The sequence below is a fragment of the Streptomyces sp. NPDC051578 genome, from assembly GCF_044454045.1.
In the GTDB taxonomy this organism is placed as follows: Bacteria; Actinomycetota; Actinomycetes; order Streptomycetales; family Streptomycetaceae; genus Streptomyces.
In genome coordinates, this window is the sequence record NZ_JBITDH010000002.1 from 1 (window position 1) to 56496 (window position 56496).

General features: G+C 73.1%; 50 protein-coding genes and 2 pseudogenes (1 of these 52 only partly in view). 29 read left to right on the forward strand and 23 right to left on the reverse strand.

Annotated features, from left to right (window positions below; all coding sequences use genetic code 11):
* The first annotated feature begins 139 nt into the window (after positions 1-139).
* Positions 140-538, forward strand: coding sequence for a roadblock/LC7 domain-containing protein (locus ACIA6C_RS10975; RefSeq protein ID WP_190186925.1), 399 nt, complete (start codon positions 140-142; stop codon positions 536-538).
* Positions 539-673: 135 nt separating this feature from the next.
* Entirely contained in the window at positions 674-1540 is an 867-nt protein-coding gene (locus ACIA6C_RS10980; protein WP_399274582.1) for a DUF6397 family protein, read from the forward strand.
* Here the strand turns inward: ACIA6C_RS10980 and ACIA6C_RS10985 are convergent.
* From ACIA6C_RS10985 to ACIA6C_RS10995, 3 genes are read right to left on the reverse strand one after another with little or no spacing between them, the layout of a single operon-like run.
* Positions 1504-1905: a YchJ family metal-binding protein gene (locus tag ACIA6C_RS10985; RefSeq protein ID WP_366083222.1), complete on the reverse strand. Its 402-nt coding sequence runs from the start codon at positions 1903-1905 to the stop codon at positions 1504-1506. The two genes, ACIA6C_RS10980 and ACIA6C_RS10985, sit on opposite strands and share 37 nt — an antisense overlap.
* Before the next feature lie 8 nt (positions 1906-1913).
* Positions 1914-2807 carry an acyl-CoA thioesterase gene (locus ACIA6C_RS10990; RefSeq protein ID WP_399274584.1) on the reverse strand — a complete coding sequence of 298 codons (894 nt, stop codon included), beginning with the start codon at positions 2805-2807 and terminating at the stop codon, positions 1914-1916.
* Between the two features lie 58 nt (positions 2808-2865).
* The gene (locus tag ACIA6C_RS10995; protein ID WP_399274586.1) at positions 2866-5388 is read right to left on the reverse strand and encodes a DEAD/DEAH box helicase; all 2523 of its coding nucleotides are present in this window, start codon (positions 5386-5388) and stop codon (positions 2866-2868) included.
* Between the two features lie 145 nt (positions 5389-5533).
* Here ACIA6C_RS10995 and ACIA6C_RS11000 point away from each other — a divergent pair, with 145 nt between their 5' ends.
* The 6 genes from ACIA6C_RS11000 to ACIA6C_RS11025 all read left to right on the forward strand — a co-directional run bounded on the left by ACIA6C_RS11000 (position 5534) and on the right by ACIA6C_RS11025 (position 12170).
* Complete coding sequence (locus ACIA6C_RS11000) at positions 5534-6325, forward strand: metal-dependent hydrolase (protein WP_399274588.1); 792 nt, start codon at positions 5534-5536, stop codon at positions 6323-6325.
* A gap of 341 nt (positions 6326-6666) precedes the next feature.
* Complete coding sequence (locus tag ACIA6C_RS11005; RefSeq protein ID WP_399274590.1) at positions 6667-7521, forward strand: serine/threonine protein kinase; 855 nt, start codon at positions 6667-6669, stop codon at positions 7519-7521.
* Positions 7490-8884, forward strand: coding sequence for a serine/threonine-protein kinase (locus tag ACIA6C_RS11010; protein ID WP_399274592.1), 1395 nt, complete (start codon positions 7490-7492; stop codon positions 8882-8884). Before ACIA6C_RS11005 ends, ACIA6C_RS11010 begins: the two co-directional genes overlap by 32 nt.
* Positions 8885-9106: 222 nt before the next feature.
* Positions 9107-10129: a hypothetical protein gene (locus ACIA6C_RS11015; RefSeq protein WP_366082086.1), complete on the forward strand. Its 1023-nt coding sequence runs from the start codon at positions 9107-9109 to the stop codon at positions 10127-10129.
* 12 nt (positions 10130-10141) lie between these two features.
* A complete protein-coding gene (locus tag ACIA6C_RS11020) occupies positions 10142-11149 on the forward strand; it encodes a hypothetical protein (RefSeq protein ID WP_399274594.1) in 1008 nt (335 codons plus the stop codon).
* A 34-nt stretch (positions 11150-11183) separates the two neighbouring features.
* A complete protein-coding gene (locus tag ACIA6C_RS11025; protein ID WP_399274596.1) occupies positions 11184-12170 on the forward strand; it encodes an alpha/beta hydrolase in 987 nt (328 codons plus the stop codon).
* 63 nt (positions 12171-12233) lie between these two features.
* On the opposite strand, the pseudogene ACIA6C_RS11030 reads toward ACIA6C_RS11025, so the two are convergent.
* The 3 genes and pseudogenes from ACIA6C_RS11030 to ACIA6C_RS11040 form a co-directional block, all read right to left on the reverse strand.
* Positions 12234-14015: pseudogene (locus tag ACIA6C_RS11030) on the reverse strand (ABC transporter ATP-binding protein).
* Positions 14012-15880 carry an ABC transporter transmembrane domain-containing protein gene (locus ACIA6C_RS11035; protein WP_399274598.1) on the reverse strand — a complete coding sequence of 623 codons (1869 nt, stop codon included), beginning with the start codon at positions 15878-15880 and terminating at the stop codon, positions 14012-14014. Before ACIA6C_RS11035 ends, ACIA6C_RS11030 begins: the two are co-directional and overlap by 4 nt.
* Positions 15881-16043: 163 nt before the next feature.
* Positions 16044-16538 carry a MarR family transcriptional regulator gene (locus ACIA6C_RS11040; protein WP_361137448.1) on the reverse strand — a complete coding sequence of 165 codons (495 nt, stop codon included), beginning with the start codon at positions 16536-16538 and terminating at the stop codon, positions 16044-16046.
* A 99-nt stretch (positions 16539-16637) separates the two neighbouring features.
* On the opposite strand from ACIA6C_RS11040, the gene ACIA6C_RS11045 reads away from it, so the two are divergent.
* A complete protein-coding gene (locus tag ACIA6C_RS11045) occupies positions 16638-18611 on the forward strand; it encodes an ABC transporter ATP-binding protein (protein WP_399274600.1) in 1974 nt (657 codons plus the stop codon).
* On the opposite strand, the pseudogene ACIA6C_RS11050 reads toward ACIA6C_RS11045, so the two are convergent.
* The 5 genes and pseudogenes from ACIA6C_RS11050 to ACIA6C_RS11070 all read right to left on the reverse strand — a co-directional run.
* Positions 18515-19594, reverse strand: a pseudogene (locus ACIA6C_RS11050) (NAD(P)-binding domain-containing protein); the annotation flags it as partial. The gene ACIA6C_RS11045 and the pseudogene ACIA6C_RS11050 sit on opposite strands and share 97 nt — an antisense overlap.
* Before the next feature lie 51 nt (positions 19595-19645).
* Positions 19646-20323, reverse strand: coding sequence for an HAD family hydrolase (locus tag ACIA6C_RS11055; protein ID WP_399274602.1), 678 nt, complete (start codon positions 20321-20323; stop codon positions 19646-19648).
* 47 nt (positions 20324-20370) lie between these two features.
* On the reverse strand, positions 20371-20850 hold the full coding sequence (locus ACIA6C_RS11060) for an Lrp/AsnC family transcriptional regulator (RefSeq protein ID WP_361137445.1): 480 nt from the start codon (positions 20848-20850) through the stop codon (positions 20371-20373).
* 13 nt (positions 20851-20863) lie between these two features.
* Positions 20864-21601 carry a DUF1365 domain-containing protein gene (locus tag ACIA6C_RS11065; protein ID WP_399276174.1) on the reverse strand — a complete coding sequence of 246 codons (738 nt, stop codon included), beginning with the start codon at positions 21599-21601 and terminating at the stop codon, positions 20864-20866.
* Positions 21595-22890: an NAD(P)/FAD-dependent oxidoreductase gene (locus tag ACIA6C_RS11070; protein ID WP_399274605.1), complete on the reverse strand. Its 1296-nt coding sequence runs from the start codon at positions 22888-22890 to the stop codon at positions 21595-21597. The genes ACIA6C_RS11065 and ACIA6C_RS11070 overlap by 7 nt, the downstream gene beginning before the upstream one ends.
* A gap of 201 nt (positions 22891-23091) precedes the next feature.
* Between ACIA6C_RS11070 and ACIA6C_RS11075 the strand changes: the two genes are divergently transcribed.
* The 3 genes from ACIA6C_RS11075 (at position 23092) to ACIA6C_RS11085 (ending at position 27163) form a co-directional block, all read left to right on the forward strand.
* Positions 23092-24660 (forward strand): SDR family oxidoreductase, encoded by a 1569-nt coding sequence (locus ACIA6C_RS11075; protein WP_399274607.1) that lies wholly within the window; start codon positions 23092-23094, stop codon positions 24658-24660.
* A gap of 16 nt (positions 24661-24676) precedes the next feature.
* Positions 24677-26050: a cryptochrome/photolyase family protein gene (locus tag ACIA6C_RS11080; protein WP_399274609.1), complete on the forward strand. Its 1374-nt coding sequence runs from the start codon at positions 24677-24679 to the stop codon at positions 26048-26050.
* An 81-nt stretch (positions 26051-26131) separates the two neighbouring features.
* Complete coding sequence (locus ACIA6C_RS11085; protein ID WP_399276176.1) at positions 26132-27163, forward strand: MerR family transcriptional regulator; 1032 nt, start codon at positions 26132-26134, stop codon at positions 27161-27163.
* Here the strand turns inward: ACIA6C_RS11085 and ACIA6C_RS11090 are convergent.
* Positions 27081-27707: an RNA polymerase sigma factor gene (locus tag ACIA6C_RS11090; protein ID WP_399274611.1), complete on the reverse strand. Its 627-nt coding sequence runs from the start codon at positions 27705-27707 to the stop codon at positions 27081-27083. The genes ACIA6C_RS11085 and ACIA6C_RS11090 overlap by 83 nt on opposite strands.
* A gap of 132 nt (positions 27708-27839) precedes the next feature.
* On the opposite strand from ACIA6C_RS11090, the gene ACIA6C_RS11095 reads away from it, so the two are divergent.
* The 3 genes from ACIA6C_RS11095 (at position 27840) to ACIA6C_RS11105 (ending at position 30477) form a co-directional block, all read left to right on the forward strand.
* Complete coding sequence (locus tag ACIA6C_RS11095) at positions 27840-28433, forward strand: histidine phosphatase family protein (protein ID WP_361137440.1); 594 nt, start codon at positions 27840-27842, stop codon at positions 28431-28433.
* A 73-nt stretch (positions 28434-28506) separates the two neighbouring features.
* Positions 28507-30030, forward strand: coding sequence for an APC family permease (locus ACIA6C_RS11100; protein ID WP_399274613.1), 1524 nt, complete (start codon positions 28507-28509; stop codon positions 30028-30030).
* A gap of 27 nt (positions 30031-30057) precedes the next feature.
* Complete coding sequence (locus ACIA6C_RS11105; protein ID WP_399274615.1) at positions 30058-30477, forward strand: universal stress protein; 420 nt, start codon at positions 30058-30060, stop codon at positions 30475-30477.
* Positions 30478-30582: 105 nt separating this feature from the next.
* Here the strand turns inward: ACIA6C_RS11105 and ACIA6C_RS11110 are convergent, their stop codons facing one another.
* Complete coding sequence (locus ACIA6C_RS11110; protein ID WP_373304703.1) at positions 30583-30783, reverse strand: DUF5988 family protein; 201 nt, start codon at positions 30781-30783, stop codon at positions 30583-30585.
* Positions 30784-30952: 169 nt separating this feature from the next.
* Here ACIA6C_RS11110 and ACIA6C_RS11115 point away from each other — a divergent pair, with 169 nt between their 5' ends.
* The 5 genes from ACIA6C_RS11115 to ACIA6C_RS11135 all read left to right on the forward strand — a co-directional run bounded on the left by ACIA6C_RS11115 (position 30953) and on the right by ACIA6C_RS11135 (position 38121).
* Positions 30953-33025, forward strand: coding sequence for a SpoIIE family protein phosphatase (locus ACIA6C_RS11115; RefSeq protein WP_399274617.1), 2073 nt, complete (start codon positions 30953-30955; stop codon positions 33023-33025).
* Positions 33026-33081: 56 nt separating this feature from the next.
* On the forward strand, positions 33082-33825 hold the full coding sequence (locus tag ACIA6C_RS11120; RefSeq protein WP_366081024.1) for a protein phosphatase 2C domain-containing protein: 744 nt from the start codon (positions 33082-33084) through the stop codon (positions 33823-33825).
* A gap of 268 nt (positions 33826-34093) precedes the next feature.
* On the forward strand, positions 34094-35593 hold the full coding sequence (locus tag ACIA6C_RS11125; protein ID WP_399276178.1) for an FUSC family protein: 1500 nt from the start codon (positions 34094-34096) through the stop codon (positions 35591-35593).
* A 242-nt stretch (positions 35594-35835) separates the two neighbouring features.
* A complete protein-coding gene (locus ACIA6C_RS11130; RefSeq protein WP_399274620.1) occupies positions 35836-36996 on the forward strand; it encodes a nitric oxide synthase oxygenase in 1161 nt (386 codons plus the stop codon).
* A 54-nt stretch (positions 36997-37050) separates the two neighbouring features.
* Positions 37051-38121 carry a lactonase family protein gene (locus ACIA6C_RS11135; protein WP_399274621.1) on the forward strand — a complete coding sequence of 357 codons (1071 nt, stop codon included), beginning with the start codon at positions 37051-37053 and terminating at the stop codon, positions 38119-38121.
* A gap of 73 nt (positions 38122-38194) precedes the next feature.
* Here ACIA6C_RS11135 and ACIA6C_RS11140 read toward each other — a convergent pair whose 3' ends face one another.
* The 3 genes from ACIA6C_RS11140 to ACIA6C_RS11150 form a co-directional block, all read right to left on the reverse strand.
* Positions 38195-39115: a hypothetical protein gene (locus ACIA6C_RS11140; protein WP_366081021.1), complete on the reverse strand. Its 921-nt coding sequence runs from the start codon at positions 39113-39115 to the stop codon at positions 38195-38197.
* Positions 39116-39245: 130 nt separating this feature from the next.
* Positions 39246-39932 (reverse strand): uracil-DNA glycosylase, encoded by a 687-nt coding sequence (locus ACIA6C_RS11145; RefSeq protein ID WP_399274624.1) that lies wholly within the window; start codon positions 39930-39932, stop codon positions 39246-39248.
* Positions 39933-39963: 31 nt separating this feature from the next.
* Complete coding sequence (locus ACIA6C_RS11150; protein WP_399274626.1) at positions 39964-41055, reverse strand: WD40/YVTN/BNR-like repeat-containing protein; 1092 nt, start codon at positions 41053-41055, stop codon at positions 39964-39966.
* Between the two features lie 211 nt (positions 41056-41266).
* On the opposite strand from ACIA6C_RS11150, the gene ACIA6C_RS11155 reads away from it, so the two are divergent.
* Complete coding sequence (locus ACIA6C_RS11155) at positions 41267-42367, forward strand: NADH:flavin oxidoreductase/NADH oxidase (RefSeq protein ID WP_399274628.1); 1101 nt, start codon at positions 41267-41269, stop codon at positions 42365-42367.
* Positions 42368-42501: 134 nt separating this feature from the next.
* Positions 42502-42873: a helix-turn-helix domain-containing protein gene (locus tag ACIA6C_RS11160; protein WP_361137472.1), complete on the forward strand. Its 372-nt coding sequence runs from the start codon at positions 42502-42504 to the stop codon at positions 42871-42873.
* Between the two features lie 556 nt (positions 42874-43429).
* Here ACIA6C_RS11160 and ACIA6C_RS11165 read toward each other — a convergent pair.
* Both ACIA6C_RS11165 and ACIA6C_RS11170 read right to left on the reverse strand, forming a co-directional pair.
* Complete coding sequence (locus tag ACIA6C_RS11165) at positions 43430-44785, reverse strand: FAD-dependent oxidoreductase (protein WP_399274630.1); 1356 nt, start codon at positions 44783-44785, stop codon at positions 43430-43432.
* Between the two features lie 53 nt (positions 44786-44838).
* Positions 44839-45495, reverse strand: a complete 657-nt coding sequence (locus ACIA6C_RS11170) for a DUF305 domain-containing protein (protein WP_399274632.1) — start codon at positions 45493-45495, stop codon at positions 44839-44841.
* Positions 45496-45573: 78 nt separating this feature from the next.
* Between ACIA6C_RS11170 and ACIA6C_RS11175 the strand changes: the two genes are divergently transcribed.
* Entirely contained in the window at positions 45574-47070 is a 1497-nt protein-coding gene (locus ACIA6C_RS11175; protein ID WP_399274634.1) for an LVIVD repeat-containing protein, read from the forward strand.
* On the opposite strand, the gene ACIA6C_RS11180 is transcribed toward ACIA6C_RS11175, so the two are convergent.
* From ACIA6C_RS11180 to ACIA6C_RS11195, 4 genes are all read right to left on the reverse strand, one after another.
* Positions 47064-47696, reverse strand: coding sequence for a helix-turn-helix domain-containing protein (locus ACIA6C_RS11180; protein WP_361137425.1), 633 nt, complete (start codon positions 47694-47696; stop codon positions 47064-47066). The two genes, ACIA6C_RS11175 and ACIA6C_RS11180, sit on opposite strands and share 7 nt — an antisense overlap.
* 111 nt (positions 47697-47807) lie before the next feature.
* Positions 47808-48227, reverse strand: a complete 420-nt coding sequence (locus ACIA6C_RS11185; RefSeq protein WP_399274636.1) for a hypothetical protein — start codon at positions 48225-48227, stop codon at positions 47808-47810.
* 51 nt (positions 48228-48278) lie between these two features.
* Entirely contained in the window at positions 48279-49217 is a 939-nt protein-coding gene (locus ACIA6C_RS11190) for a M56 family metallopeptidase (RefSeq protein ID WP_399274638.1), read from the reverse strand.
* Positions 49218-49295: 78 nt separating this feature from the next.
* The gene (locus tag ACIA6C_RS11195) at positions 49296-49901 is read right to left on the reverse strand and encodes a DUF5134 domain-containing protein (protein ID WP_399274640.1); all 606 of its coding nucleotides are present in this window, start codon (positions 49899-49901) and stop codon (positions 49296-49298) included.
* A gap of 131 nt (positions 49902-50032) precedes the next feature.
* Between ACIA6C_RS11195 and ACIA6C_RS11200 the strand changes: the two genes are divergently transcribed.
* Entirely contained in the window at positions 50033-50572 is a 540-nt protein-coding gene (locus tag ACIA6C_RS11200) for a GNAT family N-acetyltransferase (protein ID WP_366081010.1), read from the forward strand.
* A 19-nt stretch (positions 50573-50591) separates the two neighbouring features.
* Here ACIA6C_RS11200 and ACIA6C_RS11205 read toward each other — a convergent pair whose 3' ends face one another.
* On the reverse strand, positions 50592-51275 hold the full coding sequence (locus ACIA6C_RS11205) for a glycerophosphodiester phosphodiesterase (protein ID WP_399274642.1): 684 nt from the start codon (positions 51273-51275) through the stop codon (positions 50592-50594).
* 354 nt (positions 51276-51629) lie between these two features.
* Between ACIA6C_RS11205 and ACIA6C_RS11210 the strand changes: the two genes are divergently transcribed.
* The 5 genes from ACIA6C_RS11210 to ACIA6C_RS11230 all read left to right on the forward strand — a co-directional run.
* The gene (locus ACIA6C_RS11210; RefSeq protein ID WP_399274644.1) at positions 51630-52751 is read left to right on the forward strand and encodes an LLM class flavin-dependent oxidoreductase; all 1122 of its coding nucleotides are present in this window, start codon (positions 51630-51632) and stop codon (positions 52749-52751) included.
* A 170-nt stretch (positions 52752-52921) separates the two neighbouring features.
* On the forward strand, positions 52922-54328 hold the full coding sequence (locus tag ACIA6C_RS11215; RefSeq protein WP_366081006.1) for a DUF6421 family protein: 1407 nt from the start codon (positions 52922-52924) through the stop codon (positions 54326-54328).
* Positions 54329-54354: 26 nt separating this feature from the next.
* Positions 54355-55116, forward strand: coding sequence for an SDR family NAD(P)-dependent oxidoreductase (locus ACIA6C_RS11220; protein ID WP_361137417.1), 762 nt, complete (start codon positions 54355-54357; stop codon positions 55114-55116).
* Positions 55113-56189 carry a low specificity L-threonine aldolase gene (locus tag ACIA6C_RS11225; protein WP_361137416.1) on the forward strand — a complete coding sequence of 359 codons (1077 nt, stop codon included), beginning with the start codon at positions 55113-55115 and terminating at the stop codon, positions 56187-56189. The genes ACIA6C_RS11220 and ACIA6C_RS11225 overlap by 4 nt, the downstream gene beginning before the upstream one ends.
* A 70-nt stretch (positions 56190-56259) precedes the next feature.
* Positions 56260-56496, forward strand: partial view of a transglutaminase family protein gene (locus tag ACIA6C_RS11230; RefSeq protein ID WP_399274647.1) — the beginning only. Its footprint extends 363 nt past the window's final position; only the first 237 of its 600 coding nucleotides appear in the window; it begins with the start codon at positions 56260-56262; its stop codon lies beyond the right edge, outside the window.

Genomic DNA, 56496 nt, shown 5'->3' on the forward strand with positions numbered 1-56496 from the left:
CGCGCTTTTCTTTTTTTTTATTTTGGGGGGGGGGGGGGCGGGCGTGGTGGGGGTGGGGGGGGTGGGGGGGCGGGGGGGGGGGTCCCGGTTGGGGGGGGGGGGGGGCGGGGGGGCCCCCCCCGACGGGGAGGGGCTCTACATGGCACTGGACAAGCAGCTCGACTGGCTGCTCGACGACCTGACGCGCAGGGTGCCGCAGGTGCGGCACGCGGTGGTGCTGTCCAACGACGGGCTGGTCACGGGAGCGAGCGCCGGGCTGGCGCGGGAGGACGCCGAGCACCTGGCGGCGGTCGCGGCCGGGCTGCAGAGCCTGGCGAAGGGGTCGGGGCGGCACTTCCGGGCGGGTGACGTCCGGCAGACGATGGTCGAGTACGACGAGGGGTTCCTGTTCGTCGTCGCGGCGGGCGCGGGCAGCTGCCTGTGCGCGCTCAGCGCAGCCGAGGCGGACATCGTGCAGGTCGCCTACGAGATGACGCTGATGGTGAACCGGGTGGGCGAGCACTTGGGTGTCACGGAGCGGCGGATCACGGGAGGCTGAGGGGCAGCCCGGGGCGGCCCTTGACCGGGGCGGCCGGCTGGCGGGTCCGGAGTTATCCACAGGCCCTGCGCCTCTCCGTCGCACTCGGTTACGGTCTTCACACAGAGTGATCGCCACTCGTGGGGGAGGACCGTGATGAAGAGTGATGTGCGGGGTTGCGCCGTACTGGACGCACCCGGGCGGATGATGCCGCAGGGCTGCGCGCGGGCACCGGCGGAGGTGTTGGCGCACGCGCCGCAGGACCAGCTGCTCGGCGCCGTCCGGGCGGCCCGGGAACTGGGTCTCAAGCGGGGGGAGTTCGCCCGGGCCGTGCAACTGGGGCTGGTGCGCGCGGGACCACGTGGGCCGAGCGGGGGCGCCCGCTTCACGCGGGAGGAGCTGGACGGCGTCCGGGCGGGCGAGGGCTTCCCGCAGGCGCTGCGCGCGCGGGTCGAGACCGTGGCGGGCGCGGACGCCGCGGCCGAGGTGTTGGGGGTCGGGCCGAGCCGGTTGACCCGGCTCGCGCGCTGTGGGCACCTCACCCCGGTCGGCTACCGGATCAACCGGTACCGGGCCGTGGTGTGGCTCTACCTGGCGGCGGAGCTGAGGGAGTTCGCCGTCCGCGAGCCCGGGATGCTGAGGGGCATCGCGTCCCCTGAGGACCGGGAGCTGATCGCGGCCAGGGCGGACCTGCGGCCGCGGGCGTGGCGCGGGCGGCATGTGGGGCTGCTGCTCAGACGAACCGCCGACCCCTGGGAGCGGGCGGCCGTACTGGCCTCCGTCCTCCCGGAGGAGGAGGTGCGGGCGGTGGTGCCCGATCCGGCGGAGCGGATCGTGCTGGCGGCCCTCGCACCGCCGCCGCCGTACGGGCATCCGCAGTTGGCGGAGGCCGCGGCCGTGGCGCTGCAGCTGCTGCGGGCGCAGGACCCGGATGAGATCCACTGGTACCGCACCAGCCTGGACTTCGCCCTGACCGGGGCGCGCGGTCAGTCGAAGTCGACGGGGGAGAGGGGGCCGACGTAGACCCAGGCCCCTTCCTCGCGGGAGAAGCCGCTGAGTTCGTGCAGGGACCCGGTGTGCCGGCCCTCGCGGTAGTGCGCCCGGAACTCCACCGATCCTTCCGTCTCGAACATCCCGCCGCGCTCGGTGGCGAGGACCTCCAGCCGCTCCCATTGCTGGCCGGGGTCCAGTTCGAGCCCGGCCGGACGGGTCGAGGAGTGCCAGGAACGCAGCAGGTAGGCCGTGTCGCCCACGGCGAACGCGCTGAACCGGGAACGCATGAGCAGTTCGGCGGTGGGTGCCTGCCGCTCACCGGAGTGGAAGCGGCCGCAGCACTGCGGATAGGCGGCGGGCAGCCCGCAGGGACAAGGGGGGACCGGCGTGGGCATGGTGGGGCTCAGTTCTTCGGGGACGACGGCGAGGACGGGTACGGGCGGAAGAGGCCTTCCTGGACCACCGAGACCAGCAGCTTGCCCTCCAGGTCGTAGATACGGCCGCGGGCCAGACCCCGGCCACCGTGCGAGATGGGCGATTCCTGGTCGTACAGGAACCACTCGTCCGCGCGGAACGGCCGGTGGAACCACATGGCGTGGTCCAGGGAGGCCATGTCGAAACCGCGCATGCCCCACAGGGGTTCGACGGGGATGCGCACCGCGTCGAGGAGGGTCATGTCACTGGCGTAGGTGAGGGCGCAGGTATGGACGAGGGGGTCGTCGCCCAGCGGGCCGACGGCGCGCATCCACACCGCGCTGCGCGGATCGGCGTCCTTGAGCTCCTGTGGAGTCCAGCGGAGCCGCTCCACGTACCGGATGTCGAAGGGCTGACGGCGGGCCATCCGCTCCAGCGCCTCGGGCAGCGCGCCCAGGTGCTCGCGGATCTCGTCGACCACCTTCGGCAGCGTGTCCGGGTGCGGGAAGTCGAGGCGAGGAGGCAGCTGGTGCTCGATGCTGCCCTCCTCCGGGTGATGGAAGGAAGCGGTCAGGTTGAAGATGGTCTTGCCCTGCTGGACCGCGGTGACGCGGCGCGTGGTGAAGGAACGCCCGTCGCGCACCCGCTCCACCTGGTACACGATCGGCACCCCGGGGATGCCGGGGCGCAGGAAGTACGCGTGCAGCGAATGGACGGGCCGGTCGCTCTCGGTGGTGCGGCCGGCGGCCACCAGCGCCTGGCCGGCGACCTGCCCGCCGAACACGCGCTGCAGGGACTCCTGGGGGCTCGCGCCCCGGAAGATGTTGACCTCGATCTGCTCCAGGTCGAGCAGATCGACCAGTCTCTCGGCGGGGTTCGTCATCAGGGGTTCTCCACTGTCGGGTCCGGCGGGTCCGGTGGCGCTGGCTTACGCAGGCAGGTCAGAGCTCGCCGAGCTCACCGACCGAGGTGACGCGGATGACCGCCCGGCCCTCCTCGTCGGAGGCAGCGAGGTCGACCTCGGCACTGATGCCCCAGCCATGGTCCCCGTTCGGGTCGGCGAAGGTCTGCCGGACGCGCCACAAGCCGTGCGCCGCGTCCTCCTCGATCTGCAGGAGCTTCGGTCCGCGGGCGTCGGGGCCGGTGCCCAGGTCGTCGTACTCGTCCCAGTAGCGGTCCAGGGCCTCGCCCCAGGCGTCGGCGTCCCAGCCGGAGTCGCCGTCCAACTCTCCCAGCACGTTGACGTGGTCCAGGGCGGCCAGTTCCACCCGGCGGAACATGGCGTTGCGGACCAGGACCCGGAAGGCGCGCGCGTTGGCGGTGACGGGCTTGACCTGGTCGGCCTTCTCCTGGGCCTCCTCCGCCGTCTCCACCTCCGGGTTCGCCAGCTGCTCCCATTCGTCCAGCAGGCTGGAGTCGACCTGGCGCACCAGCTCGCCCAGCCAGGCGATGAGGTCCTGGAGGTCCTCGGACTTGAGGTCGTCGGGGATGGTGTGGTCCAGGGCCTTGTACGCGCTCGCCAGGTAACGCAGCACGATGCCCTCGGTGCGGGCCAGCTCGTAGTAGGAGGTGAACTCGGTGAAGGTCATCGCCCGCTCGTACATGTCGCGGATGATCGACTTCGGGGAGACGGGGTGGTCGCGGACCCACGGGTGGCTCTTGCTGTACACGTCATAGGCGTGCAGGAGCAGCTCTTCGAGCGGCTTGGGGTACGTCACGTCCTGGAGCCGCTCCATCCGCTCCTCGTACTCGATCCCGTCGGCCTTCATCGCGCCCACGGCCATGCCGCGTTCCTTGTTCTGCTGCGCGGCGAGGATCTGGCGCGGGTCGTCGAGCGTCGACTCGACGACCGACACCATGTCCAGGGCGTAGGAGGGGGACTCCGGGTCCAGCAGGTCGAAGGCGGCGAGCGCGAAGGTGGACAGCGGCTGGTTCAGCGCGAAGTCCTGCTGGAGGTCGACGGTGAGCCGGATGCTGCGGCCCTCCGCGTCCGGCGTGTCGAGCTGTTCGACGACGCCGCCGTCCAGCAGCGAGCGGTAGATGGCGATCGCCCGGCGGATGTGCCGCAGCTGGGCCTTGCGCGGCTCGTGGTTGTCCTCCAGGAGGTGGCGCATCGCCTGGAAGGCGTCGCCCGGCCGGGCGATCACCGAGAGCAGCATGATGTTGGTGACCTTGAAGCGCGAGGTGAGCGGCTCCGGGTCGGCGGCGATCAACTTCTCGAAGGTCGTCTCCGACCACGCCACGAAACCCTCGGGCGCCTTCTTGCGGACCACCTTGCGGCGCTTCTTGGGGTCGTCGCCCGCCTTGGCGAGGGCCTTCTCGTTCTCGATGACGTGCTCGGGCGCCTGCGCGACGACGTAACCCGCCGTGTCGAAGCCGGCCCGCCCGGCCCGGCCGGCGATCTGGTGGAACTCGCGGGCGCGCAGCGTCCGGACCCGGTTGCCGTCGTACTTGGTGAGCGCGGTGAACAGCACCGTGCGGATCGGGACGTTGACCCCCACCCCGAGGGTGTCGGTACCGCAGATCACCTTCAGCAGACCGGCCTGGGCCAGCTTCTCCACCAGGCGGCGGTACTTGGGCAGCATGCCCGCGTGGTGCACGCCGATGCCGTGGCGGACGTAGCGGGAGAGGTTCTGGCCGAACTTCGTGGTGAAACGGAAGTTGCCGATCAGCTCCGCGATCTTGTCCTTCTCCTCGCGGGTGCACATGTTGATGCTCATCAGCGACTGCGCCCGCTCCACCGCCTGGGCCTGGGTGAAGTGCACGATGTACACCGGAGCCTGCCGGGTCTCCAGCAGCTCGGTGATGGTGTCGGTGATGGGCGTGGTGACGTATTCGTACGACAGGGGAACCGGCCGGGTCGCGGAGCGGACCACCGAGGTCGGCCGCCCGGTGCGGCGGGTCAGGTCCTCCTCGAACCGCTTCATGTCACCGAGCGTCGCCGACATCAGGACGAACTGCGCCTGCGGCAGCTCCAGCAGCGGGATCTGCCACGCCCAGCCGCGGTCCGGCTCGGCGTAGAAGTGGAACTCGTCCATCACGACCTGGCCGATGTCGGCGTACTTCCCGTCGCGCAGCGCGATCGAGGCCAGCACCTCGGCGGTGCAGCAGATCACCGGGGCGTCCGCGTTCACGGAGGCGTCACCGGTCAGCATGCCGACGTTCTCGGTGCCGAAGAGCTTGCACAGGTCGAAGAACTTCTCCGACACCAGGGCCTTGATCGGAGCGGTGTAGAAGGTGACCTTGTCCTGGGCCAGGGCGGTGAAGTGCGCGCCCGCGGCGACGAGGCTCTTGCCGGAGCCGGTCGGGGTGGACAGCACCACGTTCGCCCCGGAGACGACCTCGATCAGTGCCTCCTCCTGCGCCGGGTACAGGGTGATGCCCTGGTCCTCCGCCCACGAGGAGAAAGCCTCGAAGAGGGCGTCGGGGTCGGCGGTCGGCGGGAGCTGATCAATGAGGGTCACACCCCCCATCTTGCCTGGCTTCCCGCCGGATCGGGCAACCGGCGACCGGAGGGAAGATCATCGACTGTACGCTGTGCCGTCGACGCGGCCCGAACGAATCAGTCACCGGGGCCCGATACGACGGAACCGGGGCGGGAAAAGAAACATGATGGGTCCGGCGCATTCTCTCTCCGGCGCGGCGGCCTGGCTGGGGGTGGGTGCGGCGGCCGCGGCCGCCGGGCACGCGATGCCGTGGCCCGTCCTCGTCGTCGGCGCGCTCATCTGCGCCGGTGCGGCCCTCGCCCCCGACCTCGACCACAAGTCGGCGACGATCTCGCGCGCCTTCGGGCCCCTGTCCCGCGGGCTGTGCGAGGTGGTCGACAAGATCTCCTACGCCGTCTACAAGGCGACGCGCGCCCCGCGCGACGCCCGCCGCAGCGGCGGGCACCGCACCCTGACCCACACCTGGCTGTGGGCCGTCCTCATCGGCGCCGGATCCTCGGTCCTGGCGGTGACCACCGACCGCTGGGGCGTTCTCCTCCTGCTCTTCGTCCACCTGGTACTCGCCGTGGAAGGTCTGCTGTGGCGGGCCGCCAGGATGTCCAGCGACATCCTGGTGTGGCTGCTGGGCGCCACGAGCGCCTGGATCCTGGCCGGTGTGCTCGACCAGCCCGGCAGTGGCGCGGGCTGGCTGTTCACCGAGCCGGGCCTGGAGTACCTGTGGCTCGGCCTGCCGATCCTGCTCGGCGCCCTCGTCCATGACATCGGCGACGCGCTGACCGTCTCGGGCTGCCCGATCCTGTGGCCGATCCCCATCGGCGGCAAGCGCTGGTACCCGGTCGGTCCGCCCAAGATGATGCGCTTCCGGGCGGGCAGCTGGGTGGAGCTCAAGGTCCTCATGCCGGTGTTCATGCTGCTCGGCGCGGTGGGCGGCGCCGGCGCCCTGAACTTCATCTGAGCCGCCCGGCAACCCGGCCCCCGGCAACCCGGCCCCCGGCCAGGCTGACTGCCTGGTACGCCGCATCACGGGTCCCGGTCGCCCGCGCAACCCGCGGGGTGCGGTTCGCGCCGTTTCGCCGGGGGCGGGCCGGCGCGCCCTGCGGCGCCGGCGCTCCGCGGGAAGGGCGCGCGTACGGGTCCGCCCGGCGCCCGGGAAGGCCGGACGCCCCCGCGCCGGGCGGGGCGCGACGTGGCGCGTACCGGCTCATTACGGCCAAAGACCGGGCAACGCCGGTTTCCCCGGGATGTATAACGTTCGACGGGCGTGACGACCGCCCGCGCGGGGGCGAGGAGCAGGCTGTGAGCGGGATAGTGATCTACCTGCCGCCGGGGAGCGGCGGCACGGGTGGCGCGGAGCCGGGCGACGAGGCGGTGACGTTACGGCTCGGCCCGGGGGAAGTGGCCCGGTTCGGGCGCGGGTCGGCCTCGACGCCGGTCGAACTCCGCCTCGTCGACGAGGCGATCTCCCGCCTGGCCGGCGAGATCCGGGTGACCGACGACCACTGGCAGCTCAGCAACCTCAGCACGACGCACAGCTACCTCGTGGAGAACCCGGAAGGGGCCGGCGAGTACCTGCGGGTCCCGCCGCGCCGGGCCGGAGCCCCCATCCCCTTCGAGTTCTCCCGCGTCGTGCTGCCCACCCGCCGCGACACCACCGTCTCCTTCCAGGTCTTCGCCCCCGACCACGTCTACCTCGACCCGGACGGCCTCGGCGGCGCCGGCGGCCAGTGGGGCGGGCGCACGGTCACCGCGTACTCCCTGGACGAGACGGCCACCTACTTCCTCGTCCTCGTGGCGCTCTGCGAACCCCGGCTGCGCGACGAGTCACCGGTCGCGGTGCCGACCACACCCCAGATCGTCGAACGGCTCAAGGACCACGCGGCCTGCGGCAGGCTGACGGCCCGCGCGGTCAGCTCCCACATCGACTACCTCGCCGAGGAGAAGATGCGCGTCGCCCCGCCCGCCGAGCAGGACCCCGGCCGCGGAGCCCGCCGCAACGGCAAGCGGGAGTCGATCGTCGGCCTCGCCCTGCGGTTCGGGCTCGTACGGGAAGAGCACCTGGCGCTGCTGCCGCCCCGCAGCGGGCCGGGTCCGCGCAACGAGCCGACCGGAGGAGGGGAAGGTGCACGGGCCGGCCGACACCTCGGGAAGTGACTGCAGGGAGCTGCTGGCGCCCGGCTACCGCGTCGGGAGCTGGGAAGTCACCGAGCCCATCGCGGCCGGCGGCTGGGGAACCGTCTACGCGGGCCGCGCGGTCGGCGGGGACCGGCCCGCGCAGGAGGCGGTCGCGCTCAAGTTCCTGCCGACTTCCGGTCTCGCCCCGCGGCAGGCCCGCAACGTCGTGGACACCGCCCGGCGCGAGGTGGAACTGGGCCGCCGCGCGGGTCACCCCCGGCTGATCCGCCTCCTGGACTCCGTCGTGCTCAGCGAACCGGACCACCCGTTCCTGGACGGCGCGCTGGTCCTCGTGATGGAGCGGGCCCACCACAGCCTGCGGGACCGCCTCCGGGCGGGCCCGGTGAGCGAGTCCGAAGGCGCCCGCCTGATCACCGAGATCTGCGAGGGCCTCGCCCACCTGCACCGCACCGGCTGGGTGCACGGAGACCTCAAACCGGACAACATCCTGCTCATGACGGACGGTTCCGTCAGGCTCTCCGACTTCGGCCTCGCCGCCGAACTCACCGGCACCCACGGCACCCACGGCTACGCACCCCCGATGGGCACCTTCGACTACCTCCCGCCCGAGCGCTGGAGGGCCTCCCTCGGCGAGCACGGCGTCCAGGTCCGCCCGAGCGCCGACATATGGGCCCTCGGCATCGTGATCCACGAGGTGTTCACGGCCGGCACCCCACCGTTCCCCGGCGCCACACCCATGGCCCGCGGTGCGGCGGTGCAGGAGTACGCCGACGGACGAGCTCCCCTGCGCCTGGACCCCACCCTGCCGCCCTTCTGGCGCGAGCTGGCCGCGGACTGCCTGGCCCCCTCCCACGCCGCCCGCGCCGCCCACACGGCGGACAGCCTCCTGGCCCGCGCCACCTCCCGGCCGCAGCCGCACAAGAAGCACCCCGCGGGCCGCACCCGCAGGGCCGTACACGCCGCGCTCGTCTCCGCGCTGATGTGCGGGACGGCCGCGGCGAGCGCACCGTACGCCGCACCCGACGGCTCCGCCCTGCCCGGGGCGCCCGGCCGGATCCGGGTGTTCAACGCCGAACCGAGCTGCACCACCCGCACCGACCGGGACCCGGACTGCAGCCTCGGTCTCGCCGTCGACCCCCAGCGGCCCTACACCGCGGACAACGTCGTCCCGACCCGGGTGTGGCAGGGCGACGAGCTGGCCGTCGACTGCCTCCTCGCCCACGGCATCCCGATCATCGACGAGAGGGACGCCTGGTCACCCCAGTGGTTCCGCGTCAGGCTGCCGGCCGGCTCGCCGCGGCCCACCGCGTGGCTGCCCGCCGTACGCACGAAGGACCGCCCCCGCGTCCCCGCCTGCCCGGACCCCGCCGCCGGACGCTGATCCGGGACCACCCCGCCGTCCATGGCCGGACCCCTCCCCGCCCTGGTCATCCCTATCGGGGATCCACCGGCGCTGTCACTCCGGATCGTTCCGGATGCCCCGGCCGCCACGCCCGCGGCTAGCTTGCGGGCATTCGGTGGGCCGACCGCACGCACAGCTCGCTCCGGCACACCGAACGCCTCTGTACCGCAAGGGTGATTGACGAAGCGAAGGAGCTGGAACGTGCGTGGCACAACAGCTGGGCGCGCGAGATCCGTGACGGCGGTCCTCCTGGTCGCGGCGGCGACGTCCGCCCTGGGCGGCGGCCCCGCCGCCGCGCGGAACGCGGTGCCCGGTCCCCTCGGGCACGCCATGACGGCCGAGTTCTACTGCGACATCCCCCCGGAGCGGGACATCGCCGTAACCCGCAAGGTCTACGAAGTCGGACAGCGCCGGGGAGTGTCCGACAAGGTCATGCTCGCCGGGTTCGAGACGGGCTGGGTCGAATCCCGGATGAACAACTTGGACTGCGGGGACCGGGATTCGCTGGGCGTCTTCCAGCAGCGCCCCTCCCAGGGCTGGGGCTCCCCGGAGCAGGTCATGGACGTCGACTACGCGGCGAACAAGTTCTTCGAGGTGGCCCAGCAGATGGAGCCGGGCATGGAGGGCAGCAGCGCCGGGGAACTCGCCCAGGCCGTCCAGCGGTCGGGCTACCCGGAGCGCTACCCGCAGGCCGAGGACATCGCCCGGCAGATGCGGGACGAGGCCTTCCAGCCGTACGGGACGATCGGCGCCAAGTACTACGGCACGGGCGGACCGGGCGGTCCCCTCGGCCGGCCGCTGCGCGCGGAGGAACCCGCCCAGTCGGGCGGTCGGTTCCAGCTGTTCGAGCACGGGATCGTGATCTGGCATCCGGACGCGGCGTTCGCGGTGTACGGGGAGATCCTGAACAAGTTCTGGGCGACGGACGCGGAGCGTCGTTGGGGTTTCCCGACGATGGACGAGGCGGATGCGGGCCAGGCGCCGAACGGGACGCGGGGCCGGTACCAGTTCTTCGAGCAGGGCCTGTTCATGTGGTCGCCGCAGACGGGGACGCACGTGATTCACGGTGCGATCTACCAGGCGTTCAACGCGGGTGGTCACGAGGGCGTCTTCGGCTACCCGGTCGCGGACGAGAGCGACGAGCCGGGCGGCAAGGTCCAGAAGTTCCAGAACGCCAGCATCCACTGGAACCCCGACCGGGGCACCTGGACCACCACCAACTGACCGGGAGACGGCATGAGATCGCTGATCCTTCGGCGCGTGGTCAAAGCCGCGGCGCCACTGCTCGCGGCCGTCGCGGTCACCTTCTTCACGGCGCCCGCCGCGACCGCCTCCGAACCGAACGGCTCCATCGGACGCGGTGAGGTCATGGACCGCGCCTGGTCCTGGGTCGCCGAGCAGGTGCCCTACAGCCAGAGCGGCTGCTACGCCAACCAGTTCGGCTGTTACCGCCCCGACTGCTCGGGCTTCGTGTCGATGGCCTGGCACCTGGGGTCGTCACTGACGACCTGGAGCCTGTGGAACGTCACCTTCGACATCCCGGCCGCGGACCTGCAGCCCGGTGACGCCCTGCTGCGCGACTCGGACGGCACCGACCACGTGGCGCTGTTCGTCCGATGGGCCGACGCCGCCCACACCCAACCGGTGGTGCGCGAGACGTACGACTTCGGGCACGTGGCCGAGGAACGCGTGTGGGGCAACGGCCTGCGCGGATTCACGCCCCGCCGCTACAACACGCTCGACGACCTGATGCCCTACGGCGCCATCAGGGCCAAGTACGACAGCATGGGCGGCCTGGACAGCGTGCTGGGCCCGCCGACCTCCGGGGAACGCGACTCCATGATGGGCGGCCGCTACCAGGGCTTCCGCAACGGGATCGTGATCTGGCATCCGGACGCGGCGTTCGCGGTGTACGGGGAGATCCTGAACAAGTTCTGGGCGACGGACGCGGAGCGTCGTTGGGGTTTCCCGACGATGGACGAGGCGGATGCGGGCCAGGCGCCGAACGGGACGCGGGGCCGGTACCAGTTCTTCGAGCAGGGCCTGTTCATGTGGTCGCCGCAGACGGGGACGCACGTGATTCACGGTGCGATCTACCAGGCGTTCAACGCGGGTGGTCACGAGGGCGTCTTCGGCTACCCGGTCGCGGACGAGAGCGACGAGCCGGGCGGCAAGGTCCAGAAGTTCCAGAACGCCAGCATCCACTGGAACCCCGACCGGGGCACCTGGACCACCACCAACTGACGTACGTACCCCCACTCATCGACCAGGAGGTCACGTGAACGAGCACGGCCCCACCCGCAGGAGCATCCTCAAGTCCGTCGGCGGGCTCTCCGCCGCCATGGCCCTCGGCGGGGCGGGCGTCCTCGGGACGGCGTCGGCGGCGAGCGCGGCCGGCGACGGTTTCGGACTGCGCATCGTCGACCACAACGAGGGCGACGCCCGGATGTGGTACTACCGCTTCCAGACCGACGCGATCGGCTGGCAGCCGGCCGTCAACGTCCTGCTCCCCGACGACTACCACACCAGCGGACGCACCTACCCGGTCCTCTACCTCTTCCACGGCGGCGGCACCGACCAGGACTTCATCACCTTCGACCGTCTCGGCATCCGCGCCTGGACCGCCGGCCGGCCGCTCATCGTCGTGATGCCGGACGGCGGCCACGCGGGCTGGTACTCCAACCCCGTCAGCTCCAACACCGGCCCCCGCAACTGGGAGCACTTCCACATCAACCAGCTCCTGCCCTGGGTCGAGGCGAACTTCCGGACCTTCGCCGAGTACGACGGCCGTGCCGTCGGCGGGTTCTCGATGGGCGGCTTCGGCGCCCTCAAGTACGCGGCCAAGTACTGGGGCCACTTCGCCTCGGTCAGCGCCCACTCCGGGCCCGCCAGCGTGCGCCGTGACGGCGGGGCGGTCGTGCACTGGGCCAACCTGTCCTCCGCCGCCCTCGACCTGGCCGGCGGCACCGTCTACGGCGTGCCCTGGGACCAGGCCCGCGTCAGCGCGGACAACCCCGTCGAGCGGATCGAGAGCTACCGCAACAAGCGGGTCTTCCTCGTCGCGGGCACCAGCCCGGACCCGACCAACGCGTTCGACTCGTTCAACGAGACGCAGGTCCTCGCGGGCCAGCGGGAGTTCCGCGGCCTCCTCGACCAGGCCGGTATCCCGCACGAGTGGCACGAGGAGCCCGGTGGCCACTTCGTCCGCGACTACATGATGTGGCGCGACCTCGACGGCATCATCGACCGCCTCCGCAAGGCGTAGCGGCGCCCCAGGACGGCCTCGCGGACGCCGCCGACCCACGCGTGGCGTCCGCGAGGTCCCGGCTCACCCGTGCCAGGACCGCCACAGCGCCGCGTACGCGCCGTCCGCCGCCACGAGGTCGTCGTGCGAGCCGAACTCACTGATCCGGCCGCCCTCGACCACCGCGATGACGTCCGCGTCGTGCGCGGTGTGCAGCCGGTGGGCGATCGCGATGACCGTCCGGCCGTCCAGCACCCGGGCCAGGGAACGCTCCAGGTGCCGGGCCGCGCGCGGGTCGAGCAGCGAGGTGGCCTCGTCCAGTACGAGCGTGTGCGGATCCGCCAGGACCAGCCGGGCGAGCGCCACCTGCTGCGCCTGGGCCGGGGTCAGCGCCGCGGCTCCCGATCCGACCTCCGTGTCCAGCCCGGCCGCCAGCGCACGCGCCCAGCCGTCGGCGTCCACCGCCTCCAGCGCCGCCCACAGGTCGGCGTCCCCGGCGCCCGCCCTGGCCAGGCGCAGATTGTCCCGGAGCGAGCCCACGAACACGTGGTGCTCCTGGTTGACCAGTGCCACCTGCTCTCGCACCCGCTCCGTCGGCATCCGCGACAGCCGCGCCCCGCCGAGTGTGACCTCGCCGGCCCGTGGCGCGTAGATGCCCGCCAGCAGCCGGCCCAGCGTCGACTTGCCCGCACCCGACGGCCCGACCAGCGCCATCCGGGTACCCGGCGGCACGGTCATCGACACCCGGTGCAGGACGTCCACGCCCTCCCGGTAGCCGAACCGCACCTCATCGGCCCGCACCTCCCGGCCCTTCGGCGAGACGGACGCGTCACCCCCGTCGGGCTCGATCTCGTGGATGCCGACCAGCCGGCCCAACGACACCTGCGCGACCTGGAGTTCGTCGTACCAGCGCAGGATCAGACCGATCGGGTCGACCATCATCTGGGCCAGCAGCGCACCCGTCGTCAGCTGCCCCACCGACATCCAGCCGTGCAAGACGCAGTAGCCGCCGATCATCAGCACCGAGCCGAGGATCGTCACGTAGGTGACGTTGATGACGGGGAAGAGCACGGACCGCAGGAACAGCGTGTACCGCTCCCACTGGGTCCACTGCCGGATGCGCTGTTCCGACAGCGCCACCCGGCGCCGCCCGAGCCGGTGCGCCTCGATCGTGCGCCCCGCGTCCACCGTCTCCGTCAGCACCGCCGAGACCGCCGCGTAGCCGGCCGCCTCCGAGCGGTACGCGGACGGCGCCCGCCGGAAGTACCAGCGTCAGCCGATCACCAGCACCGGCAGCGCCACCAGTGCGGCCGCCGCCAACGGCGGCGCGGTCACCGCCAGTGCCCCGAAGAGCAGCCCCGCCCACACCACGCCGACGGACAGCTGCGGCACGGCCTCCCGCATCGCGTTGGCCAGCCGGTCGATGTCGGTGGTGATCCGCGACAGCAGGTCACCGGTCCCGGCCCGCTCCAGCACGCCGGGCGGCAGCCCGACGGAACGCACCAGGAAGTCCTCGCGCAGGTCGGCCAGCATCTCCTCGCCGAGCATCGCGCCCCGCAGCCGGACCATCCGTACGAAGCAGGTCTGGACGGCGAGCGCCAACGCGAAGAGCAGGCTCACGCGCAGCAGGTGGAGCTCGCGCACCCCTGCCGCGAGGTCGTCCACGACCCGCCCCAGGAGGTACGGGCCCACCATGGAGGCGATCACCGCGACCGCGTTGGCGCTCACCAGCGCCAGGAAGGGCCGCCGGTGGCGCCGGAACAGGCCGCGCACATAGCCCCGTACGGTCGCCGACGTGCCGACGGGCAGTGTCGCGGCCGACTCCGGGGCGGCCGGATCGTATTGCGGCGGTGCCACGCCGATCATGCGGATCCCTCGATTTCGGTGAGCTCTTCCTCGAGCCGGTCGGTGAGGCCTTCGTCCAGAGCGGTCAGAGACAGCCCGTCGAGGCGCTGTTCCTCCTCCGTTTCCCGGGTGACGACCGCCCGGTAGCGCGGCTCGTCGCGCAGGAGGTCGCGGTGGGTGCCGGCCGGCAGGGCGACGCCCTCGTGAACGAGGACGACCCGGTCGGCCCGGTCCAGCACCAGCGGCGAAGAGGCGAGGACCACCGTCGTGCGCCCGGCGCGCAGCGCCGCGACGCCGTCCGCGATCCGCGCCTCGGTGTGCGAGTCGACCGCCGAGGTCGGCTCGTCCAGCACCAGCACCTCCGGGTCGGCCACCAGCGAGCGGGCCAGCGCCAGCCGTTGGCGCTGGCCGCCGGAGAGCGAGCGGCCCCGCTCGGTGATCCGGGCGTCCATCGGGTCCGCCACGCCCTCGGGCGCCGACTGCAGCACCGCTTCCAGTACGTCGCCGCACTGCGCGGCCTCCAGCGCGACCGCGGGGGTCACCGCCCCGGACGCCGGTACGTCGAACAGCTCGCGCAGCGTGCCGGAGAGCAGGACCGGGTCCTTGTCCTGTACGAGGACCAGCGCCCGCGCCGTGTCCAGCGCGAGCTCGTCCAGCGCCACGCCCCCCAGCAGCACCGGGGCGCGGTCCCCGGCGCGCTGACCGGAGTCCTCCCCGTCGCCCGGCAGGTGCCCGCCCAGGCGTTCCGCGAGCCGGCCCGCGAGGTCGGGGTCCCCACAGACGACCGCGGTGAACCGGCCCGCGGGAACCAGCAGCCCGGTCTGCGGGTCGTACAGGTCCCCGCCCGGAGCAGGGGCCCGGACCGGGCCTTCGGCCGCCGCCGGGGCGTCCTCACGCGTCAGCCGCAGCACCCGGGCCGCGCGGGTGGCGGAGGGCCGGGAGAACGAGTAGGCCATGGCGATCTCCTCCACGCTGCGCAGCGGGTACAGCAGCAGCGACACCGCGCTGAACACCGTGACGAGTTCGCCGACCGCCAGCCGCCGGTCCAGGACGAGCGAGGAGCCGTACCAGACCACCGTGACGAGCAGTACCCCCGGCAGGAACACCTGGACGGCCGAGATCAGCGCCCACATGCGGGCACTGCGCACCGCGGCGGTGCGTACCTCCTGCGAGGCCTCGCGGTAGCGGCCGAGGAAGAGTTCCTCGCCGCCGATGCCGCGCAGCACGCGCAGACCGGCGACGGTGTCGGAGGCCAGTTCGGTCGCCTTGCCCGCCTTCTCCCGCTGGATGTCCGCGCGTCGAGTGGCGCGGGGGAGCAGGGGCAGGGAGGAGAGCGCCAGCAGCGGCATCCCGACGGCGACGACGACGCCGAGGGACGGCGCGTACACGACCAGGGCCACGCAGACGACGACGATGGCGACGGCCGCGGCGAGGAAGCGGGAGACCGCCTCGACGAACCAGCCCACCTTCTCCACGTCGCCCGTCGATACGGAGACCACTTCACCGGCCGCCACCCGGCGCGTCAGGGCGGAGCCCAGGTCGGCGGTCTTTCGGGCGAGGAGCTGCTGAACCCGGGCGGCTGCGGTGATCCAGTTCGTGACGCTGGTCCGGTGCAGCATGGTGTCGCCGAGGGAGATGGCGACACCGAGCAGCGCGATCAACGCGCCGACGAGCAGCAGCCGGTGGCCGTCGCCCTCGACGGCCACCTCCACGCCCAGGCCGACCGCGAACGGCAGTCCGGCGACGGCGCAGTGGTGGACCAGCCCCCAGCACAGGCTCCTGGCCTGCCCGCCCAGTTGGGTGCCGCCCAGCCACAGCAGGAAGCGTGGACCGGAGCGGGCGTCGGGTACTCCGGGATCCGCATACGGAAGATCGCTGATCTGCATGACGCCCCATGACGGTCGAGTGGTTCAAACCACACAAGGTTCGTCTTCCGGACCGGCACCCGGCAACCGAATTTCTCGCGGCGCCCGGCAGCGGCAGCGAGGTTTACGGGCAGGCAGGTTGGCGTACGGGCTGCTCAACCGGCTTGGGGGCAAGGGGTGGTGCTCAGCAGCCGCGCTCCGCCGGGGCGTCCGACAGGGCGTCGAGCAGGCCGCCGAGCACTCCGCGCTGCGCGGCGGTCAAGGGGGACAGGATCTCCTCCGCGGCGGCCGTCCGCGCGTTGCGCAGGCGGCGCAGGGTGGCGCGGCCGGTGTCGGTCAGCTCGATCCGGATGACCCGCCGGTTCGCGGGGTCGGGCGCGCGGCGCACGCACTCGGCCGACTCCAGGCCGTCGACCAGCGTGGTCACGGCCCGGGGGACGACTTCGAGGCGGGCGGCGAGCTCCGCCATCCGGGGCGGTTCGGCGCCGTCGTAGTGCGAGACCAGCCGGAGCAGCCTTGACTGGGCTGGAGTGATCCCGAGGGGTTCGAGATGGCGCTTCTGGATGCGGTGGAGCCGACGGGTCAGGCGCAGCAGCTGCTCGGCGAGGACGCCGTCGTCGCTGTCGGGAGAGTCGACGCCGTCCGCGTCGGCCAGGGTCGGTTCGGAAGCGGTGCTCATGCTGCGGTCCTCATAATGGGAAGAGTATCAGGACCAGATTCATTGTGAGTATAGGTAACAATGAGCTATGCTCGGCAGAGTCTCGTCAGAAGGAGGCCCATGCGCCCCAAAGAGCCCGAATGGACGCCGTCCAAAGAATCCCTCGATCCCAGTCGCCCCGTCCCGGCGGAGCAGCCGCGCCAGTTGCGCCGCATCATGGGTCTGTTCCGGCCCTACCGCGGGCGCCTCGCGGCGGTCGGTGCGCTGGTCGGCGCCTCCTCGCTGGTCGCCGTCGCCTCGCCGTTCCTGCTCAAGGAAATCCTCGACGTGGCGATCCCCCAGGGGCGGACGGGCCTGCTGAGCCTGCTCGCCCTCGGCATGATCCTCACCGCCGTGGTCACCAGCGTGTTCGGCGTGCTCCAGACCCTGATCTCCACCACCGTCGGCCAGCGCGTGATGCACGACCTGCGCACCGCCGTCTACGCCCAGCTCCAGCGCATGCCGCTCGCCTTCTTCACCCGCACCCGTACGGGCGAGGTCCAGTCCCGGATAGCCAACGACATCGGCGGGATGCAGGCCACCGTCACCTCCACCGCGACCTCCCTCGTCTCCAACCTCACGGCGGTGATCGCCTCCGTCGTCGCCATGCTCGCCCTCGACTGGCGGCTGACCCTCGTCTCGCTCCTCCTGCTGCCCGTCTTCGTGTGGATCAGCCGGCGGGTCGGGCGCGAGCGCAAGAAGATCACCACCCAGCGGCAGAAGCAGATGGCGGCCATGGCCGCCACCGTCACCGAGTCGCTCTCGGTCAGCGGCATCCTCCTCGGCCGCACCATGGGCCGCGCGGACTCCCTGACCCGGTCCTTCTCGGAGGAGTCCGAGAAACTGGTCGGCCTGGAAGTGCGCTCCAGCATGGCCGGGCGCTGGCGGATGTCCACCATCGGCATCGTGATGGCCGCCATGCCCGCACTGATCTACTGGGCCGCGGGCATAGCCCTCCAGGCCGGCGCGCCGTCGCTGTCCGTGGGCACCCTCGTCGCCTTCGTCACCCTCCAGCAGGGACTGTTCCGGCCCACGGTGAGCCTGCTGTCGACCGGTGTGCAGATACAGACCTCGCTCGCCCTGTTCGCCCGCATCTTCGAATACCTCGACCTGCCGGTGGACATCACCGAGCGCGAGGACGCGGTGCGGATCGGCCGGGCGAAGGGCGAGATCCGGCTTGAGGACGTGCACTTCGCCTACGACGGCAAGAACGGCCCCACGCTGACCGGTATCGACCTGACCGTCCCCGCCGGCGGCTCACTCGCCGTGGTCGGACCCACCGGATCGGGCAAGAGCACCCTCAGCTACCTGGTGCCCCGCCTCTACGACGTCACCGGCGGCCGGGTCGCCCTGGACGGAATCGATGTCCGCGACCTCGACTTCGACTCGCTGGCCCGGTCCATCGGCGTGGTCTCCCAGGAGACCTACCTCTTCCACGCCTCGGTCGCCGACAACCTGCGCTTCGCCAAGCCCGACGCGACCGACGAGGAGATAGCCGAGGCCGCCCGCGCCGCCCAGATCCACGACCACATCGAGTCCCTGCCGGACGGATACGACACGCTGGTCGGCGAGCGCGGCTACCGGTTCTCCGGCGGGGAGAAGCAGCGCCTGGCCATCGCCCGCACCATCCTGCGCGACCCGCCGGTCCTGATCCTCGACGAAGCGACCAGCGCGCTCGACACGCGTACGGAGCACGCGGTGCAGCAGGCCATCGACAAGCTGTCCGCGGGCCGCACCACCATCACGATCGCGCACCGGCTCTCCACCGTGCGCGACGCCGACCAGATCGTCGTCCTGGACGCCGGGCGCATAGCCGAACGCGGCACCCACGAGGAACTCCTCGCCGCGGAGGGCCGCTACGCCGCCCTCGTCCGCCGGGACCGGGACGCCGAGTCGGCGCCGCGGCCGGCCGGCGGCGAGCAGGCCGGTCAGGAGGCCACGGCCCCGGCCATCGCCGGAGTGCCGGAGGGTTCGCGGGCCAGCAGGCGGCGGATCTCGCGGACGGCCGCGCCGCCCGCCCGGTTGGCACCGATGGTGGAGGCCGAAGGGCCGTAGCCCACCAGATGGATCCGCTCGTCGCGGACCGCCCGGGTGCCTTCGAGCCGGATGCCGCCGCCCGGTTCCCGCAGGCGCAGCGGCGCCAGGTGGTCGACGGCCGCCCGGAAGCCGGTGGCCCACAGGATCACATCGGCGTCGACGCTCCGCCCGTCGGCCCAGCCGACTCCGGTCGGGGTGATGCGGTCGAACATCGGCCTGCGCTCCAACACTCCCGAATCCAGCCCGGCCCGTACGGCGTCGTTCAGCGCCAGCCCGGTCACACTGACCACGCTCTGCGGGGGCAGACCCCGGCGCACCCGCTCCTCCACCATGGCCACCGCCGCCCGGCCCTCGGCTTCGCCGAAACGGGAGTCGCGGAACACCGGAGGGCGGCGTGTCACCCAGGTGGTCCCCGCCGCCACCTCGGAAATCTCCAGCAGGTGCTGCACCGCCGAGGTGCCACCGCCCACGACCACCACGCGGGCCCCGGCGAACGCGGCCGGTCCCGGGTAGTCCGCGGTGTGCAGCTGGCGGCCCCGGAAGGTCTCCTGTCCCCGGTAGCGGGGCCAGAACGGCCGGTCCCAGGTACCCGTGGCGTTGACCAGGGCCCGGGCCGACCACCGGTCGCCGGTCGCGGACTCCACCAGCAGCCGCCCGTCCGAGCCGTCCCGTACGGCCGTGACGTCCACGGGCCGGAGCACGCGCAGCCCGAAGCGCTCCTCGTAGGCGGCGAAGTACTCCTCGATGACCTCCGACGACGGCCGCAGCGGGTCGGCGCCCGTCAGCTCCATGCCGGGCAGCGCGTGCATGCCGTGCACCTTGCCGTACGTCAGCGAGGGCCAGCGGAACTGCCAGGCGCCGCCCGGGCCCGGCGAGTGGTCCAGGACGACGTGGCCGATGCCCGCCCGGGCCAGGTGGTACGCGCCGGACAGACCCGCCTGCCCGGCGCCGATGATCACCACGTCCACCGCTGCCGGGTCCCGCTCCGCAAAGTCGTTCACGGTTCTACCAACCGCGGACCGGGCCGCCCTCTTCCCCCACAGGCCCAGACGTCAGGCCGCCCTGTGTTCGCCGAGCCATTCGTAGGCGGTCTCCACGTCGAAGGCCGCCGGTCCGCCCCGGAACAGGAGGCCGGCCGAGGCGAAGGCGGGGTGGGTGGCGGTGGCGGCGACGGAGGGGATCGCCAGGCACTCCATTCCCGCTGCGCGAGCGGCCTCCGCACCCGGTGCCGCGTCCTCGACGACCACGCAGTCGGCGGGGTCCGCGCCGAGCCGGCGGGCCGCCTCCAGGAACACGTCGGGGGCGGGCTTCCCGCGCGGCACCTCCTCGGCGGAGACCGTGACGCTCAACAGGGCGTCCAGACCGGTCCCGGCCAGCACGGCCTCGATCGCCTCCCGCGAGGAGCCGGACGCGACCGCCATCGCAACCCCGTCGGCGTGCAGCCGCTCCACGAACCTGCGCATCTCGGGGAACGCCTCGGTCCCCGTACGGGCCAGCTCCAGATAGGCGGCGTTCTGCTCCGCGAGCAGCCGCGCGACCGGCGCGCGCAGCCCGTACCGCTCCTTGAGGACCTCCAGCGTCTCCATCGTCCCGATGCCGATGAAAGGGGAGTGCTGTTCCCAGGTGAAGTCGGGTACGCCGTGCCGTTCCAGGGTGCGACGCCCGGACTCGTAGTAGTTCGGCTCGCTGTCCACGAGGGTGCCATCGAGATCGAATATGACGGAAAGCATTCCGTTCAGCCCGTCCTGCCGGTCGTGTGCGTGTCCCGACCAGTTTGTCAGGGTTTGGACGCTGCTCTTCCCACCGCTTCGACCAGGGGCAGCAGCCGGTGCGGAACCCGCTCGCGCAGAGCGACCTCGGTACGGGTCCGGACGACGCCCGGAAGTCGGATGAGGCCCTGGATGACGTCCTCCAGGTGCGCGTTGTCGCGGGCCGCCACCCGGGTCAGCAGGTCCCCGCCGCCGGTGATCGAGAACGCCTCGATGATCTCGGGTACCGCGGCGAGCGCGTCCCCCACCTCGTCCAGGTGCCCCTGGGTGACTTCGATGTGGACGAAGGCCAGCACGGGATGGCCGAGCGCGGCGGGGGAGAGGACCGGGCCCGTCCCGGTGATCACCCCGGTGCGCTCCAGCCGGTCGAGCCGGGCCTGCAAGGTGCCGCGCGCCACGCCCAGCAGCCGCGCGTACTCGCGCACGCTGGTGCGCGGCTGCTCGATCAGCAGGCGCAGGATCCGGGTGTCGAGCTCGTCCACCGCCATGCCGCGACTGTACTCACCTCAGCCCCTCCTGCGGATCGTGACGGGGCCGCGGGCGTACCGGCAGCCCCCGCAGCCACAGCCGGACGCGGTGGTGGCGGATGGCCACCGCAACGGCGGCGGTGGGCCAGGGGTGGCGCAGCGACGCCCGCAGCAGCCCCGCTAGGCCGGACGTCCGGCGCCGGCCCCGCACCGTAGCCGTCAGCCGGGCACCGTCCGCCCCGCCCGAAAGACACACGCCGAGGGCGAGGTGCTCGCCCGGCACCGGGAGCCGCATCCGGTAGTCGCCGTCGACATCCAGGAAGGGGGAGGCGTAGAACTCCTTGGCCACCCGGGCCGTGCCCTGGGCGGCCTGCGGCCCGAGGAGGTAGCAGTGCCGCTCGCCGTACGTGTTGTGCAGCTCGGCGACGACCTGCCGCAGGGACCCGTCCGGGCCGTGGCACCAGTACACGGACAGCGGGTTGAAGACGAGCCCCAGCACCCGGGCGTGGGCGAGCATCAACACCCGGGAGCCGGGCGGGAGCCCGGCGCCGCGCGCGGCGAGGAACCGCTCCAGCCCGGCCCGGATGGTCGGCGACCGGCCACCGAAGTGGTCCCGCGCCTCGAACCGGGCGAGGAAGCGAAACGGCGCGGGGAAGCGGGGAAGTTCGTCGAGGTCCACCAGCCACAGGTACGTCCGGTGGCGCAGCGCGTACGCCCGCTCCCCGGACCGCACGTGCCGGATCTCGGCCTCGTACACCACCGCCCTCACCAGGACACCCCGAGCGCGGCGGCAGCCTCCACGCCCGAGCGGCAGCCGTCCTCGTGGAACCCCCACCCGTGGTACGCCCCCGCGAAGGCCGTCACCGGACCCGACAGGGCGGGCAGCAGCCGCTGGGCGACCACCGACTCCGGGGTGAACACGGGGTGTTCGTAGGCCATCTCCGCCAGCACCAGCCCCGGCCGCACCCGGTCGTCCGCGTTGAGGGTCACCACGTACCGCTGCGGCGCGTCGAGCCCCTGCAGACGGTTCATGTCGTAGCTGACGAGGACCCGCGCGTCGTACGGGTCGCAGCCGGACAACCGGAAGTTCCAGCAGCCCCGCGCCGCGGCCGAGCGCGGCAGCACCGAGGCGTCGGTGTGCAGCACCGTCCGGTCGCGGGAGTAGAGGAAGGCGCCGAGCACCGCCCGCTCGGCGTCCGTCGGGTCGGCCAGCAGCCGCAGCGCCTGATCGGCGTGGACGGCGACGACCACCGAGTCGTAGGTGACGGTGCCGTCGGCGGTGCTGACGCGGACCCCCTCCGGGGTGCGCGCGAGCGCCCGCACGGGAGTGCCCGCACGGACCGCGCCGGCACCCAGCCGCTCCCGCACCCGCTCGACGTAGCGCGCCGAACCGCCCTCGACCGTGCGCCAGCGCGCCGAGCCGTCCACCGGACCGCCCACCGCGAGCATCCCGTGGTGGGCCAGGAAGCGGAACAGGTACCGGGCGGGGTAGCGCAGCGCCGTACGCGGCGGACAGGACCACACCGACGCCACCAGCGGGATCGCGAAGTGGGCGGTGAAGTAGGGCCCGAAGCCGCACTCCCGCAGGAAGTCCCCCAGGGTCACCTCCGCCGAGACGGCGGGAGTCGCCAGCAGCAGCCGCGCCTGCCGGCGGAACAGCGGCACCTGCGCCAGCATCCGCAGGTAGCCGGGCCATGCCGCCGACCTCGGCCGGCCCGCCGGACCACGCGGTCCGCGCGTGCCCGCGTACTCCAGCCCACAGCCCTCGCACTGCACCGAAAGGCTCATCGTGGTCGCCCGGGTGGCCACGCCCAGCTCCCCGAACAGCCGCAGCAGATGGGGGTAGGTACGGTCGTTGTGCACGATGAACCCGGAATCCACCCCGCGTACGCGGCCGTCCGGGCCCGTCACCTCGTGGGTGTGGGCGTGGCCGCCCAGCCGGTCGTCGGCCTCGTACACGGTCACCTCGTGCGAGCGCGCCAGCACGTAGGCCGCCGTCAGCCCCGAGACACCCGCGCCGATGACAGCCGTACGCCGCCTCGGTCCTCCTCGCTGCGTCATCGTGTCCTCCTTCCGGAGGCTGCTTCGGAGCCGAAAACGCTCCGGATGGGCCTCGTACGCGTTCCGCCGGAGCAGCCGTGCCGCCCACGGTGCATCCGGACGCGTCCGCCGCGCGGAATCCCCCACGGAAATGCCGAGCGCGAACCCGTGCGGAATCCTGGACGGGGGACGAGAGCGGAGAAACGCCATGACGGGACAGCGATGACGGACGTGGCGGCGACGCGCTGCCTGGTCACCGGGGCCACCGGCTACATCGGCGGGCGGCTGGTGCCCGCGCTCCTCGACGCCGGTCACCGGGTGCGCTGCCTGGCCCGCACGCCGCAGAAGCTGCGCGACCACCCCTGGGCGGGCCGCGCCGAGGTCGTGCGCGGCGACGTCACCGACCCCGGATCGGTAGCCGAGGCGATGCGCGACATCGACGTCGCCTACTACCTCGTGCACGCCCTCGGCTCGGGCTCCGGCTTCGAGGACCGCGACCGCGGGGCCGCCCGCGTCTTCGCGGAACAGGCACGGGCGGCCGGGGTCCGCCGCATCGTCTACCTCGGCGGCCTCACCCCCGAAGGCATCCCGCTGCGGGAACTCTCCCCGCACCTGCGCTCCCGCGCCGAGGTCGGCGAGATCTTCCTCGGCTCCGCCGTACCGGCCACCGTCCTGCGCGCGGCCGTCATCATCGGCTCCGGCTCCGCCTCCTTCGAGATGCTGCGCTACCTGACCGAGCGGCTGCCCGTGATGGTCACCCCCAGCTGGGTCGGCACGCGCTGCCAGCCCATCGCCGTCCGCGACGTGCTGCGCTACCTCGTCGGCAGCGCCGGCATGCCGCCCGAGATCAACCGCGCCTTCGACATCGGCGGCCCGGACGTGGTCACCTACGAGCAGATGATGCGCCGCTACGCGGAGGTCGCGGAGCTCCCCAAACGGCTCATCATGCGGGTCCCGATGCTCACCCCGGGCCTCTCCAGCCACTGGATCGGCCTGGTCACCCCCGTCCCGAGGGCGCTGGCCCGGCCGCTCGCCGAGTCGCTGCGGCACGAGGTGGTCTGCCACGAGCACGACATCGCCGCCCACGTCCCCGATCCGCCCGGGGCGCCGCTCGGCTTCGACCAGGCCCTGGTCCTCGCCCTCCAGCGGGTGCGGGACGCCAAGGTGACCACCCGCTGGTCCTCCGCCGGTGTCCCCGGCGCCCCCAGCGACCCGCTGCCCACCGACCCCGACTGGGCCGGCGGCAGCCTCTACACCGACCGACGGGAGCTGCCGGTCGCCGCCTCGCCCGCCGCGCTGTGGCGGGTGGTGGAGGGCATCGGCGGGGACAACGGCTGGTACTCCTTCCCGCTCGCCTGGGCGGTACGGGGCTGGCTCGACCGGCTGGTCGGCGGGGTCGGGATCCGGCGCGGCCGCCGGGACGCCGCCACGCTCCGGGTGGGCGACAGCCTCGACTTCTGGCGGGTGGAGGAGATCGAACCCGGGGCGCTGCTGCGGCTGCGCGCCGAGATGCGGCTGCCCGGCCTGGCCTGGCTGGAGCTGTACGCCGACCCCGATCCGGCGGACCGCCGCCGCGCACGCTTCCGCCAGCGCGCCCTGTTCCACCCGCACGGGCTGCTCGGCCACCTGTACTGGTGGAGCGTGTCCCCCTTCCATGCCGTGGTGTTCGGCGGGATGGCGCGCAACATCGCCAAGGCCGCGGAGCGGCTGGAACGCGATGCCCCGCAGGGCGCATCCGCTGCGCGGCCCGCCGCCGAAGTACCCGGTGCGAGCAGCACCCCACAGCCCTGACCCGGAGCGAGAACCCATGAACATCGCGGTGGTCCTGTACACCTCCGACCTGCGCGTGCACGACCATCCGCCGTTGCGTGCCGCCCTGTCCTCCTGCGACCAGGTGGTACCGCTCTTCGTCCGCGACCGGGGCATCGAGGAGTCCGGGTTCACCGCGCCCAACCGCCGGGCCTTCCTCGCCGACTGCCTGGCGGGGCTCGACGCCGCGCTGCGCGAGCGCGGCGGCCGCCTGGTGATCCGCTCGGGTGACGCCGTCGGGGAAGTGCTCGCGCTCGTACGGGAGACGGACGCCGACGAGGTGCACATGGCGGCCGGGGTGAGCGCCTACGCCCACGCCCGCGAGGAGCGGCTCCGCACCGCCCTGGAAGCCGAGGGCCGGCGCCTGTACGTGCACGACATGGTGGTGACGGCGGTGGCGCCCGGCGCGCTGCGGCCCTCGGCCTCCGACCACTTCGCCGTCTTCACCCCCTACCTGCGCCGCTGGACCGAACTGCCGCCTCGTGCCGTCACCGCCGCCCCCCGCGTGATCAGGGTCCCCGCGTCCCCGCGCTCGGAACCGCTGCCCGAGCGCTCCGCCGTCACCGGTGTCTCCCCGGGCCTGGCGCGCGGCGGCGAGCGCGAGGCCCGCCGGTTGCTGGGCGCCTGGCTGCGCGAGGGCGTCGACCGTTACCACGAGGTCCACGACGACCTGGCGGGTGACGCCACCTCCCGCCTCTCCCCCCACCTGCACTTCGGCACCCTCTCGGCCGCCGAGGCCGTCCACCGCGCCCGCGCGGCCGAGGGCCCCGGCGCCGAGGCCTTCGTCCGGCAGCTGTGCTGGCGCGACTTCCACCACCAGGTGCTCGCCGCCCGCCCCGACGCGGCCACCCGCGACTACCGCACCCGGCACGACCGCTGGCGCACCGGCCCCGAGGCGGGGGAGGAGATCCAGGCGTGGAAGGAGGGCCGTACGGGCTACCCCGTCGTCGACGCGGCGATGCGCCAGCTGCGCCACGAGGGGTGGATGCACAACAGGGGCCGGCTGCTGGCCGCGAGCTTCCTCGCCAAGACCCTGTACGTGGACTGGCGCGTCGGCGCCCGCCACTTCCTGGACCTGCTCGTGGACGGGGACCTGGCCAACAACCAGATGAACTGGCAGTGGGTCGCCGGCACGGGCACCGACACCCGGCCGGGCCGCGTCCTGAACCCGGTCCGCCAAGGACTGCGCTACGACCCCGAGGGTGCCTACGTGCACCGGTGGGTGCCGGAACTGGCGGGACTGCCCGCGCCCCGGGTGCACGAACCGTGGCGGCTGCCCGCGGCGGAACGGGCCCGGTACGACTATCCCGAGCCGGTGGTGGAACTCGCCGAGGGACTCGCCCGTTTCCGGCAGGGGAGGGGCATCGGGTGACCCGCCCGTGGTGCTCCGGCGTCCTAGTGTGAGGGGGTGGATCCTGTGCCGCCTCCCGACCACGAGCCGCCCGGTGGCCCGGTGCCGCCCCGCGTCCCCGTGCCCGCGGCCGACTCCGCGCCGCTGCCCGCCGCAGCGTTGAGCACCGGCGCCGTCGCCCGCCGCCTCGGGGTCTCGCCGACCACCCTGCGGTCCTGGGAGCGCCGGTACGCCATCGGCCCGGACCGCCGCGAGGACGGCCGGCACCGCCGCTGGACGCCCGCCGACATCGCCCGCCTGGAGCTGATGTGCCGGCTCACCGCGCAGGGCGTGCCCCCGTCGGCGGCGGCCAGGGCCGCGCTGGACGCAGCCCCCGGCGGCTCCGGGGCGGCCCGGGCGGCGACCGTGACGCCGGGCGGGTCCACCGCCCTTCCGCTCGGGGAGGTGCGGGCGGAATGCAGGGGGCTCGCGCGGGCCGCCGTACGACTGGACGCGCAGGCGGTGGAGCGACTGCTGGACACCGCGCTGGCGGAGCTCGGCCTGGTCGTGGCGTGGGAGGAGGTCATCGCGCCGACCCTGCACGCCGTGGGCCGCAAGTGGGCTTCCGCGGGGGAGCGTTACGTAGAGGTGGAGCACCTGCTGTCCTGGCACGTCTCCGGCGCCCTGCGCAGCCGGCGGCCCGCCCCCCGCCGGTACGAGGCGCCGCCCGTGCTCCTGGCCTGCGCCCCGGACGAGCAGCACAGCCTGCCCATCGAGGCGTTGACCGCCGCCCTCGGGGAACGGGGCCTGCCCACGCTGATGTTCGGCCCCGCCCTGCCCGCCGGAGCGCTGCGCGAAGCGGTGCGCCGTACGGGCCCCCGTGCCGCCGTGCTCTGGTCCCAGTCGGCCGCGACCGCTGACCGCGCCCTCGCCAGGGCGGTCGCCGGCATCGAATGGGGGCCGCACGGCGCCCGTGGGCATTCGGCGCTGCTGCTGGCGGGTCCCGGCTGGGGCGCCGGCACGACCGGCCCGCGCACCGAGCGGCTGTTCGGCCTGCGCTCGGGCCTCGCCGTCATCGAGCGGCTGGTGACGGGGGCGCCGGATCCCCGAGGGAGAGGCGCAGCACCCGCAGCGCCCGGCGCATGTGGCTCTTGACGGTACCCAGCGGCAGCCCGGTGCGCGCCGCGATCTGGGACTGGGTCAGGTCCCCGTAGAACGCCAGCCACATCACGCGCCGCTGCGCCGGGGGCAGCCGGGCCAGTTCGCCGAGCACCAGCAGCCGGTCCAGCGCCTGCTCGGGCTCCGGCGGGGCGTGGGCGGCGGGGGACCGGGCGCGTTCGCGGAGCGCGTGCGCGGCGGCCGAGGCGGCCCGGCTCCGCCGGGTCCGGGCCTCCAGCGCGTCGGCCACCTTGTGGCGGGTGATGCCGGTGAGCCAGGCCCCGAGGCCGCCGGGGCCGGGGCGGTAGTGGTGCCGGCCGCGCCAGGCGGCGAGGAACACCTGCTGCGTCACGTCCTCCGCCTCGCGTTCGTCGCCCAGTGCGCGGCGTGCCAGGGACTGCACCAGCGGCCGCCAGCGGCGGTACGCCGCCTCCATGGAGCGTTCGTCGCCCGCCGCGAAGCCGGCGGCCACGGGATCGTCCCGGTCCGCCCCGCCGTCCGGGCGGACCGCCCGCGCCCGTTCGTGGATCAGGTCGTCCATGGACCGAGCGTGGCGAGCGGACCGGGCCGCGTCCAAGTCGCATCGTTTCCGCATCGGATCACGCTCACCCGGTGGCGTACATGACACGCTGCGGTCACTCCATCGGTGCGGCCGACCGTCTAAGGTCCAGGGATGAGCGACTTGTTGCTGGTGAGACACGGTGAGACGGCCTGGAGCGCCAGCGGGCGGCACACCGGCCTGACCGACGTACCGCTGACCCCCCGCGGCGTCGAGGAAGCCATCTCCCTCGCCCCGTTCTTCCAGGACCGCCGTCCCGCCCTCGTCCTGACCAGCCCGATGCGCCGGGCCGTGGCCACCGCGGAACTCGCCGGGCTGAGCGGCGGCGTCACCGACCCCGACCTGCACGAATGGGACTACGGCGGCTACGAGGGCATCACCACGGCCGAGATCCGGCGCACCCGGCCCGACTGGTCGCTGTGGACCGACGGGGTCCCCCCGGGCGACGCGGAGCACCCCGGGGAGGACGCCGAGCAGGTCGGCGCCCGCGCGGACCGCGCGCTGGCCCGCGTCGACAAGGTCCTGCGCGAGGACCGGGGCGACGCCGTCGTGGTGGCCCACGGCCACTTCCTGCGCGTCCTGACGGCCCGCTACCTCGGTCTCGCCCCTCAGGAGGGACGCCTGTTCCTGCTGCGCACCGGCACGCTCGGCGTCCTGTCCACGGAACACGGCCTGCCGGTCGTCGCCGGCTGGAACACCCGCCCCTGAGACCCGGCGCGGCGGGCTCCCGCCACGCCCTTCCCGCCTCGCGCCCCGCCGCCGCGTGCCCGAGCATGCGTGTATGGCGCAGGACGGCAAGGGCGGCGGCGACGGGCAGCGCACCGAGGAGGCCGAGGCGGGGCTGAGGCCCGACGCGATCGGTTTCCTCGAAGCGCTCGTCATCGGCCTGAACTCCACCTCGCCCGCCTATTCGCTGGCCGCCGTGATCGGACCGATCGTCGCGGTGGCCGGCATCTACGCGCCGGGCGTGATGCTGGCCTCCTTCGTACCGATGCTGCTGATCGCCGCCGCCTTCTACTACCTCAACAAGGTCGACCAGGACTGCGGGACCACGTTCTCCTGGGTGACCCGGGCCATGGGCCCTTGGGCGGGCTGGCTCGGCGGCTGGGCGATCACCATGACCGGGGTCCTCGTCATCGGTTCGCTCGCCGACGTCGCGGTGCGCTTCGGGCTGCTCGCGGTCGGCCTCGACGGCCTGGCCGCGAACGAACCGGTCCGCCAGACCCTCGCCGCCCTCGTGATCCTGGCCATGACCGCCGTCTGCGTCATCGGCACCGAGATGTCCGCCCGGGTCCAGGACGTGCTGATCCTGGCCCAGGTGTTCTTCCTCCTCGCCTTCGCGGTGGTCGCCCTCTACCGCGTCTACGCCGGCACCAGCACCCTCGACGCGATCGAGCCGTCCGTCGACTGGCTCAACCCCTTCGGAGCGGGCGGCGCCGCGCTCACCGGCGGACTGCTCCTCGGCGTGTTCATCTACTGGGGTTGGGAGTCCGCCGTCAACCTGACCGAGGAGGTCGAGGACTCCGCCACCGCGCCCGGCAAGGCGGGCATCTGGTCGACGGTCGTGCTGCTGGTGACCTACCTGTCGGTCGGGTTCGCCGTCGTCGGCTACGCGGGGACCACGTTCCTGGCGCAGAACGCGGGCCAGGAGGAAGCGATCTTCGCCGTGCTCGCCCACGAGGTGATGGGCGGCTGGGACTGGATGGTGCTCCTCGCGGTCTCCACCTCCGCGCTCGCCTCCACCCAGACCACGATCATCCCCGCCTCCCGCACCGCCCTGTCGATGGCCCGCCGGCACGCGCTGCCGCACGGACTGGCGCGCATCCACCCCCGGTTCCGGACCCCGGACGTGAGCACCTGGTGGGTGGCCGTCATCGCGATCGGCTGGTACCTCACGGTCAACCAGATCAGCGAGAACGCGCTCCTCGACTCGCTGACCGCGCTCTCGCTGCTCATCGCCTTCTACTACGCGCTCACCGGCCTGGCCTGCGCCGTCTACTACCGGCGCCACCTGCTGGAGAGCCCGCGCAACTTCCTGCTCATCGGGCTCGGCCCGGTCGTCGGCGCCGGACTGCTGGCCTGGCTGCTGGTGGAGTCCGTCAACGACATGTCGCAGCCGGGGAACTCGGCCGGGGGCGTCGCCTGGCTGGGCATCAGCCCGCCGCTGCTCATCGGGACCGGCATCGCCGTCGTCGGGGTGCTGATCATGTGCTTCTGGAGGGTCAGGGACGGACGTTTTTGGCAGGAGCGGCGCGGGGTGGCCGACCCGGCGCTCGTCCCGGGCCGGCACCGCCGGTCTCCCTGAGCGGTGCGAGGAACGGAGGAGTACGCGATGTCCGTGGTCCTGGGGTACGACGAATCGCCCGGCGCGGAACGGGCCCTGGGCGTCGCCCTGGAGGTCGCCGCCGCCTTCGGCGAGCCCCTGGTCCTCGTCTACGGGGCCGCGGCGCCGGGCGCCGTCGGGGAGGAGTCCCGGGCCCACCGCGAAGCCGTCCGCCTGGCCGGCCGCAACGCTCTGGCCCGGGCCGTCGCGGCTGCCGACGAGGCGGGAGTCCCCTCGGCGGTCGAGGTGGCCGACGAGAAGCCCGCCCAAGCCCTGCTGGACGCCGCCGAGCGCCACGGGGCGCGGGTCATCATCGTCGGCACCTGGGGCGACAGCCCGATCCGGGGCGCCCTCCTCGGCTCGACGCCGCACAAGCTGCTGCACCTGTCGCCGGTACCGGTGCTGTGCGTGCCGACCGGGCCGCCCTGACAGGCGGCGGAGCCGCCGCCGGCAGCACACCACGGCGCGGCGGGGGCAGGCGGCCGCCGCGAGGTCACAGCGCGAGGTCTACGGCGTCAGGCCACACCGGTCGGGTCATTCGGCGATCTCGGTGCGCTCCCACCACTCGTAGACGGGAACCCGCCCCTGCGCGGCGTCCTGGAAGCGGGACGTGGCCTTGAAGTGCTCGTATCCGCCGCGGTGCGCCACCTTCACGTCCTCACCCGGCGCGGGGGCCGGAACGAGGCGCTCCGGAAGATCGTCCGGGCCGCCCTCAAGGGCCGCCATGGTTGCCATGGTCGTCATGGGACCAGTTTCGCCACCCTCTCGGCCGCGCGCACGTCGGCGGGCCGCTCCACGGTCGGGCGGGCAGAATTGAAGAGGCCGCCCGGGCCCGCCGCGCGGGCGCCGGACAGCGGCCGTCGCGCTTGGCGCGCAGAAGCACGGCGCGCAGAAGGGGGCAGCGATGCCACCGGACCCGCAGGGGGGCGGCGACGCCGATCCCGGCCCGATACGGTCGGAGCCGGGCTCGCTGCTGGAGCACGCGGTGGTCGCGGTCCTCGGCATCGACGACGAGGACCGGATCTGCTACTGGGGTCCCGGCGCGCGCAGCCTCTTCGGCCACGACTCGGCGGCCGTACTGGACCGGCCCGCTTCGATGCTCTTCCCCGGGCGCGACCCCGGCGCGGCGGCGCGGCTCGCCGAGCGCGCCCGCACCCTCGGCTACTGGCGGGTCAGGATGCCCGCGCTCCACCAGGACGGCACCGTGTTCGACTGCGGCTTCCGCGTCTTCCCGCTCACCGACAGCACGGGCCGCTCCGTGGTGATGGGACTGGCGAGCCGCAGCGTCGAACTGGACCGGGTCAAGACCAACCTGGCCTTCCTCGACGCGCTCTTCGAGACCTACCCGATCGGCCTGGTCATGCTCGACCAGGACCTGCGCTACGTCCACCTCAACCAGGCCCTCGCCGACATGGACGGCATCCCGCTGGCCGACCACCTCGGCCGCCGCATGACGGACATCATGCTCACCTCCGACGGCGGCGAGTACCAGCGCCTGCTGCAGACCGTCGCCCAGGAGGGCCGGACCGTGGTGGACACCCTCGTCGGACTGCGCACCCCCGGCCACCCGGACCGGGACCAGGTGCGGTCGGTGAGCCTGTTCCCGCTCAGCGGCGCGGTGGGCACACGGCGCGGAGTAGGCGGTCTCCTGGTGGACGTCACCGACCGCGAACGGGCCATCATGGAGGCCACCGCGGCCCGGCAGCGGCTCGCACTCCTGGACCGCGCCGCCGCCCGCATCGGCACCACCCTCGACGTGGACGTGACCGCGCGCGAGTTGGTCCAGTCCGTGGTGCCGGACTTCTGCGACGCGTCCGTGGTGGAACTGGTGGAGTGGATGCACGCGCCGGAGGTCTTCGACCCCCGGCTGCCGCTCGTCACCCGCCGGATCGCCTGGGGCACCACTCTGCCGGAGCCGGCCGACGAGCTGCTCGGCGGTCTGGAACGGGTCACCTACCCGCCCGGCTCCGGCATCCACACCATGCTCGAAACGGGCCGCCCGCGCTGGTTCGCAGTGAACGACGACTTCGTGACCAGCACCGTCGCCCACAAGGAACGGGCCCGGCTGCTCATGGAAAGCGGCCTCGCGTGCATCCTCATCGCCCCGCTGGTCGCCCGCGGCACCATCCAGGGCATCACCATGTTCGGCCGCGCCGCGTCCCGCCCGGCCTTCTCCGAGCCCGACCTCAGCCTCGCGGGCGAGCTGGCCTCCCGCGCCGCACTGTGCCTGGACAACGCGCGCCTCTACAGCCGCGTCCAGGACATCGCGCTCACCCTCCAGCGCGCCCTGCTGCCCAGCGCCCCCGCCGCGGGCCCCTACGCGGACGTCGCCCACCGCTACCTGCCGGGGAGCCGGCTCACCGAGGTCGGCGGCGACTGGTACGACGTCATCCCCCTGCCCGGCGACGAGCTGGCCCTGCTCGTCGGGGACGTGATGGGACACGGCGTCCCGGCCGCCGCAGCCATGGGCCGGCTCCGCATCACCGCCAAGGCCCTCGCCCGGCACACCCGCGACCCCGAGGCCCTGCTCGCGGAGCTCGACACCTGCGCCCAGGAGGCCGGCATCGAGCTGGCGACGTGCCTGTGCATCTTCTACGACCCGCACACCGGCCACGCCCGCGTCGCCGGCGCCGGCCACCCCCCGCCCCTGCTGCGCCACCCCGACGGCACGGTGGAGAGGATCGGCGGCGTCCTGGGCGTCCCCCTCGGGGTGGGCGGCGTACCGTTCCGCTCGACCGGGACGCGGATCCCCGAAGGCGCCGTCGTGGCGCTCTACACCGACGGGCTCGTCGAGGCCCGCGGCCAGGACATCGACACCGGCATCGACGCACTGAGCGACCAACTGCGCGCCCCCGTCGACTGCCTGGAGGAGGCGGCGGACCGGATCCTTTCCGGTCTGCTGCGCGACACCGCGACCGACGACACGGTTCTCGTCCTGGCACGGCTGCGCCGCGCGCCTGCCTCGGGGCCACAATGAAGGGGACGGGGACAAGGGACGGGACGCTTGCCGCGGACGCCGGAGAGGCGGGACCGATGCCGTACGCAGCCGTCAGCGCACTGAGCCACGCCGGGCTGCTGCGCGAGCACAACGAGGACAGCCTGGTCATCGGGCCCTGGACGCTGTGCGCGACCGAGACCCGCAACCCGCAGATGCTGGTGTTCCCGCTCGGCTCGCCGCTCGTCGTCGCGGTCGCCGACGGCATCGGCGGACAGCCGGCCGGCGAGGTGGCCAGCGCCCTCGTCGTACGGCGCCTCGCGGAGCTCGGGCCGTCGCTGGACGGCGAGGAGGCCGTCCGCGAAGCCCTGGAACGGTGCAACCGCGCGGTGTACGAGGCCGCCGACCGCGAGCCGGAACTGGCCGGCATGGGCACCACCGTCGCCGGTACGGTCGTCCTGCCCGAGTCCGTGCTGACCTTCAACGTCGGCGACAGCAGGGTGCTCGACGCCTCGGACGCGGCGCTGCGCCAGGTGAGCGTCGACGACAGCCCGCCGCTTCCGCCGGGCCGCCGCACGACCTCCCTCATCACCCAGGCACTCGGCGGAGCGCGCGGCTTCCACGCCGTCACCCCGCACATCCGCACGTCCCCGCTCACCGTCGGGAGCCGCTACCTGGTCTGCACGGACGGGCTGACCGACCCGGTGCCCGAGGACGTCCTGGACGGCCTGCTGCGCGACCACGACGACGGCCGGGCCGCCTTCGAGCTGTGGAAGGCCGCCATCGACGCGGGAGGGCCCGACAACATCACCCTCGCCCTGGTGCGCATCGGCGAGGCGTGAGCCTGGTCCGTTGGCGCCCAACGGCCGGAAAAGAACCCCCGGTGCAGTACCAATGGCACAGCGTCCCGAGCCCCGGTTGAGCCACTGGGCCTCCGGATGGTTATCTGTGTCGTATCCATGTACTTACGGCGCCGCGCAGCGCCGGACGGCAACGAGGCCGCTCCGGACCGCGGCGCCTTCGCCGTGCCTGTACGCCGCCCACCACCCCGGGCGGACACCGGCCCGGCGCGCACCATCGCAAGGGGGGCGGCACACCGTCGTGAAGAGGATGTTCGTGGCTCCGGACCCGGGGCTGATCAGACTCAGGAACTCGCTGCGCGCGGTCGTCGGCGTGGGCCTCGCCGTGGCCGCCGCCCAAGCCGTAGGGCTCTCGCTGACCGCCTCCATCACCGGGGGGCTCGCCGCGCTGCTGGCCCTGTTCACCGTGCTCGACGCGACCGTGCGCGCCCAGCGGATCACCACCGCCCTGCTGCCCGTCGCCGGTTTCCCCGTCCTCGCCGCGGCCACCGCCCTGCACGGTCTGCCGCTCGCCCGCGACCTCGCGTTCCTCGCCGTCGTCTTCGCCGGGGTCTACGCCCGGCGCTGGGGCCCGCGCGGCCACGCCCTCGGCATCTTCGCGTTCATGAACTTCTTCATCACGCAGTTCCTGCACGCGGTGCCCGCACAGCTGCCCGAGCTGTTCGCCGCCGTCGGGCTGGCCCTGCTCGCGGCCGGCGCCGCGCGGTTCGTGCTCTGGCCCATCGAGCGCCGTACGCCGCCCCCCGCCGCGCCGCCCGGACTGCCCGGCACCGGTCTGGCCCGGCCCACCACCCGGCAGGCCTTCCAGGCGACGGCCGCCTGCGCCTTCGCGCTCGGTATCGGGCAGGCCCTCTCCGAGGACCGCTGGTACTGGGCCGTGGGCACCGCCTGGTGGATCTTCGTCAACACCGCCTCGCGGGGCGAGACCCTGGTCCGCGGCTTCCGCCGGGTCGTCGGCACCCTCACCGGCATCGCCGCCGGACTGCTGGTCGCCGTACCGCTGCACGGCGCGCCCGTACCGACCGCCGCCCTGGTCGCCGTATGCGTCTTCGGGATCTTCTACACCGCCGCGCCGTCGTACTCCTGGATGATGTTCTTCGTCACCGTGATGGCCGGCCTGCTCTACGGACTCCTCGGCGTACTGCACCCCGGCCTGCTCCTGCTGCGCTTCCAGGAGACCGCCATCGGCGCGCTCGGCGCCGCCCTCGCCGTGGTGCTGGTACTGCCCGTCACCACGCACGCCGCCAACGATGCCTGGATCCAGCGCGCCCTGCACTGCGTACGGGCCTCCACGGCGGCCTCCCTCGACCGCCTCGCCGGACATCCCTTCGCCGATCCGGCCCCGCACGCGGCCGAACTCGAACTGCTGCTGGCCCGGGTACGGATGGCCCTCGCGCCCCTGGTGCACCCGCTGAGCCCGCTGCGCGCCCGCAAGGCCCGCGCACGACAGGTCCTGGAACTGCTCGACGCGTGCGCGCGCGAAGTGCGGGGCCTGGTGGCCGTCGCCGCCGACCCGCAGGCCTCGCACGACGCCCGGCTCGCCGCGGCGTGCTGGCGCGTCGAGGCGGCGGTGGAGGCGCTGACCGCGCCGGGGGACGGCCGTCTCCCCGCCGTCCCGGAGAGCGCCTCCCGGCCGCCGGCTCCGGCCGAGCCGGTCCTCGCCCACCTGCACGGCCTGGAGCACGCCCTCGTGGCGCTGCACGTCCCGCTGCGCACGCACCCGCGCGCCCCGCTCGTGGTCGGCGCCTGATCCAGTCCCGCCCCGCCGGTTCGGCCAGGCCCTCAAGGCCTTTCCGGGGACTGAACCGGCGCGGATGATAATCCACTTGAAGCCACCTCCTCCGGCCGTTCTGCGAAGATCACCCGGAGGAGTGTTCCGGCCGTCGCCCACCCACGCCGCTGACCTGCCCCGTGTACAACGGGTGATGTTCACGGCACATTCATTCGGCACGTACAGGGTGGATCTGAACGGACAGGGGGTAACGGCCCGGAATGGAAATCCTTCAACAGCGCTCGGGCACCGCTCAGGAGCGCTCGGATACCGCTCAAGTGTGGGAGGCCGCCGAGGAGTTCATCCGGCTCTTCCACCGGGAGAACCCGGATGCCGGCGATCCGGACGCCCGGCTGGCGGCCGTGCGCGTCGAACTCGCCGGAACCGGCACCTACCGGCACACCCCGGCCGAGCTCGTCCACGGTGCCCGGGTCGCCTGGCGCAACAGCAACCGCTGCATAGGCAGGCTCTACTGGAACTCGCTGCGGGTGCGCGACCGCCGTGAGCTCACCGACGGCGACAGCATCGCCGAAGAATGCTTCGAGCACCTGCGGGAAGCCACCAACGGCGGCCGGATACGGCCCACCATCACCGTCTTCGCGCCCGACACCCCGGACCGGCCCGGGCCGCTGATCTGGAGCGAGCAGCTCATCCGCTACGCCGGATACGGCGACCACCCCTCCATAACCGTCGGAGACGCCCGCAACGCGCCGCTCACCAGGGCGCTGCTCGACCTGGGCTGGCCGGGCGGTCCCGGTACCCCCTTCGACCTCCTGCCGCTCGTGGTCCAGGGCGTGGACGACAAGCCGCGCTGGTTCGACACCCCGGCGGACGCCGTGCTGGAGGTGCCGATCCGGCACCCGGACGGGCCTGATCAGTGGGACGACTGGGGCCTGCGCTGGCACGCCGTCCCCGCGATCTCCAACATGTGCCTGGAGATCGGCGGCATCCACTACCCGGCCGCGCCGTTCAACGGCTGGTACATGGGCACCGAGATCGGCGCCCGCAACCTCGCCGACACCGACCGGTACAACCTCCTGCCCGCCGTTGCCCGCAGGATGGGGCTCGACACCTCCAGCGACCGCTCGCTCTGGAAGGACCGGGCGCTGGTCGAGCTGAACCGGGCGGTCCTGCACTCCTTCGACGGGGCCGGGGTGAGCATCTCCGACCACCACACCGAGTCCCGGCGGTTCCTCTCACACCTGGAGCGCGAGGAGCGCAAGGGGCGCGAGGTGGGCGCCGACTGGTCCTGGATCGTGCCTCCCATCTCCGGGGCGGCGACCCCGGTCTTCCACCGCACCTACGAGGACCGGCCGAGCGCGACCACGTACGTCCACCACGCCGCGGCCCACGAACGGGCCAAGGGACGGGACTTGGTCTAGACCTTCTGTTACCGTCGTTGCGACCGGATCCGGGACGGCGGAATAGAGGCACCTGTGGATGGCGCGCGCAGCACGGACCAGGGCGGCGGACACCGGGCCTACATCGGCTCGTTCACCTCGGGGGGCGGCCGCGGCATCACCACCGCGGCCGTGGATCCGGCCACCGGGGCGCTGACGCCCCTCTCGGTCACCCGGACGGCGGACAACCCGTCCTGCCTCACCCTCGCCCGGGAGCCGGGCGTGCTCTACGCGGTGAGCGAGGCGGAGCACGGTGCGGTCGCGGCCTTCCGGACCGGGGCCGACGGGCTCACCGCCCACGGACCACTCGTCCCCGTCGGCGCGTCGGGCCCCACCCACCTCAGCCTGGCGGGGCAGCGGCTGCTGACCGCCAACTACACCTCGGGCAGCGTCAGCAGCCTCCCGCTCGACGCGGACGGCGTCCCCGGCGGGCCCCCGGCCGTCCTGGCCCACCAGGGCTCGGGGCCGGACCCGGAACGGCAGCAGGCGCCGCACGCCCACCAGGTGCTGCCCGACCCGAGCGGCCGCTGGGTCCTCAGCGTGGACCTCGGCACCGACACCGTACGGGTCTGCGCCCTCGACCCGGCCGACGGCCGACTGCGCCCGCACGAGGAGACCAGGCTGCGGGCCGGCTCCGGACCGCGCCACCTGGCCTTCCACCCGGACGGGGAGACGGTCTACGTCATCCACGAGCTGGAGCCGCTGCTGACCGTGTGCCGCTGGGACGCACGGGGCGGGCGGCTGGAGGCGACCGCGGAGGTCGCGGTGCTCTCCGAGGAAGCGCCGGCGGACACGCGGCCCTACCCCTCGGTCGTCGCCGTCTCGCCCGACGGGCGGTTCGCGTGGGCCGCCGTCCGGGGCGTCAACACGATCGCCGCGTTCTCGCTCGCCGACGGACCCGCCAAGCCCCGGCTCACCGGGAGCACGCACTGCGGCGGCAGTTGGCCGCGCGACCTGGTCCTGGACCCGACGGGGCGCAGGCTGTACGTGGCCAACGAATGGTCCGGCGACGTCACCTGGTTCGACCTGGACCCGCTGACCGGCGAGCCCCGGGCGGCCGGGTCCGTCGAGGTACCGGCCGCCGCGTGCGTGGTCTTCGGGCCGTAGGCCGGGCGTCCCGGGACGCGTGAAGGGCCCGCGCCACGGCGCGGGCCCTTCGTGTCGCTTCCGGGGAGCCGGGTCAGTGGGCGGAGGCGCCCAGGGTGAGACCGAGCGCGGCGCTGTACTGGGCGACGGCCAGCTTGCCGAGCGCCGGGTAGGCCCCGAGGACCTCGGCGGTGGCGCAGTCGGCCTCCTTGCAGGCCGTGTCCAGCAGGCCGTCGGCCGCCTCCGGGCCGATCAGGTAGGGCGCCAGGGCCAGCTGGGTCGAGCCTTCGGCGCGCAGCTGGTCGGCGATGCCGGCCACCGACCCCTCCTGGTCCAGCGCGGCGGCCTTCACCGGCACCGCGAGGCGCGCGGCCAGCAGCATGCCGGTGATCCCGGCGGCCTGGACGGCTTCCTCGCCGCCGGTGGTGGCCAGGATGATGCCGTCCGCGGCGGTGGTGACGGTGAACAGCCGGGCGCGGTCGGCGCGGGCCAGTCCCGCCTCGGAGAGCCGCACGTGCAGCCCCTCGGCGAGCAGCGGGTGCGGACCGAGTACGTCGGCCAGCTCGGCGGCGGCCGAGGAGTCCATCAGCGCCTGGCGGACGCGCCGCAGCAGGTCGCCGTCGGGACCGACGAGCAGGGGCACGACCACGGCGTCCGGGCCGGTCGCCTCCGCCACCTCGTGGCCGGCGGCGCGGGCGAACTCCGCGCGCGCGGCGCGCTCGTGCGCGACGGCGGTCAGCACACCGGCCAGCGAGGGGAACTCGGAGCCCTCGGAGTCGTCACCCTCCAGGTAGCCGATCCGGCCGTCCAGGCCGGGCAGCTCGGAGCGGCCGATGCTCAGGATCTCTTCCGCGAGCCCGCGCGAGGCGGCCGAAGGGGCACCGGGCACGGCGAGCACCAGCGCGGGCGCGCCCTCGGGCGCCACCGCGGGCTCGGGGCGGCGGTGCCGTCCGGCAGGGCGGGGTCGCGGCATTCGTACGGGCAGGCCATTTGCGGGCCCAGTGGGGGAGCTCATGGCGCCGCATGCTACTGGTTTATCGGAACCTGTTGTTCGGGCAGGGTCATTTCCGGCGGCTTCTGTCCGTATTTATCCACTGAATGTGAGACAGGGTCGCCTGTATCGGCCACCTATCGGCCGGAACGGCTCAACGGGCCGTCGGCAGGCGCCAGTCCACCGGAGTCGCGCCCTGGCGCACCAGGAGGTCGTTCACCTTGCTGAACGGCCTGGAACCGAAGAATCCGCCCGCGGCCGACATGGGGGAGGGGTGCACGGACTCCACCGCCGGCAGCTCGCCGAGCAGCGGCCGCACGTTCCGGGCGTCGCGCCCCCACAGCACCGACACCAGCGGCTTCCCGCGCGCGGCCAGTGCCCGGATCGCCTGTTCGGTGACCGCCTCCCAGCCCTTGCCGCGGTGGCCGCCGGTCTTGCGCGGGGCGGTGGTGAGGGCGCGGTTGAGGAGCAGCACGCCCTGGCGGGTCCACGGGGTCAGGTCGCCGTTGGCCGGCCGAGGAACGCCGAGGTCGGCGTTCAGCTCGCGGAAGATGTTGTCCAGGCTCGGCGGCCACGGGTCCACCTCGGGCGCGACGGAGAACGACAGGCCCATCGCGTGGCCCGGCGTGGGGTAGGGGTCCTGCCCGACGATCAGCACCTTGACCTCGTCGAACGGCTGCTGGAAGGCGCGCAGCACGTTCGGCCCGGCGGGCAGGTAGGTCCTTCCCGCCGCGATCTCGGCGCGCAGGAAGTCGCCCATCGCGGCGACCTGCGCCGCCACCGGCTCCAGAGCCCGGGCCCAGCCCGGTTCGACGATCTCGTTCAACGGTCGTGCTGCCACGGGCAGTCACTCTACTGGCCCAGCGGCCGTCCTACCGACGCAGGACCGCCGCCCGCACGCAGAGCACGTCCGGCAGGTGCTCGGCCAGCAACTGCCAGCTGTCCCCGTCGTCATGGCTGGCGTACAGCTCGCCGTTGCGGTTGCCGAAGTAGATCCCCGCCGGATCCGCGTCGTCCGTGCAGAGCGCGTCCCGCAGCACCGTGCCGTAGTGGTCCTCGGCGGGCAGGCCCTTCGACAGCGGTTCCCAGCTCGCCCCCGCGTCCTCGGTGCGGAAGACCCGGCAGCGGTGCTCCGCCGGGACCCGGTCGGAGTCGGCGTTGAGGGGGAAGACGTACGCCGTGTCCGGGCGGTGCGGGTGGGCGGCCACGGCGAAGCCGAAGTCGGAGGGCAGCCCGGATCCGATGTCGCTCCAGGCGTTCCCCGCGTCGTCGCTGCGGTAGACCCCCCAGTGGTTCTGGAGGTACAGCCGGTCCGGATCGGCCGCGTCCCGGGCGACTTTGTGGACGCACTGCCCGAACTCGGGCTGCGGGTCGGGAAGGAACACCGCGGAGACCCCTCGGTTGGACGGGTTCCAGCTCGCGCCGCCGTCCTTCGTGCGGAAGACGCCGGCGGTGGAGACGGCCACCGTGACGGAGTCCGGGTCACCCGGATGGGTGATCACCGTGTGGAGCCCCTCACCCCCGCCGCCCGGTACCCAGCGCGAGCGGGTGGGGTGCTCCCACAGGGTGCGGACCAGCTCGAAGGACTCGCCGCGGTCGGTCGAGCGGAACAGTGCGGCCGGTTCCGTACCGGCGTAGACCACGTCGGGGGCCTCCGGCCCGGCCGGCTGGAGTTGCCAGACCCGTTCCAGGGAGGCGCCGGTGTCCTGCGGGAACTTCACGGCGGGGGCGGCCGGCTCGCGCCAGGTGGCGCCGAGGTCGTCGGAGTGGAAGACGGACGGCCCCCAGTGCGAGCTGTCGCCGCCCGCCAGCAGGCGCGGCGTGGAACCCCGCACGTCGATGGCGACGGCCGAGACCGCCTGGGCGTTGAAATGGGGCCCTTCGAACGTCCAGGGGCCGGCTCCCGCGCGCCGGCCGATGAAGAGCCCCTTGCGGGTACCCGCGAGCAGTAGCACATCGGACATGGCCGATACCTCCGGACGGTCCTGCACGGCAGCCTTTCGGCCAGTGTGCACCCGGGCGCCGACAGTGGAGGGCAGCACCGGCCCGCGGCGCATCGCGCGCCGAGGGATTAGTACGAAAGACTTCGTAGTACGAGGGAATTCGTAGTACGGTGACTCTCGTACTTGCCGCCGGATACCCGGCGCGCTTCCCCCGGTCACCCTGGAGAGCCTGATGAGTGCCGCCCCGGCTGCCTTCGCCGCCCTGTTCCAGCCCTACACCGTGCGATCGGTGACCATCCCGAACCGCGTGTGGATGGCCCCGATGTGCCAGTACAGCGCCGAGCCCACCGGCCCCCGCGCGGGCGTGGCCAACGAGTGGCACGTCGCGCACTACGCGGCCCGCGCCGTCGGCGGTACCGGACTGATCGTCCAGGAGGCCACCGCCGTCTCCCCGGAAGGCCGGATCACCCCCTACGACCTCGGCCTCTGGAACGACACCCAGACCGAGGCGCTGCGCCCGATCACCGCCTTCATCAAGGCGCAGGGGACCGTCCCCGGCATCCAGATCGCGCACGGCGGCCGCAAGGGCTCCACCGAGCGCCCCTGGAAGGGCGGCCGGCCCGTCGGACCCGATGCGCACGGCTGGCAGCCCCTCGCGCCGAGCCCGGTGCCGTTCGCCGAAGGCGACCCCGTACCGCACGAGCTGACGGCCGCGGAGATCCGTACGGTCGTCGGCCAGTTCGCCGACGCCGCCCGGCGGGCCCTGGCCGCCGGATACGAACTCCTGGAGATCCACGGCGCCCACGGCTACCTCATCGGCGAGTTCCTCTCCCCGCACAGCAACCGGCGCACCGACGAGTACGGCGGCTCCTTCGAGAACCGCACCCGCTTCGCCCTCGACGTCGTGGACGCCGTACGGGCGGTGTGGCCCGAGGAACTCCCCCTGTTCTTCCGCATCTCCGCGACCGACTGGCTGGAGGAGGGGGGCTGGACCGGCGACGACACCGTCCGGCTGGCCGGACTGCTCAAGGAGCACGGCGTGGACCTGCTCGACGTCTCCACCGGCGGGCTCGCCCCGCACGTGAGCATCCCGCTGGGCCCCGGCTACCAGGTGCCCTTCGCGGCCCGGGTCAAGCGCGAGACCGGCCTGCCGGCCGCCGCGGTGGGGCTGATCACCGAGCCCGTCCAGGCGGAGAAGATCCTGGCCAACGGGGAGGCCGATGCGATCCTGCTCGGCCGTGAACTGCTCCGGGATCCCTACTGGGCCCGGCGGGCGGCCGGTGAACTGGGGGTGGAGCCGCGCACGCCGTCCCCGTACCACCGCGCCTGGTGAAACCGCGGGCGGGCGCCGATCGCCGCCCGCCCGCAGCCGTACGTGTCCTACGATGGTTCTCGTACCTCGGAGCGGGCGCGCCGACGCACCCCGGGGTACGAAGACACCGAATGGACGAGTGAGTGGAGGAGCAGATGCCGGAGCCGGCCGCCACCACCCGCCCGCTCGCCCATCCCGGGAGTGCCGAGATCCGCCTGGAGGGCGTCCTGCACGCCCTTTCGGACCCCGTCCGGCTGTCCATCGTCCGGGAGCTGGCCGCGGCCGCCGAGGAGCTGGCCTGCTCACACTTCGTGCTGCCGGTCACCAAGTCCACCACCACCCACCACTTCCGCGTCCTGCGCGAGGCCGGGGTCGTACGGCAGACGTACCGCGGCACCACCAAGCTGAACGACCTGCGCCGCGCCGACCTGGAGTCCCTCTTCCCGGGCCTCCTGGACACCGTCCTCACGGCGGCCGACGCCGAAGCGGCCCGCCTGACGGCAGCCGGCGCGAGCGCGCGTTCCTGAGGCCCGGCGCATCGCGGGGCGCGCTGCCCGGGGCGCGCCGCATCGCGGGTGCGCGTTCCCGAGGCCGCTGCACCGCGGGTGCGCGCTGCCTGGGCCCGCTGCATCGCGGCTGTGCGTTCCTGAGGCACGCTGCACCGCGGCTGTGAGCGACGGCCGCTTCGTTCCGGGCGCCCCTGGGTGGCGGCAGGGCCGGCACCCAGGGGCGCCTGAGAGCCGGCAGGGTCGGGCGCGCGTTCGTGAATCCCGGCGCATCGCGGCCGTGCGCCCGACGGCCGCTTCGTAACGGAGCGCACGCCCCTGGGGCCTGTCGTGAAAGTAGCGCCGGTAAGGCCCGCGGCGTCCGGTGCCGTGCAACGCAAGGCGGAGGCGCGCCGTTGTACTGGACGTACTGGGGAGTTCCGACAACGCGGCGGGGTACGGTGCCGGGCGTCGCGGGCCTGGGGGCACCTCCCAGCGGTAGCCGGGGGAAGGACTTTGCCGGCAGGCCCTGGGTGCCGGCAGGGCCGGGCGCATGCCCGGGAGCCCGGCAGGTCCGGCCGCGCGACCCCTTCGGCCGCTACGCTCCGGCCGCGCCCAGCAGGCCCGCCCAGTCCGGGATCTTGACCGAGCGGCGCCCCAGCGAGCGGCCCAGGTCGGCCTCCGCCGTCTCGATGGCCAGCCAGCCGGGCCACTGCACCGGACTCAGCCCCGCCGCGCGCAGCGCGTCCAGCGGGTCCTGCCCCAACATGCGGCGGGCCAGCGCCGCCGCGTCCTGGAGCAGGGAGGACGCCGTCTCCTTCGCGCACGGCCGGTTGGTGCCGATCACCCCGGTCGGGCCGCGCTTGATCCACCCCGCGACGTACTCGCCGACGCCGGCCCGGCCCTCGCGGAGCACCCGGCCCGCCGCGTGCGGGACCGTGCCCGTCACCGGGTCGAAGGGCAGCCCGGGCAGCGGCGCGCCCCGGTACCCCACCGAGCGCAGCACCAGCTGCGCCGGGACGTCCTCGTACACGCCCGTACCGCCCACCCCGCCCAGGCCGTCGGGGGCGGTCCGCTCGAAGCGGACCCCGGCGACCCGGCCGTCGGGCCCCGCCAGCACCTCCACCGGCCGCAGGTAGAACCGCAGCGTGATGTTCCGCTCCGCCTCGACGGGGGCCGCCGCGGCCCAGGCGCGCAGCACCTCCAGGTTCCGCCGGGCCACCGCCGGCAGCGCGGCCGCCGCGTCCGGGTCCCCGTACGCGGGGTCCGGCGCGAGTTCGGCGGGATCCACCCGTACGCCCACCCCTTGCAGGGTGCCCAGCTCGCGGAGCTCCTTGGTGGTGAACTTGCCCTGCGAAGGCCCCCGCCGGGCCACCATCGACACCGCCCGCACCCGGCTCGCGGCCAAGGCCCCCAGGGCGGCCTGCGGCATGTCGGTGGGCGCCAGTTCGGGTACGCCGCGGGCCAGGATCCGGGTCACGTCGACCGCCACGTTGCCGGCGCCGACCACCACCGCCGACGCGACGCCGGAGAGGTCGAAGGGCGCCTGCGCCGCGTCGGGGTGTCCGCTGTACCAGGACACGAAGGCCGTCGCGGAGTGGACGCCGGGCAACTCCTCGCCGGGGATGCCCAGATGCCGGTCCTGAGCGGCGCCGACGCAGTACACCACCGCGTGGTACATCTCGCGCAGCCGGGCCGTCGGCAGGGCGGGTCCGCCCACCTCCACGTTGCCGAGGAAGCGGATCCGCTCGTCCTCCAGCACCGAGCGCAGACTTCCGGTCAGCGACTTGATCTTCTCGTGGTCGGGCGCCACCCCGTACCGCACGAGCCCGTACGGCGCCGGCAGCCGGTCCAGTACGTCCACCAGGACGCCCGGCACCTCGCGCTGCTGGACCAGGCTCTGCGCGGCGTAGACCCCGCTGGGGCCCGAACCGACGACGGCGACACGAAGCACGGCGGAGCTCCTCCCGCAGGTGCCTCCCAGCATGACACCGGGTGCCGAGCCCGTCAGCCCATGGCGCGCATCCGGTCGATCTCGGCGCTCTGCGTGGCCACCAGCTCGGTCGCCATCTCCTCGACCGCGGCGTTGTTGCCCTGGGCCAGCGCCTCGCCGGCCATCTTCAAGGCGCCCTCGTGGTGGGCGGTCATCAGGCGCAGGAACAGCCGGTCGAACTCCGGCCCGCCGGCGGCGGTCAGCTCTCCCAGCTGCTGCTCCGTCGCCATCCCGGGCATCGCCCCGTGGTCGTGGCCGGCCGCGCCGCCGTCGGCGGGGGACGGCTCGGGGTAGCGCGCCAGCCACTTCTCCATCGCGCCGATCTCGGGCCCCTGCGCCGCCGCGATCCGCTCGGCGAGGCGCTTGACCCCGTCCGTGGAGGCCCGTCCCGGCGCCAGTGCGCTCATCGCCAGGGCCTGGCGGTGGTGCTCGATCATGTGGCGCACGTAGGCGTGGTCGGCGGTGTTGGGCGTGTCGTCGGGCCGCTCCTTCGCGGCCTGTCCGGGCGAGAGCGTACGGGCCTGTTCGCCCGGTCTGCCGGGGGCGATCACCACCGGCCTGCCGTCGTCCGCCCGGTCGTCCCCCTGGCAGCCGGTGAGGGTGAAGAGGAGTCCGGCGGCCAGGGCCGCCGCCCCGAGGAATCGGCCGAGTAATGCATTTGCCATGTCCATGAAAAGCAACATACTGCCGGGGTCCAGGTTCCGTTCCCCGTACGAACGCCGAATGCGCGGACCCCCACGGGAGGCACAGTGACCTCGTTGCACACCAGCAGGGCGCGGCCCCGGAGTCCGGGGGCCGCCCTCGCGGCCGCCGGACTCCTGACGGCACTCCTGGCGGGCGCCGGACCGGCGTCCGCCACCCCCGACCCCGGCGACCTGACGCCCGGCTCCTCGTCCGGCGCCGCCGTCCCCCGGAGCGCCGCCACCCCGGACCGCGAACTCGCCCCCGGCGAGATCCCCGGTCAGGACGAGATCGTGCACAGCAAGAACGTCACGCCCCTGGCCAACGTCCCCAGCAGCTATCCGAACGGAATCAACTCCGACCTGGCCTTCCAGGACCGGTACGCCTTCGCGGGCAGCTACGACGGCTTCACCATCTACGACATCGGCGATCCCAAGGCGCCCAAGACCGTCGCCACCGTGCTCTGCCCGGGCGGCCAGAACGACGTCTCCGTCTACGGCGACCTGCTCTTCCTCTCCACCGACTCCTCCCGCAGCGACGACTCCTGCCACAGCGTCTCGCAGCCCGCGACGGAGAAGTCCTCCTGGGAGGGCATCAAGATCTTCGACATCAAGGACAAGAAGAACCCCAAGTACATCAAGTCGGTGGAGACCTCCTGCGGCTCCCACACCCACACCCTGGTGCCGGGCGGCCGCGACATCTACCTGTACGTCTCCTCGTACTCGCCGAGCGAGGCCTTCCCCGACTGCCTGCCGCCGCACGACGGCATCTCGGTCGTCAAGGTCCCGAGGAAGGATCCGACCCGGGCCGCGGTCGTGGCCTTCCCCGTCCTCTTCCCGGACGGCGGCAACCCGGGCGCGCCCGCCAATCCGGGCGTCTCCAAGACGACCGGGTGCCACGACATCACCGTGCTGCCGTCCGAGAACCTCGCCGCCGGCGCCTGCATGGGCGACGGCATCCTCTTCGACATCACCGACCCCGAGCAGCCGCGCGTCATCGACCGCGTGCAGGACAACGTGAACTTCTCGTTCTGGCACTCCGCCACCTTCAACGAGGGGGCGGACAAGGTGGTCTTCACCGACGAACTGGGCGGCGGCGGCAGCGCCACCTGCAACGAGGCGACGGGTCCCGACCGGGGGGCCGACGGCATCTACGACATCACCGGCCGCGGCGACCAGCGCAGGCTCGCCTTCAAGAGCTACTTCAAGATCCCACGCAGGCAGGCCGACACCGAGAACTGCGTGGCCCACAACGGCTCGCTGATCCCGGTCGGCGGCGGCCGTGACGTCATGGTCCAGGCCTGGTACCAGGGGGGTGTCTCCGTCTGGGACTTCACCGACTCCACCAGCCCCAAGGAGATCGCCTACTTCGAGCGCGGTCCGCTGACCACGGACAAGCTGGGGCTGGGCGGCTCGTGGTCGGCGTACTACTACCGCGGCCACATCTACTCGAACGACATCGTCAAGGGGCTCGACGTGCTCCGGCTCGACGACCGGCGCACCGACAGCGCCAAGTGGGTGTGGACGGACCGGCTCAACGTGCAGAGCCAGCCCGCCTATCACTGACGGGGCAGCGCGGGGCCCCCGCCGGGCGGAACCCCGTCCGGCGGGGTGCCGAGCTCCCACTCCAGCCCGTAGCGCTGGAAGAGCTCGGCCCGCAGCCGGGCGGCCGGCATCGGCGCCCCCGGCAGCAGGACCGCCACCACGGCGCCCATCAGCAGTGCCCGCAGCAGCGGGTAGTCGGTGTCCACGTCCTTCGAGCCGTACCGGATGACGGTGTCGCTCAGCAACTCCGCGAGGCGCTGCTGCTCCGCGCACCGGACGAAGCCCTCCGCCTGCAGGATGCCCGCCATGTGGGTGCGCATCAGCCGGGGCCGGTCCACGGCCAGCCCGAGGATCGCGTCGATGGCTCGCGCCAGGCGTTCGCGGCCGTCGTCGCTGCGGGGCGGCCGCTCCAGGGCAGCCTCCAGGGTCAGGTGCATCAGCCGGTGGACGGCGGACTGGAGCAGCTGGCGCTTGCCCGGGAAGTAGTACGAGATCAGGCCCCGGGCGGCGCCGGCCCGGTCGGCGATGTCGCCGAGGGTGGTGGCTTCATAGCCGCGCTCGCCGACGAGCTCCACCGCCGCCTGGAGCAGCCGTTCCCGGGAACGTCTGCGCAATTCTTCATTGACCGATGCGCTGCGCGGGACCATGCTTACTCCTGCGTTGACTGGCTCCGAGCCAATATACTCAGCGCGCGGGTCTACTGCTCTGGGTGACGCGGGGGATCACCCAGAGCAGGGCCCTGCATCCGGCGGGTGCGCTCAGTCCTGCCCGCTGCCGGGCAGCTCGAAGTAGGCGCCAGTGCCCGCGGCGTCCACATGGACGACGTGCCGGCCGACGCGGACGATCTGGGCTCCGCCCGCGCGCCACGAACCCTCGGGGCCCCGGTCACCGCCCAGGGGTGTCCACACTTCCAGGAACGTGCTCCCGTCGGTGTTCGTGCCGGTTTCCACCAGCCCGCTGCCGTCCGGCCGCAGGGTTCCGATGTCCTCGCCGGGAGAGCCGATCTCGTGGTGGAAGGTGACCTGCCGCCCGTCATGGGAAGTGGTCCCGGCGAAGCCGCGGCTGTCGGCGTAACAGGCGCCGCTCCGGAGCCAGACGACGTGCTCGTCCTCGCGCAGGGGTCCGCCGTCGCGTCTGATTCCGGCGCGCAGCCAGGCGCCTGGGGTGGGTGCGTCCATGGCCCCAGCCTGCCAGCCGGCGCGGTGGAGGGCCGAGGAGCGCCCCGGGGGCTATGTGAGCACACTCAGGCCCGGTACGAAGGCCACCGCCAGCGGCAGGGCGGGCATCAGCGTCGCGAGCGCCGTCAGCCGCAGCCTCCGGGCCGGGGACAGCCGCGGGGTGGCGGACAGCAGCCGCCGCACCCGCTGGGGGACGTGCGCCTCGGGGGCGGCGCCCAGGCCGAACACCCCGCGGTCCTCGTTCAGCCCGACCAGGGCCAGCGCGACCGTGAGCCGCCCGAACCGACGGGAGGCCACGTCGTCGGCGGCGAGTTCCACCAGGCGGTGCATCTCCTCCTCGAACGCCGTGAACACCGGCACCTGCGGGAACCCCCCGGCCAGCGCCCGCGAGCAGTGCAGCAGCCAGTCGTGCCGGGCCGCGACATGCCCCTGCTCGTGGGCCAGGACGGCATCCAGCTGGCTGCCCTTCAACCGGCCCAGCGCGGCCGTCGTGACCACCAGCTGCGGGACCGTACCCGGCTGCCACCACGCTTCGGGCCGGGGCCCCTCCAGGACGACGAGCCGCGCGGCCTGCGGATCCTCGCCGGGCAACAGCGGGGCGCGTTCGCGCAGTTCGGCCCCGCGGGCGCGCCGCCGGGCCCGCGCCCGCAGCACCTCGCGGGTCAGCATCGCCCCCGTCCACAGGCCCCCGCCCGCCAGCGCCAGCGCGGTGGCCGCGGCCCACATGCCGCCCGCCGCCCCGAGCCCGTAGGCGTCGACCACCCCGTGCGGGGCGGCGGCGAAGAGCCGCCCCCGCACCGCCTGCCAGGCCGCCGCGGCGCTCAGCAGCATCGACAGTGCCAGGCACAGCAGCACCGCCCCCACCACGCACTGCCACACCCACAGCGCGACGACCGGCTCACGGTCGGGCCACTCGGCCCGCGCCAGCAGGCGGGGGGCGAGCAGCGCGGTCAGTGCGCCGAGCAGCAGGAGAGCGGCGGAGACCATCATGGCCGCAGCCTACGAGCGAGGCGCTACCTGCGGGTAGGGCCCGCGCCATTGGTGACGCAGGACACGTTTCGCCGCCCCTCACATGCTCAGCAGCATCGCCAACATCCCGATGCCCATGGTCAGTCGGCAGGCCCTGGTCAACTCGCCCGGAGCGCCCGCGGCCGCCGCCACCGGGACCGGCCGCCCGCCGCCGCCCGCCACGGGGACCGGCCGCCCGCCGCCGCCCGCCACCAGCCGGGCCCCGCCCAGCAGGACGTACCCCGCGAAGTACACGAGGAGGGCCCCCGTCACCAGGGGCGGGCCCGCGCTCTGCCCGTGTGCGTGCGCGTGCCCGGAGCCCGCCGCGATCCCGAGGTACGCCATGTAGGCCATCGCCAGGGAACCGACCGCGTGGTGCGCGTGGTGGCCGAGGCCCGGCCCACCCCGCAGCAGCCACAGCGCGTGCGCGGCAGCCGCGCAGAAGACGCCCAGCAAGATCCCCGGCCCCCACGGCCCGGTGCCGGACGGCGCCGCCATCACGGCCATCCCGAACCCCATCAGCGCCTCGCCCATCGCCGCGCCGCGCGCCGCCCGGCCCGCTCTGCGCGCCCGCAGCAGGCAGTACGTACCGCTGGTGGCGCAGAGCGCGACGAGCAGCCAGCCGGAGACGGCTGAGGCGGCGGACGGCAGCGCGGATCCGTGCACGGCGGAACCTCCCGGTTCGTCGGCGTCAGGGGAAGAGATGCCCCTGCGGAAGGGCGTGCACGCCGCCCCGGGATAGGCTCTGCATGCCGTACCCGGCATGTCATATGCCGATCAGATGAACGGAGTCGCCCATGCCGACCGCCCACCCCGCCGCCCTGAGCTTCCGGCCCGCCGTCGAGGCGGACGTACCGGAACTGGTGGCGCTCGTCGAGTCGGCCTACCGGGGAGATGCCAGCCGGGCCGGCTGGACGACGGAAGCGGACTACCTGGACGGCCAGCGCACCGACCCGGAGGGCGTCCGGCAGATCATCGAAGCCCCCGACGGCGTACTCCTCGTCGTGGAGCGCGCGGGCGAACTCGTCGCCTGCTGCCAGCTCGAACACCGGGGCGACCACGCCTACTTCGGAATGTTCGCCGTCCGCCCCGGGCTGCAGGGCGGGGGCCTCGGCAAGGAGGTCCTGGCCGAGGCCGAGCGGCGGGCCCGCGAGGACTGGGGCGCCACGCAGATGCGCATGACGGTGGTCAACGTGCGGGAGGAACTCATCGCCTACTACGAGCGCCGCGGCTACCGGCGCACCGGCGAACTGAGCCCCTTCCCGTACGGCGACGAGCGCTTCGGCATCCCGCTCCGCACCGACCTGGCCTTCGAGCTGCTGGTCAAGCCGCTGTAGCGGACTGCGGGCCGCCCGCTCAGGCGGTGAAGCGGCCGGTGCTGCGGATCTCCGGGAAGCCGGTGAGCACGCCGTCCAGTTCGAGCGCGCGGGCCAGCCGCAACTGGTCCAGGGAGTCGACCGTCCAGCCGGTCACCCGCAGCCCGGCCGCGTGCGCCGCCTCCACCGTCTCCAGGGTGATCCGGCGCAGCCTCAGAGCGACCGTCCGGGCGTGCGCGGCGAGCGCCCGGTCCACCACGCCGGGCCCGTCGGGGTCCGCGTACAGGGCGGTGCGCAGCCCTGGCACCCGCCGGGCCGCCCCGGCGAGGACCGCGTCCTGGAACGAGGCCACCTCGATACGGCCGCTCAGGTCCCGGCGCACGACCAGGTCCGTGAGCGCCCCGGCGGCGGCCTCGTCCTGCACGCAGACCTGGAGCGGTGTGCGCACCGCCTCCAGCACCTCGTCCAGGACCGGCACGCGTTCGCCGTCACCGGCGTCCAGCTCGCGCAGTTCGGCCAGGGTCAGTTCGGCGACGGCGCCCGCGCCGTCGGTCGTGCGGTCCACTTCGCCGTCGTGCAGGACGACGAGCGCGCCGTCCTTGCTCAGGCGCACGTCCAGCGCGATGACGTCCATGCCGCAGCGTTCCGCGCGGACGAAGGACCGCAGGGTGTTCTCCGGCTCCACACCCATGACCCCGCGGTGACCGATGGTGAGGAAAGTCAAGGTTCTCTCGCTTCCGTCGACGGCGGCTGCCGCGCGGTCGCGGTGTCCCGACCGGCCGCGCGGTGAGGACGCATGCTAGTGGGCCGCGGGTGTGATGAGACCGGCCGTGCAGCGCCCGGAACGACCCCTGCGGCCGCTTCCCGCCAGGGCGCGCGCCCCGGTCGCGGCGTTGCGCGGTCACCCGCGGGTGGGCGCGTCCCCGAGACGTTGACGACGCCGGCGCGGTACGCCGCGCGGACCCGGCCGGTCCCGGGTCTTGCTTCTTCATCTTATGACTACTAGTCATATTCCTAATCGAAGCAAGTCCCGGCGTGCGGCGCGCCCGAACGCGACCGCGCGACTTCTGGAGGCGTCGTGAAATTCTCCGTGATCTTCGAAGCGCAGCTGGCCGATCCGACCGTCGAGCGGGAACACCAGGTCATCCGCGACTGCGTCGAACAGGCCGTGCTCGCCGAACGTGTGGGATTCGACCGGATCTGGGCGGTCGAGCACCACGCGCTGAAGTGGTACGCACACCTGAGCGCTCCGGAGATCTTCCTGACCTGGATCGCGGCGCGGACGCGCACCATCCGCATCGGCCACGGCGTCGTCTGCATGCCGTTCCGCTTCAACCATCCGGTCAGGGTCGCGGAGCGGGCCGCGATGCTCGACCTGCTCTCCGGCGGACGGCTCGACCTGGGCGCCGGACGCGGCGGCACCACGCAGGAGACCTCGCTGTTCGGGGTGGACAAGGAACGCACCACCGCCGAGGTGGAGGAGGCGCTGCGGATCATCGGGCGCGCCTGGCAGGAGGAGGAGCTGGAGTACCACGGGGAGTTGCTGGACATCGGCCCGTACCCGGTCCTGCCCCGGCCGGCCCAGTGGCCCCACCCGCCGCTGTTCCTCGCGTGCAGCCGGACCGAAACCCTGGAGCAGGCCGCCGAGCTGGGCGTGGGCGCGCTGGTGATGGGCTTCGCCGGGCCGGAGGCGATCGCGGGGATGCGGGCCGCGTACGACGCCGCGATCGCCCGGCGGGACGGCGCGCGCTTCGTGTCGAGCGCGGTGAACGACCACTTCTCGGTGCTCTGCCCGACCATCGTGCTGGACGACCCGCAGGAGGCCCGGCGGATCGGCATCCGCGGCCAGCGGTTCTTCGCCCAGTCCATCGGCCACTGGTACGGCGGGGCGGGCGTCCCCGACGAGGCGGTGGTGGCGGGCGCCGACGAGGCCGCGGGGATGCGCGAGGCGGCCGAGCAGGTGGTGGCCCGGCTGCACGAACTGGAGATCCCGGTGCGGCCCACCTCGACGGCCACCTTCAACGCCGACCACGCCTACGGGAGCGCGGAGGAGGCCGTCGCGTACGTCGAACGGCTCAGGGCGGCCGGGGCCGACGAGGTGATGTGCCTCATACAGATGGGCACGGTCCCCCAGGAGGCCTGTCTGGAGACCTTGCGGCAGTGGGGGGACAAAGTGATCCCCCACTTCAAGCACGCGTAGGGCTCCAGGGCCGGATGGGGGCCGGAGCGACCGCTTCCGCCCTCTAGCACGGGAAGAATTCCCGTGGAGTGGGGGGTGTCGCAGGATATTTTCCCGAGTCTCCTCTTGAACAGGAGAGCCTCAGCCGCTTACGCTGCCCTGACGTGAGGTTCTCCTGTGGAGGAAGTGACATGACGGAAACTCTTGTGCCGGGCACCGGTGGCGCCGTGATATCCGCCGGGGCGCGGGTGGTCGATCACCCGGCGTGGCCCGAGCTCAAGGCCGCCGTGGAGGAGATCCGCCCCTGGCAGGCCTCTAACGGTTCCATCGACTTCGAGGCGGAGGCCGCCCCCACCCGGGCCGAGGCCGCCGCCGCCGTCGAGCGGGTGATCGCGGCCGTGGAGACCCTGTCGCCGCTGCTCCCGCACGCCACCGCCTACCACCAGGCCCTCGTCGCCGACCTGCGCAAGTGGGCCGAGGCCGGATTCCCGGTGCCGGACTTCCTCGACTCCCTGCTGGCCTTCCACCCCGCCGCCGAGCGTGCCGACGGGCTCCAGCACCTCGTGATCTTCCCGATGTACACCCAGAACGGGAACCCGGACCGCAACCTCGAAGCCGTGGTCCTCAAGATGGTGTGGCCCGAGTGGCTCTCCGAGCTGGAGCGCACCCGGTACGACAACCCGCTCTTCCTCGGCATCACCTTCGAGGACTTCACCCCGGGCTACGACACCCACTCCGCGGTGCTCTTCCCGGAGACGATCGCCGTGCGCGAGGCCCCCGAGCGGTTCACCTGGGGCGGCATCTTCTGCGACCGCGAGGCCGCCCGCTACCGCAAGGTCACCGCGGCCGCCGTCGACATCCTGGGCATCGAGCTGCCCGAGGACATCGCCCGGATGGTCGAGGACCAGGAGCGCTGCGAGAAGGCCTTCGTCCTGTGGGACATGGTCCACGACCGCACCCACAGCCACGGTGACCTGCCGTTCGACCCCTTCATGATCAAGCAGCGCCAGCCGTTCTGGATGTACGGCCTGGAAGAGCTGCGCTGCGACCTCACCGCCTTCAAGGAGGCCGTGAAGCTGGAGTCCGAGGGCAACGAGCACGGCCGGGACGTGCAGTACGCCGTCCTCTTCGACCGCATGTTCCGCTTCCCGGTCTCCGGCGACCGCAACCGGAACTACGACGGCCTCGGCGGCCAGCTGCTCTTCGCCTACCTCCACAAGCACGACGTCGTGCGCTGGACGGACAACACGCTCAAGATCGACTGGATGCGTGCCCCGCAGGTCACCAACCAGCTCTGCGCCGAGATCGAGGACCTCTACCGGGCCGGCATCGACCGCCCGAAGCTCGTCCACTGGTTCAAGGCGTACGAGCTCGTCTCCACCTACCTGGCCCCCCACCCGGGCTCCAAGTGGGCCAAGGGCCCCGACGCCCTCGACCTGACGCTGCCGCCGCGCAAGCTCGTGGACGACGTGCTCGCCGACGAGTTTCCGCTCAGCATGTTCTATGAGGCGCTCGCCAAAAAGCTCAAGGGAGTGATCGCCTCCACCAAGGGCATCACTGCTGTGAACGCTGACGACGCGCAGCGAGTGGCCGCGTGACCACTCGCCCTCAGGAGGCTGCACGGATGAACGGCTCGGGCAACGACAACACGGTGCTCCAGGGAGCGGTGGTGGCGGTCGCCGGGGCGGGCGGGCCCGCCGGGCGCGCCGCCCTGCTCCGCCTCGCCGAGGCGGGCGCGACCGTCGTCGCGTCCGACGCGGACCCGGCGCGCCTCGCCGAGGCCGTGGACGCGGCCCGGTACGCCCACGGCGGCGCCACCGTCATCGGGGACACCGTCGACCTGCTCGACCTCGCCGCGACGAAGGCCTGGGCCGAGCGGATCGAGAAGGACTTCGGCCGCATCGACGGCCTGGTCCACCTCGTCGGCGGCTGGCGCGGGAGCACCTCCTTCACCGACACGGACCTCGCGGACTGGGACTTCCTGGAGAAGCTGCTGATCCGCACCGTGCAGCACACCTCGATCGCGTTCCACGACGGCCTGCTCCGCAGCGACCGCGGCCGCTACGTCCTGGTCAGCCAGTCCGGCGCCCACAAGCCGGTCGCCAACAACGCCGCCTACAACGCCGGCAAGGCGGCCGCCGAGGCCTGGACGCTGGCCATGGCCGACTCCTTCCGCAAGGCGGGGGGCGAGGACGGCCCGCAGGCCGCGGCTGCGATCCTGGTCATCAAGGCATTGGTGCACGACGCGATGCGCGCGGAACGCCCCAATGCGAAGTTCGCGGGCTTCACGGACGTCAAGGAGCTGGCCGAGGCCATCGCCGGCGTATGGGACGAGCCCGCCTCCGATGTGAACGGACAGCGTCTGTGGCTCACTCCCAGGCCGTGAGAACCGCGATCGGGACGACCGATGCGCGCCGCCACCACGACCCGACGGTGCGCGGATTCGCCAGCGACAACTACGCGGGGGTGCATCCGGAGATCCTGGAGGCCGTCGCGCTCGCCAACGGCGGCCACCAGGTCTCCTACGGCGACGACGAGTACACCGAACACCTGCAGAAGATCTTCCGCAGTCACTTCGGTCCGTACGCGCAGGCCTTTCCCGTCTTCAACGGCACCGGCGCCAACGTCACCGCCCTCCAGGCGATGACCGACCGCTGGGGCGCCGTGGTGTGTGCCGAGTCGGCGCACATCAACGTCGACGAGGGCGGTGCGCCCGAGCGGATGGCCGGTATCAAGCTCCTCACCGTCCCCACGCCCGACGGCAAGCTCACCCCCGAGCTGATCGACCGGCAGGCGTGGGGCTGGGAGGACGAGCACCGCGCCATGCCGCAGGTCGTCTCGATCACCCAGAACACCGAACTCGGCACGGTCTACACCGTCGAGGAGATCCGGGCGATCTGCGACCACGCGCACTCGCTGGGCATGAAGGTGCACCTCGACGGCGCCCGGATAGCCAACGCCGCGGCCTCGCTCGACGTGCCCATGCGCGCCTTCACCAACGCGGTCGGCGTGGACGTGCTCTCCTACGGCGGCACGAAGAACGGCATGATGGCCGGCGAGGCCGTGGTCGTGCTGAACCCCGACGCCGTGCGGCAGATGAAGCACATCCGCAAGATGTCGATGCAGCTGGCGTCGAAGATGCGGTTCGTGTCGGTGCAGCTCGAAGCGCTGCTCGCGAAGGACCTGTGGCTGCGCAACGCCCGCCACGCCAACGCGATGGCCCAGCGGCTCGCGGCGGGCGTCCGCGAGACGGACGGCGTCAAGATCCTCTACCCGGTGCAGGCGAACGCGGTGTTCGCGCGGCTGCCGCACGAGGTGTCCCGGCGCCTCCAGGAGCGCTACCGCTTCTACTTCTGGGACGAGATCGCCGGTGACGTCCGCTGGATGTGCAGCTTCGACACGCAGGAGGAGGACGTCGACGGCTTCCTCCAGGCGTTGAAGGAAGAACTCGCCCGGTAGTCGTGGCCGGCGAACTGCACTCCATAAATCGATAGAAATGCAGAATGCTGCATAGGTATGCTCCTGGGTCATGGAACTGATCCAGGAGCATGCCGACGTCCGCGCCTATCTGGCCGCCGACGAAGCCGTCGACCACGGGCACCCCCTCGTCCGCGAGACCGCCGACGCCTTGTGGGCCGTCGGCGCAGACCCGTACGCCTACGCCGAAGCGGCGTTCGAGTTCGTGCGCGACACCATCCCGCACTCCGGCGACTCGGGGGACATGCGCGTCACCTGGCGCGCCTCCGACGTGCTCGCCACGCGCAAC

What these genes read in the sequence shown, in the direction of transcription:
- ACIA6C_RS11080 (WP_399274609.1), top strand. Translation starts at nt 24,677, where the DNA reads ATGAACATCGCGGTGGTCCTGTACACCTCCGACCTGCGCGTGCACGAC.
- ACIA6C_RS11095 (WP_361137440.1), top strand. Translation starts at nt 27,840, where the DNA reads ATGAGCGACTTGTTGCTGGTGAGACACGGTGAGACGGCCTGGAGCGCC.
- ACIA6C_RS11140 (WP_366081021.1), bottom strand. Translation starts at nt 39,115, where the DNA reads ATGAGCTCCCCCACTGGGCCCGCAAATGGCCTGCCCGTACGAATGCCG.
- ACIA6C_RS10985 (WP_366083222.1), bottom strand. Translation starts at nt 1,905, where the DNA reads ATGCCCACGCCGGTCCCCCCTTGTCCCTGCGGGCTGCCCGCCGCCTAT.
- ACIA6C_RS11190 (WP_399274638.1), bottom strand. Translation starts at nt 49,217, where the DNA reads ATGATGGTCTCCGCCGCTCTCCTGCTGCTCGGCGCACTGACCGCGCTG.
- ACIA6C_RS11155 (WP_399274628.1), top strand. Translation starts at nt 41,267, where the DNA reads ATGAGTGCCGCCCCGGCTGCCTTCGCCGCCCTGTTCCAGCCCTACACC.
- ACIA6C_RS11180 (WP_361137425.1), bottom strand. Translation starts at nt 47,696, where the DNA reads ATGGTCCCGCGCAGCGCATCGGTCAATGAAGAATTGCGCAGACGTTCC.
- ACIA6C_RS11200 (WP_366081010.1), top strand. Translation starts at nt 50,033, where the DNA reads ATGCCGACCGCCCACCCCGCCGCCCTGAGCTTCCGGCCCGCCGTCGAG.
- ACIA6C_RS11075 (WP_399274607.1), top strand. Translation starts at nt 23,092, where the DNA reads ATGACGGACGTGGCGGCGACGCGCTGCCTGGTCACCGGGGCCACCGGC.
- ACIA6C_RS11100 (WP_399274613.1), top strand. Translation starts at nt 28,507, where the DNA reads ATGGCGCAGGACGGCAAGGGCGGCGGCGACGGGCAGCGCACCGAGGAG.
- ACIA6C_RS11120 (WP_366081024.1), top strand. Translation starts at nt 33,082, where the DNA reads ATGCCGTACGCAGCCGTCAGCGCACTGAGCCACGCCGGGCTGCTGCGC.
- ACIA6C_RS11110 (WP_373304703.1), bottom strand. Translation starts at nt 30,783, where the DNA reads ATGGCAACCATGGCGGCCCTTGAGGGCGGCCCGGACGATCTTCCGGAG.
- ACIA6C_RS11220 (WP_361137417.1), top strand. Translation starts at nt 54,355, where the DNA reads ATGAACGGCTCGGGCAACGACAACACGGTGCTCCAGGGAGCGGTGGTG.
- ACIA6C_RS11055 (WP_399274602.1), bottom strand. Translation starts at nt 20,323, where the DNA reads ATGCTTTCCGTCATATTCGATCTCGATGGCACCCTCGTGGACAGCGAG.
- ACIA6C_RS11060 (WP_361137445.1), bottom strand. Translation starts at nt 20,850, where the DNA reads ATGGCGGTGGACGAGCTCGACACCCGGATCCTGCGCCTGCTGATCGAG.
- ACIA6C_RS11035 (WP_399274598.1), bottom strand. Translation starts at nt 15,880, where the DNA reads ATGCAGATCAGCGATCTTCCGTATGCGGATCCCGGAGTACCCGACGCC.
- ACIA6C_RS11150 (WP_399274626.1), bottom strand. Translation starts at nt 41,055, where the DNA reads ATGTCCGATGTGCTACTGCTCGCGGGTACCCGCAAGGGGCTCTTCATC.
- ACIA6C_RS11185 (WP_399274636.1), bottom strand. Translation starts at nt 48,227, where the DNA reads ATGGACGCACCCACCCCAGGCGCCTGGCTGCGCGCCGGAATCAGACGC.
- ACIA6C_RS11040 (WP_361137448.1), bottom strand. Translation starts at nt 16,538, where the DNA reads ATGAGCACCGCTTCCGAACCGACCCTGGCCGACGCGGACGGCGTCGAC.
- ACIA6C_RS11000 (WP_399274588.1), top strand. Translation starts at nt 5,534, where the DNA reads ATGATGGGTCCGGCGCATTCTCTCTCCGGCGCGGCGGCCTGGCTGGGG.
- ACIA6C_RS10975 (WP_190186925.1), top strand. Translation starts at nt 140, where the DNA reads ATGGCACTGGACAAGCAGCTCGACTGGCTGCTCGACGACCTGACGCGC.
- ACIA6C_RS11115 (WP_399274617.1), top strand. Translation starts at nt 30,953, where the DNA reads ATGCCACCGGACCCGCAGGGGGGCGGCGACGCCGATCCCGGCCCGATA.
- ACIA6C_RS11215 (WP_366081006.1), top strand. Translation starts at nt 52,922, where the DNA reads ATGACGGAAACTCTTGTGCCGGGCACCGGTGGCGCCGTGATATCCGCC.
- ACIA6C_RS11070 (WP_399274605.1), bottom strand. Translation starts at nt 22,890, where the DNA reads ATGACGCAGCGAGGAGGACCGAGGCGGCGTACGGCTGTCATCGGCGCG.
- ACIA6C_RS11130 (WP_399274620.1), top strand. Translation starts at nt 35,836, where the DNA reads ATGGAAATCCTTCAACAGCGCTCGGGCACCGCTCAGGAGCGCTCGGAT.
- ACIA6C_RS11170 (WP_399274632.1), bottom strand. Translation starts at nt 45,495, where the DNA reads ATGGACATGGCAAATGCATTACTCGGCCGATTCCTCGGGGCGGCGGCC.
- ACIA6C_RS10990 (WP_399274584.1), bottom strand. Translation starts at nt 2,807, where the DNA reads ATGACGAACCCCGCCGAGAGACTGGTCGATCTGCTCGACCTGGAGCAG.
- ACIA6C_RS11045 (WP_399274600.1), top strand. Translation starts at nt 16,638, where the DNA reads ATGCGCCCCAAAGAGCCCGAATGGACGCCGTCCAAAGAATCCCTCGAT.
- ACIA6C_RS10980 (WP_399274582.1), top strand. Translation starts at nt 674, where the DNA reads ATGAAGAGTGATGTGCGGGGTTGCGCCGTACTGGACGCACCCGGGCGG.
- ACIA6C_RS11105 (WP_399274615.1), top strand. Translation starts at nt 30,058, where the DNA reads ATGTCCGTGGTCCTGGGGTACGACGAATCGCCCGGCGCGGAACGGGCC.
- ACIA6C_RS11125 (WP_399276178.1), top strand. Translation starts at nt 34,094, where the DNA reads ATGTTCGTGGCTCCGGACCCGGGGCTGATCAGACTCAGGAACTCGCTG.
- ACIA6C_RS11020 (WP_399274594.1), top strand. Translation starts at nt 10,142, where the DNA reads ATGAGATCGCTGATCCTTCGGCGCGTGGTCAAAGCCGCGGCGCCACTG.
- ACIA6C_RS11090 (WP_399274611.1), bottom strand. Translation starts at nt 27,707, where the DNA reads ATGGACGACCTGATCCACGAACGGGCGCGGGCGGTCCGCCCGGACGGC.
- ACIA6C_RS11160 (WP_361137472.1), top strand. Translation starts at nt 42,502, where the DNA reads ATGCCGGAGCCGGCCGCCACCACCCGCCCGCTCGCCCATCCCGGGAGT.